The 57,671-nt window shown below is 30.4% G+C and carries 47 protein-coding genes (1 of these 47 running past the window's edge); 24 read left to right on the forward strand and 23 right to left on the reverse strand.

Annotation, left to right across the window (positions count from 1 at the left end; translation table 11 throughout):
* Positions 1 to 181: 181 nt before the first annotated feature.
* The 3 genes from ACWYN7_RS14440 to ACWYN7_RS14450 all read left to right on the forward strand — a co-directional run bounded on the left by ACWYN7_RS14440 (position 182) and on the right by ACWYN7_RS14450 (position 3,899).
* A complete protein-coding gene (locus tag ACWYN7_RS14440; protein WP_462860677.1) occupies positions 182 to 445 on the forward strand; it encodes a hypothetical protein in 264 nt (87 codons plus the stop codon).
* A gap of 64 nt (positions 446 to 509) precedes the next feature.
* Complete coding sequence (locus ACWYN7_RS14445) at positions 510 to 1,238, forward strand: GLPGLI family protein (protein ID WP_462860678.1); 729 nt, start codon at positions 510 to 512, stop codon at positions 1,236 to 1,238.
* Between the two features lie 9 nt (positions 1,239 to 1,247).
* Positions 1,248 to 3,899, forward strand: a complete 2,652-nt coding sequence (locus ACWYN7_RS14450; RefSeq protein ID WP_462860679.1) for a carboxypeptidase-like regulatory domain-containing protein — start codon at positions 1,248 to 1,250, stop codon at positions 3,897 to 3,899.
* A 76-nt stretch (positions 3,900 to 3,975) separates the two neighbouring features.
* Here the strand turns inward: ACWYN7_RS14450 and ACWYN7_RS14455 are convergent, their stop codons facing one another.
* Both ACWYN7_RS14455 and purN read right to left on the reverse strand, forming a co-directional pair.
* The gene (locus tag ACWYN7_RS14455) at positions 3,976 to 4,611 is read right to left on the reverse strand and encodes a ribonuclease H1 domain-containing protein (protein ID WP_462860680.1); all 636 of its coding nucleotides are present in this window, start codon (positions 4,609 to 4,611) and stop codon (positions 3,976 to 3,978) included.
* Positions 4,604 to 5,176 (reverse strand): phosphoribosylglycinamide formyltransferase, encoded by a 573-nt coding sequence (purN, locus tag ACWYN7_RS14460; RefSeq protein WP_462860681.1) that lies wholly within the window; start codon positions 5,174 to 5,176, stop codon positions 4,604 to 4,606. Before purN ends, ACWYN7_RS14455 begins: the two co-directional genes overlap by 8 nt.
* A 172-nt stretch (positions 5,177 to 5,348) precedes the next feature.
* Between purN and ACWYN7_RS14465 the strand changes: the two genes are divergently transcribed.
* From ACWYN7_RS14465 to pyk, 5 genes are all read left to right on the forward strand, one after another.
* Positions 5,349 to 5,585, forward strand: a complete 237-nt coding sequence (locus ACWYN7_RS14465; protein WP_004569249.1) for an acyl carrier protein — start codon at positions 5,349 to 5,351, stop codon at positions 5,583 to 5,585.
* 7 nt (positions 5,586 to 5,592) lie between these two features.
* Positions 5,593 to 6,846: a beta-ketoacyl-ACP synthase II gene (gene fabF / locus ACWYN7_RS14470; protein ID WP_462860682.1), complete on the forward strand. Its 1,254-nt coding sequence runs from the start codon at positions 5,593 to 5,595 to the stop codon at positions 6,844 to 6,846.
* Positions 6,847 to 6,854: 8 nt separating this feature from the next.
* Positions 6,855 to 7,598, forward strand: coding sequence for a ribonuclease III (gene rnc / locus ACWYN7_RS14475; RefSeq protein ID WP_462860729.1), 744 nt, complete (start codon positions 6,855 to 6,857; stop codon positions 7,596 to 7,598).
* Positions 7,599 to 7,691: 93 nt separating this feature from the next.
* Positions 7,692 to 8,159: an IPExxxVDY family protein gene (locus ACWYN7_RS14480; RefSeq protein ID WP_462860683.1), complete on the forward strand. Its 468-nt coding sequence runs from the start codon at positions 7,692 to 7,694 to the stop codon at positions 8,157 to 8,159.
* A 5-nt stretch (positions 8,160 to 8,164) separates the two neighbouring features.
* A complete protein-coding gene (gene pyk / locus ACWYN7_RS14485) occupies positions 8,165 to 9,592 on the forward strand; it encodes a pyruvate kinase (RefSeq protein ID WP_462860684.1) in 1,428 nt (475 codons plus the stop codon).
* A gap of 75 nt (positions 9,593 to 9,667) precedes the next feature.
* On the opposite strand, the gene ACWYN7_RS14490 is transcribed toward pyk, so the two are convergent.
* Positions 9,668 to 11,965, reverse strand: coding sequence for a M28 family peptidase (locus tag ACWYN7_RS14490; RefSeq protein WP_462860685.1), 2,298 nt, complete (start codon positions 11,963 to 11,965; stop codon positions 9,668 to 9,670).
* Between the two features lie 108 nt (positions 11,966 to 12,073).
* Between ACWYN7_RS14490 and ACWYN7_RS14495 the strand changes: the two genes are divergently transcribed.
* On the forward strand, positions 12,074 to 12,538 hold the full coding sequence (locus tag ACWYN7_RS14495; protein ID WP_462860686.1) for a CBS domain-containing protein: 465 nt from the start codon (positions 12,074 to 12,076) through the stop codon (positions 12,536 to 12,538).
* Between the two features lie 4 nt (positions 12,539 to 12,542).
* Here ACWYN7_RS14495 and ACWYN7_RS14500 read toward each other — a convergent pair whose 3' ends face one another.
* The 4 genes from ACWYN7_RS14500 to ACWYN7_RS14515 all read right to left on the reverse strand — a co-directional run bounded on the left by ACWYN7_RS14500 (position 12,543) and on the right by ACWYN7_RS14515 (position 19,467).
* The gene (locus ACWYN7_RS14500) at positions 12,543 to 12,896 is read right to left on the reverse strand and encodes a hypothetical protein (protein ID WP_462860687.1); all 354 of its coding nucleotides are present in this window, start codon (positions 12,894 to 12,896) and stop codon (positions 12,543 to 12,545) included.
* Between the two features lie 131 nt (positions 12,897 to 13,027).
* Positions 13,028 to 14,623: a hypothetical protein gene (locus ACWYN7_RS14505; protein WP_462860688.1), complete on the reverse strand. Its 1,596-nt coding sequence runs from the start codon at positions 14,621 to 14,623 to the stop codon at positions 13,028 to 13,030.
* 12 nt (positions 14,624 to 14,635) lie between these two features.
* Positions 14,636 to 16,363 carry a RagB/SusD family nutrient uptake outer membrane protein gene (locus ACWYN7_RS14510; protein WP_462860689.1) on the reverse strand — a complete coding sequence of 576 codons (1,728 nt, stop codon included), beginning with the start codon at positions 16,361 to 16,363 and terminating at the stop codon, positions 14,636 to 14,638.
* 11 nt (positions 16,364 to 16,374) lie between these two features.
* Positions 16,375 to 19,467 (reverse strand): SusC/RagA family TonB-linked outer membrane protein, encoded by a 3,093-nt coding sequence (locus ACWYN7_RS14515; protein ID WP_462860690.1) that lies wholly within the window; start codon positions 19,465 to 19,467, stop codon positions 16,375 to 16,377.
* A gap of 418 nt (positions 19,468 to 19,885) precedes the next feature.
* Here ACWYN7_RS14515 and ACWYN7_RS14520 point away from each other — a divergent pair, with 418 nt between their 5' ends.
* From ACWYN7_RS14520 to ACWYN7_RS14550, 7 genes are all read left to right on the forward strand, one after another.
* A complete protein-coding gene (locus tag ACWYN7_RS14520) occupies positions 19,886 to 22,399 on the forward strand; it encodes a T9SS type A sorting domain-containing protein (protein WP_462860691.1) in 2,514 nt (837 codons plus the stop codon).
* Between the two features lie 124 nt (positions 22,400 to 22,523).
* Positions 22,524 to 23,171, forward strand: coding sequence for a T9SS type A sorting domain-containing protein (locus ACWYN7_RS14525; RefSeq protein WP_462860692.1), 648 nt, complete (start codon positions 22,524 to 22,526; stop codon positions 23,169 to 23,171).
* A gap of 231 nt (positions 23,172 to 23,402) precedes the next feature.
* Positions 23,403 to 25,043, forward strand: coding sequence for a tetratricopeptide repeat protein (locus ACWYN7_RS14530; protein WP_462860693.1), 1,641 nt, complete (start codon positions 23,403 to 23,405; stop codon positions 25,041 to 25,043).
* Positions 25,044 to 25,281: 238 nt separating this feature from the next.
* The gene (locus ACWYN7_RS14535) at positions 25,282 to 26,400 is read left to right on the forward strand and encodes a glycoside hydrolase family 117 protein (RefSeq protein ID WP_462860694.1); all 1,119 of its coding nucleotides are present in this window, start codon (positions 25,282 to 25,284) and stop codon (positions 26,398 to 26,400) included.
* 27 nt (positions 26,401 to 26,427) lie between these two features.
* Positions 26,428 to 27,987, forward strand: a complete 1,560-nt coding sequence (locus ACWYN7_RS14540) for a sugar porter family MFS transporter (RefSeq protein WP_462860695.1) — start codon at positions 26,428 to 26,430, stop codon at positions 27,985 to 27,987.
* A gap of 9 nt (positions 27,988 to 27,996) precedes the next feature.
* On the forward strand, positions 27,997 to 29,274 hold the full coding sequence (locus ACWYN7_RS14545; RefSeq protein ID WP_462860696.1) for an Ig-like domain-containing protein: 1,278 nt from the start codon (positions 27,997 to 27,999) through the stop codon (positions 29,272 to 29,274).
* A gap of 167 nt (positions 29,275 to 29,441) precedes the next feature.
* Positions 29,442 to 30,680: a T9SS type A sorting domain-containing protein gene (locus ACWYN7_RS14550; RefSeq protein WP_462860697.1), complete on the forward strand. Its 1,239-nt coding sequence runs from the start codon at positions 29,442 to 29,444 to the stop codon at positions 30,678 to 30,680.
* 82 nt (positions 30,681 to 30,762) lie between these two features.
* Here ACWYN7_RS14550 and ACWYN7_RS14555 read toward each other — a convergent pair whose 3' ends face one another.
* Genes ACWYN7_RS14555 through ACWYN7_RS14565 form a run of 3 tightly spaced genes read right to left on the reverse strand, consistent with a single transcriptional unit; the run spans position 30,763 to position 34,164 of the window.
* On the reverse strand, positions 30,763 to 31,617 hold the full coding sequence (locus ACWYN7_RS14555; protein ID WP_462860698.1) for a class II fructose-bisphosphate aldolase: 855 nt from the start codon (positions 31,615 to 31,617) through the stop codon (positions 30,763 to 30,765).
* Positions 31,618 to 31,627: 10 nt separating this feature from the next.
* Positions 31,628 to 33,184 carry an L-fucose/L-arabinose isomerase family protein gene (locus ACWYN7_RS14560; protein ID WP_462860699.1) on the reverse strand — a complete coding sequence of 519 codons (1,557 nt, stop codon included), beginning with the start codon at positions 33,182 to 33,184 and terminating at the stop codon, positions 31,628 to 31,630.
* Complete coding sequence (locus tag ACWYN7_RS14565; protein WP_462860700.1) at positions 33,166 to 34,164, reverse strand: carbohydrate kinase family protein; 999 nt, start codon at positions 34,162 to 34,164, stop codon at positions 33,166 to 33,168. Before ACWYN7_RS14565 ends, ACWYN7_RS14560 begins: the two co-directional genes overlap by 19 nt.
* Positions 34,165 to 34,226: 62 nt before the next feature.
* Between ACWYN7_RS14565 and ACWYN7_RS14570 the strand changes: the two genes are divergently transcribed.
* On the forward strand, positions 34,227 to 35,072 hold the full coding sequence (locus tag ACWYN7_RS14570; protein ID WP_462860701.1) for an AraC family transcriptional regulator: 846 nt from the start codon (positions 34,227 to 34,229) through the stop codon (positions 35,070 to 35,072).
* A gap of 133 nt (positions 35,073 to 35,205) precedes the next feature.
* Positions 35,206 to 35,541 (forward strand): single-stranded DNA-binding protein, encoded by a 336-nt coding sequence (locus ACWYN7_RS14575; RefSeq protein ID WP_462860702.1) that lies wholly within the window; start codon positions 35,206 to 35,208, stop codon positions 35,539 to 35,541.
* A gap of 45 nt (positions 35,542 to 35,586) precedes the next feature.
* On the opposite strand, the gene ACWYN7_RS14580 is transcribed toward ACWYN7_RS14575, so the two are convergent.
* Complete coding sequence (locus ACWYN7_RS14580) at positions 35,587 to 36,000, reverse strand: hypothetical protein (protein WP_462860703.1); 414 nt, start codon at positions 35,998 to 36,000, stop codon at positions 35,587 to 35,589.
* A gap of 247 nt (positions 36,001 to 36,247) precedes the next feature.
* On the opposite strand from ACWYN7_RS14580, the gene ACWYN7_RS14585 reads away from it, so the two are divergent.
* Both ACWYN7_RS14585 and ACWYN7_RS14590 read left to right on the forward strand, forming a co-directional pair.
* The gene (locus ACWYN7_RS14585; RefSeq protein WP_462860704.1) at positions 36,248 to 36,709 is read left to right on the forward strand and encodes a (2Fe-2S)-binding protein; all 462 of its coding nucleotides are present in this window, start codon (positions 36,248 to 36,250) and stop codon (positions 36,707 to 36,709) included.
* A gap of 19 nt (positions 36,710 to 36,728) precedes the next feature.
* Positions 36,729 to 38,879 carry a xanthine dehydrogenase family protein molybdopterin-binding subunit gene (locus ACWYN7_RS14590; RefSeq protein WP_462860705.1) on the forward strand — a complete coding sequence of 717 codons (2,151 nt, stop codon included), beginning with the start codon at positions 36,729 to 36,731 and terminating at the stop codon, positions 38,877 to 38,879.
* A 629-nt stretch (positions 38,880 to 39,508) separates the two neighbouring features.
* Here the strand turns inward: ACWYN7_RS14590 and ACWYN7_RS14595 are convergent.
* Together ACWYN7_RS14595 and metG are read right to left on the reverse strand one after the other, a co-directional pair.
* Entirely contained in the window at positions 39,509 to 40,411 is a 903-nt protein-coding gene (locus ACWYN7_RS14595) for a histone deacetylase family protein (RefSeq protein ID WP_462860706.1), read from the reverse strand.
* Between the two features lie 101 nt (positions 40,412 to 40,512).
* On the reverse strand, positions 40,513 to 42,603 hold the full coding sequence (gene metG / locus ACWYN7_RS14600) for a methionine--tRNA ligase (protein ID WP_462860730.1): 2,091 nt from the start codon (positions 42,601 to 42,603) through the stop codon (positions 40,513 to 40,515).
* Positions 42,604 to 42,751: 148 nt separating this feature from the next.
* Between metG and ACWYN7_RS14605 the strand changes: the two genes are divergently transcribed.
* The 3 genes from ACWYN7_RS14605 to ACWYN7_RS14615 all read left to right on the forward strand — a co-directional run bounded on the left by ACWYN7_RS14605 (position 42,752) and on the right by ACWYN7_RS14615 (position 44,846).
* Positions 42,752 to 43,336, forward strand: coding sequence for a hypothetical protein (locus ACWYN7_RS14605; RefSeq protein WP_462860707.1), 585 nt, complete (start codon positions 42,752 to 42,754; stop codon positions 43,334 to 43,336).
* Complete coding sequence (locus ACWYN7_RS14610) at positions 43,326 to 44,315, forward strand: S66 peptidase family protein (protein WP_462860708.1); 990 nt, start codon at positions 43,326 to 43,328, stop codon at positions 44,313 to 44,315. Before ACWYN7_RS14605 ends, ACWYN7_RS14610 begins: the two co-directional genes overlap by 11 nt.
* Positions 44,316 to 44,486: 171 nt before the next feature.
* Positions 44,487 to 44,846 (forward strand): YraN family protein, encoded by a 360-nt coding sequence (locus ACWYN7_RS14615; RefSeq protein WP_459486972.1) that lies wholly within the window; start codon positions 44,487 to 44,489, stop codon positions 44,844 to 44,846.
* Positions 44,847 to 44,859: 13 nt separating this feature from the next.
* On the opposite strand, the gene ACWYN7_RS14620 is transcribed toward ACWYN7_RS14615, so the two are convergent.
* The 4 genes from ACWYN7_RS14620 to ACWYN7_RS14635 all read right to left on the reverse strand — a co-directional run bounded on the left by ACWYN7_RS14620 (position 44,860) and on the right by ACWYN7_RS14635 (position 51,163).
* Complete coding sequence (locus ACWYN7_RS14620; RefSeq protein ID WP_462860709.1) at positions 44,860 to 46,260, reverse strand: glycoside hydrolase family 30 protein; 1,401 nt, start codon at positions 46,258 to 46,260, stop codon at positions 44,860 to 44,862.
* On the reverse strand, positions 46,250 to 49,135 hold the full coding sequence (locus ACWYN7_RS14625; protein ID WP_462860710.1) for a glycoside hydrolase family 2 protein: 2,886 nt from the start codon (positions 49,133 to 49,135) through the stop codon (positions 46,250 to 46,252). The genes ACWYN7_RS14620 and ACWYN7_RS14625 overlap by 11 nt, the downstream gene beginning before the upstream one ends.
* Before the next feature lie 116 nt (positions 49,136 to 49,251).
* A complete protein-coding gene (locus tag ACWYN7_RS14630) occupies positions 49,252 to 50,622 on the reverse strand; it encodes a TlpA family protein disulfide reductase (protein WP_462860711.1) in 1,371 nt (456 codons plus the stop codon).
* A gap of 184 nt (positions 50,623 to 50,806) precedes the next feature.
* A complete protein-coding gene (locus ACWYN7_RS14635; RefSeq protein ID WP_462860712.1) occupies positions 50,807 to 51,163 on the reverse strand; it encodes a hypothetical protein in 357 nt (118 codons plus the stop codon).
* An 80-nt stretch (positions 51,164 to 51,243) separates the two neighbouring features.
* Between ACWYN7_RS14635 and ACWYN7_RS14640 the strand changes: the two genes are divergently transcribed.
* Positions 51,244 to 51,756, forward strand: a complete 513-nt coding sequence (locus ACWYN7_RS14640) for a CvpA family protein (RefSeq protein ID WP_462860713.1) — start codon at positions 51,244 to 51,246, stop codon at positions 51,754 to 51,756.
* A gap of 55 nt (positions 51,757 to 51,811) precedes the next feature.
* Here the strand turns inward: ACWYN7_RS14640 and ACWYN7_RS14645 are convergent, their stop codons facing one another.
* From ACWYN7_RS14645 to ACWYN7_RS14670, 6 genes are all read right to left on the reverse strand, one after another.
* On the reverse strand, positions 51,812 to 52,447 hold the full coding sequence (locus tag ACWYN7_RS14645; protein WP_462860714.1) for a carbonic anhydrase family protein: 636 nt from the start codon (positions 52,445 to 52,447) through the stop codon (positions 51,812 to 51,814).
* A 38-nt stretch (positions 52,448 to 52,485) separates the two neighbouring features.
* Positions 52,486 to 54,087, reverse strand: a complete 1,602-nt coding sequence (locus tag ACWYN7_RS14650) for a SulP family inorganic anion transporter (protein ID WP_462860715.1) — start codon at positions 54,085 to 54,087, stop codon at positions 52,486 to 52,488.
* A 78-nt stretch (positions 54,088 to 54,165) separates the two neighbouring features.
* A complete protein-coding gene (locus ACWYN7_RS14655) occupies positions 54,166 to 54,465 on the reverse strand; it encodes a hypothetical protein (RefSeq protein WP_462860716.1) in 300 nt (99 codons plus the stop codon).
* Positions 54,466 to 54,534: 69 nt separating this feature from the next.
* Entirely contained in the window at positions 54,535 to 55,287 is a 753-nt protein-coding gene (locus ACWYN7_RS14660; RefSeq protein WP_462860717.1) for an SH3 domain-containing protein, read from the reverse strand.
* Position 55,288: 1 nt separating this feature from the next.
* Positions 55,289 to 57,109: a BatD family protein gene (locus ACWYN7_RS14665; protein WP_462860718.1), complete on the reverse strand. Its 1,821-nt coding sequence runs from the start codon at positions 57,107 to 57,109 to the stop codon at positions 55,289 to 55,291.
* A gap of 58 nt (positions 57,110 to 57,167) precedes the next feature.
* Positions 57,168 to 57,671, reverse strand: partial view of a tetratricopeptide repeat protein gene (locus tag ACWYN7_RS14670; protein WP_462860719.1) — the 3' portion only. 327 nt of this gene lie beyond the right edge of the window; 504 of the gene's 831 nt are visible here — the last part of the coding sequence; the start codon falls outside the window, past its right edge; its stop codon occupies positions 57,168 to 57,170.

Below are 57,671 nucleotides of genomic sequence, written 5' to 3' on the forward strand. Positions count from 1 at the left end.
AATGTATCTTTTAAAACCATTGCCTATGTAAATAAACAAGAACAAGCAGAAGAAGTGTTACAAAAGTACCATTTTTTCTACAAGTTTTTAGAGAATTTTAAACTTGTTGAGTCATTTAAAGTTCTAAAAATTATTAATAAATAAATCCAAAAATTAGTTTGGATCACAAAATTTTATAAAAATGAAAAAAATAATTTTAGCAATAATTTTTGTATTTGCAACAGGGATTATGTTGAATGCAAAATCTTCAAATGATAAGTTATTAACCCTTAATACAGAATCTACAGAAATCATTGAAGAATTTGGTTGTGCTAGTGACTGTGTAAGATGGGCTAGAGATATAACTTTTGTAATAGCAGAAGATATCGGTGACCACCCTAACGATGATGATATGTATATGGAAATTTACATGAGATATTACACTGGTTGTTTGAGAGGGTGTTAATAATATTTAAAAATAATACCCTCAATGTTCAAAATAATTTTGAGGGTATAAAATTATTTGTAAGATGAATAAAAAAATAATCAATCTGTTAATTTTTCTGTTTTTGAATGTATCTGTATATCATTCACAAAATGTACAAGGAAGAATTACTTATATTGCTACAGCCAAAAATGCGTTAAATTATGTGCAAAATAAAACGGATAAAAAACAGATAAGAAAACATATTAACGAGAATTATAAAAACGCAAAAGATGTAGAAGTAATATTAAAGTTTAATAATATAATTTCGGAATATCATGCTGTAAAAACTATGGACTTAAGAAATAAAGAGGAATTTAATTTTACATATCTTATGTCTGGAAGTTCAAAAAAATACTACACTTATAATTCTATCATGAGCTATAAAAGCAATACTTTAGATTGTTATTTATTAGGCGAGTGCTTTTTGATAGAAAATTTAATACCTGAATGGGAATTAAAGCAAGATACTAAAACAATAGGAGGTTTTTTATGTTATAAAGCGATATTAAGAAATAAAAAGACAAAAAAAATAACTGTAGAAGCTTGGTATTCTCCTAGAATCCCTTATAAATATGGTATTATGGATTTATACGGTTTACCAGGTATGATTCTAGAAATAAATAAAAACACATTAACTATAACAGCTATTAAAATAGAGTTAAACCCAATTGAAAAAATTATCATTAAAGAACCAAAAAAAGTAAAAAAACTTTCTAGAAAAGAATTTGATATTTTAAAGAGAAAATCATTTTCTGAATTCTATAAAAAATAATAATCCTACATGAGATTAAGTATTTTTCTATCATTAACGTTCTTTATTGTATCTACTTTAATTTCCGCCCAAAAAACAATACTTTATGGAACAATAACAGACAGTTTACAAAACCCTTTACCTTACACAAATGTAATAGCAAAACCCAAAGATGTTTCTAAAAATTTGCAATTTGCTATTACAGATAACGAAGGGTATTACAAGCTAATTTTACAAAAAGGAGATACGATTACTATTAGTATTTCTTATTTAGGGTATAAACCTTTAGATTACGAGTTTGTTGCGTTAAAAGACACTAAAAAAGATTTTACTTTACAACAATCTTCAGAGCAATTAGATGAGGTAATAATTGAAATGCCTGTAACTGTTAGAGGAGACACCACAACTTATAAAACCTCTAAATTTATTGATGGTTCAGAACGTAAACTAAAAAATGTCTTAAAAAAACTGCCAGGAGTTGAGGTAGATAAAAATGGCGGAGTTACAGTACAAGGAAAAAAAGTAACCAAAATGCTGGTAGATGGTAAAAAGTTTTTTGGTGGTAATTCTAAATTGGCAGTAGAAAATATTCCAGCAGATGCTGTAGGCAATGTAGAGGTTATTGACAATTATAACGAAGTTTCTTTTTTAAAAGGATTAACAGATTCTGATGAAATGGCAATGAACATCAATTTAAAAGAAGATAAAAAACGCTTTGTTTTTGGTGATCTAGAAGCTGGCAAGGGAAATGAGGATTTTTATAAAACAAGTGCCAATTTGTTTTATTATTCACCCAAAACCAATGTTAACTTTATAGGGAATATCAATAATATTGGCGAAAAAACATTCACGTTCAGAGATTATATGAGTTTTTCAGGAGGAGTAAATGCTATTTTTAGCGGTAATTTTAGTTGGAAAGGAGGAGATTTTTCACAATTTATGCAAAGTAATGATGTGCTAAAAAGTCAACAAAAATTTGGAGCGTTAAACATTACAAAAACAGCAACTCAAAAATTGGATGTTTCTGGGTATGCTATTTTTTCGAATTCAGAAACATCGAGTTTAGTAGAAAACCTGAATGAGTATACCACTTTTGTAGAAGATAGAACTCGAAAAACAAATTTTGATAATTTATTAGGAATTGGGAATTTAAATTTAGAATACACACCCAATTCCAAATCGAAATTCTATGCAAGAATGCAAGTAAAAAGAACCAACAATACCAACAATCAAAATTTAACGAGTAGTATAAACGCAAATACAAATAGCATTGTAACAGATAGAGATTTAACAGCTACTTACATCAACCAAAATATAGAATGGCACAAAAGGCAAAATGATAAGCACACGTTTTCATCAGTCATCAATTATACTTTTGATAAAAGTAATAAAACCGTTTTTTGGGAAACCCAAGATCCTATTTTACAAGGATTAATTCCTGCTGATAATAACCAAATCTTATTGCGAATTAATCAATTAAAAAATACCCAAGAACATAATTTTGATGGCGTTTTTAAACACTTTTGGGAAATTAACAACAGCAATCACATTTATACAACTTTAGGAAACAAATTTTTGCAAGAAGATTTTATTACAGAAGACGTTCAAGTTTTAGATAATAATACTGTAAATAATTTCGCCAATGGCGGATTTGGAAACGATGTAAATTTTAGTTTGAATGATTTTTTTGTAGGAATGCATTACAAATTCAGAACAGGGATTTTTACCCTAAAACAAGGAATCTTTGCCCATAAATACGATTGGAACATCAATCAAAATATAGATACTGAAGTTAGTAAATGGGTGGTTTTACCTGATTTTTTAGCCAAAATTGAGTTTAATAAATCCAAGAAAATCACCATAAATTACAACTTAAAAACTTCTTTTTCTGATGCCAGTAAATTCGCCAATCGATTTTATTTGCAATCGTACAATTCCGTTTTTAAAGGAAATGAAAACTTGCAAAATAACTTATTTCATAGTGCAAGAATTTATTATAGCAGATTTAGTTTGTACAGAGGTTTAATGTTATTTGCAAGTGTAAATTACAACAAACAAATTCGTGGTGTAAGAAACACGGTTGATTTTAATGACATCAATCAATTTTTAACGGTAAAAATGTTCGACAATCCATCAGAAGATTGGCGAGGAAATATTCACTTAGAAAAAACCATAAAAAACCTAAAGTATAAATTTGATGTTGGTTTTAGCAACTCACAATACGTACAAGAACTGAACAATACCCTACAAACCAATACCAATAAAAATTACGATTACGAAATTGCAATTGAAACTTTGTTTGATAAATTCCCAACTATAGAAATTGGTTTTAAACAAGATATGGGCAATTTTACATCGAGTGCAACTACCACAAAGTTTGTAACTACAGCTCCTTTTATAAATATTGATTATAATTTTCTAGAAAACTTTATTTTTAATTTCGATTATACCAAAAGCAATTATGAAAATAAAACGTTGAATCAGAAAAATACCTACGAAATTGCCAATGCAACCTTATCTTATAAAAAGGAAAATTCTGCTTGGAGTTATAAAATATCCGCACAAAATCTGTTGAATGCAAAATTTAAACAAAGCAATAGTTTTTCAGATTTTTTAATTTCAGATACTAAAACCTTTATATTACCGAGAATAATTATGTTTAGTATTGGGTATAATTTGTAGGTTCAGTTTTTAGAAAAAAATCTAAGTTTACACAAATCTACGAACTCCTTCCCTTTGGGAAGATTGGGATGGGATTTTACTTCCTACCAAAATCTGCAGGAATTTCTCCCCAAGCTTTGGTTTCCCATTTTAAAATTGGGTTTTTAAAAGAATTGTTTTTAAGCCAGTTTTCGGCTCTTTTAATCAGCTCTAATAAGTCTTTGTTAGCAGCATCAAAATGAAGGTTGGTTTTGCATTTTTTTTGACGAATCCAACTCATGGCAATTCTAGAATCAGAATAAATAGGAATGTTTTCTTTGTTTTTACTCTTTAATAACGCAATTCCGTGCACTAAAGCTAAAAACTCGCCAATATTATTTGTCCCTTTTTGGTAAGGACCTTTTCTAAAAATTTCTTTTTTACTGTGTGTAAAAACACCTCTGTATTCCATTTTACCAGGATTTCCAGCACAAGCAGCATCAACAGAAATACTCTCTAAAATAGGTTTGCCAAACTTTTCTTTTTCTACGGATGATAATGTGGGTTTTTTAGTGTTTTTACCTTTATAATCTTCATATTTTCCTTCGGATGCTTTTTCGGCTTCGTCTAAATTGGCAAAAGATTTGTATTGGGCACCCTCAAAACCATCAATTTGTGCTTTGCAAACTTTCCAAGAAGTAAAAACACCTGTTTTTCTTCCTTTCCAAACTACATAAAACTTTTTTTTAGGCATTTGTAGATACAATTACTTCTTCTATAACTTTTGGAAAATACTGTTGTTCTAAAAGGTGAATCTTTTCTGCAATTTTTTCTGGAGTATCTGTATCATTTAACGCTGTTTTTGCCTGAAAAATGATGGCACCTTCATCATAATTGGCATTTACATAATGAATTGTAATACCTGTTTCTGTTTCTTTGTTCGCAGCAACAGCTTTGTGAACATTCATGCCATACATCCCTTTACCACCATAATTTGGCAATAAAGCAGGATGAATATTAATAATTTTATTAGGAAAAGCATCAATTATTTTCTCTGGAATTTTCCATAAAAAACCAGCCAAAACAATAAAATCTGCTTCTTCTTTTAAAAGATTTAGAATAAAATCCGAAGTAAAAAACTGCGTTCTATTAAAGTGTAAAGACTTAGTATTTAGTCTTTTGCATCTATCAAAAACCTTGGCATGCTCATTGTTACATAACACTTGAGTAACCTTAGCGGTTTTAGTATGATTAAAAAACTTTATAATGTTTTCTGCGTTCGTTCCAGAACCAGAAGCAAAAACAACAATACGCTTCATAACTACATTTCTAAGCTACAAAAAAAAGAATAAATATTAACAAATTGATTATTTTTAAGGGAGATTAATTTTTTTTCTTTACATTTAGTAATCATTTTTCGAGCAAAAATTAGTTATAATTATAAAGATTCGTATTTTTGCGCCGATTTAAATTTTAAAAAACAAAAAAATTATGTCAGACATTGCATCAAGAGTAAAAGCTATTATCGTAGACAAATTAGGAGTAGACGATAACGAAGTAACAACAGAAGCTAGCTTCACAAATGATTTAGGAGCAGATTCTTTAGATACTGTTGAGTTAATTATGGAATTCGAAAAAGAATTCGATATTCAAATTCCAGATGATCAAGCAGAAAACATTGGTACTGTAGGTCAAGCAGTTAGCTATATAGAAGAAGCAAAAAAGTAATATTTATATGCAATTAAAACGAGTTGTAGTAACTGGACTTGGCGCATTAACGCCAATTGGTAATAATATTGAAGAATATTGGAACGCTTTAATTAACGGAGTTAGTGGAGCAGCACCTATCACACACTTTGATGCTGCCAAGTTCAAGACTCGTTTTGCATGTGAGTTAAAGGGTTTTAAAGTCAATGATTTTATTGATAGAAAAGAAGCTCGAAGAATGGATAAATTTACGCAGTATGCTGTAGTAGCTTCAGACGAAGCTATTTTAGATGCTGACTTAGATTTAGACAAAATTAATAAATTACGTGTAGGCGTAATTTGGGGAGCAGGAATAGGTGGTTTAGAAACTTTTCAAAACGAAGCCATAAATTTTGGAAACGGAGATGGTACTCCAAGATTTAACCCGTTCTTTATCCCAAAAATGATTGCAGACATTGCTCCAGGACACATTTCTATTAAAAATGGATTTATGGGGCCAAATTATACTACAGTGTCTGCATGTGCATCTTCTGCAAACGCAATGATAGATGCTTTAAACTACATTAGATTAGGACATTGTGATGTTATTGTAACAGGTGGTTCTGAAGCTGCTGTAACACAAGCAGGTGTTGGTGGTTTTAATGCCATGAAAGCATTATCTGAAAGAAACGACGATTTTAAAACCGCTTCTAGACCTTTTGATGCAGAACGTGATGGTTTTGTTTTAGGTGAAGGTGCAGGTGCTATTGTTCTAGAAGAATACGAACATGCAAAAGCAAGAGGTGCTAAAATCTACGCAGAAGTAATTGGTGGTGGTATGTCTTCTGATGCGTATCATATGACAGCTCCACATCCAGAAGGAATTGGAGTGATTGCAGTAATGAAAAACTGTTTAGAAAATGCAGGTATAAAACCAGAAGAGGTAGACCATATCAATACTCATGGTACTTCTACTCCTTTAGGTGATGTTGCAGAATTAAAAGCAATATCAGAGGTGTTTGGATCGCATGCTAAAAACATTAATATAAATTCAACAAAATCTATGACTGGGCACTTATTAGGTGCTGCAGGTGCTGTAGAATCTATTGCCTCTATTTTAGCAATGGAAAATGGTATGATTCCACCTACAATTAACCATGTAAATGTTGATGAAAATATTAACCCAGAACTAAATCTTACGCTAAATAAAGCTCAAAAAAGAGATATTAAAATAGCTATGAGTAATACCTTTGGTTTTGGTGGTCATAATGCTTGTGTAGCCTTTAAGAAGTTGGTGGAATAACAATGAAAATAAATTTAATTCGAAAAATAGTTAGAAGACCTCCTAAGTCTAAAGATGATAGGGCCTTATACTACGAATTAAAAGAATTGCTAAACTTTACACCAAGAAGTTTAAATAAATATAAAAAAGCATTTACACATAGATCTGTTCAATTATCAGACTCAAAAGGAAACCCTATAAATTACGAACGTTTAGAGTTTTTAGGAGATTCTATTTTAGGCTCTGTAATAGCTGCATATCTTTATAAAAAAGTACCAACAGGGTCTGAAGGTTACCTTACCCAAATGCGCTCTAAAATTGTTAGTAGAGAACATTTAAACGAGCTAGGCAAAGACTTAAATTTAATTCGTTTTATAAACAGTAATGTAGATGAAGCCAATGTTGGAGAAAATATTCATGGTAATATTTTTGAAGCTTTAGTGGGCGCAATTTATTTAGACAAAGGATATAATTTTGCGCAAAGATTTATTTTTGAAAATGTAATTTTGCCATATGTAGATATCGAAAGGTTAGAAGGTAAAATTACAAGCTACAAAGGCTTAATTATAGAGTGGTGCCAAAAGCAAAAGAAAAAGTATAAGTTCGATACTTATGAAGATACAGGTAACGATTCTGTAAAACATTTTAGTGTTAGGGTTAGTATAGATGGGCAACAAATAGCAAAAGGTAGAGCAACATCTAAAAAAAAGGCAGAAGAACAAGCTTCAAAAAGAGTGTATTACGCTTTTCAAAATCAAATTTCAGCAGGGTAAACACGATAACGTTTTCGTTAAAATAATATTGAAACTCATAAACAATTAGTAAATTAGCGTTGTAAAAGAGGGTAAAAACGTCAGTTTCTATTTATGCAAATTCATTTATTAGGTTCAGATTTATGCGAAGAAGAGTATGCTTTAATAGGTATACACACGGCTCTAGAAGATTTTAAATTGGCCTATTTATTAAACCATAAATTGGGTACACGTTTTTATAAATCTAAAGAAGATTTAAATTTCGAAATCAACGAAAAAAAAACCTCCTTTTCAATATTTAATTATTTAAATAATAAATATGATTTTGAGTGGTTTTTAATAGCAAATAGCTCAAAAAGAGAAAATCAAAAAGAATCTAACGAACTTTTATTAACATCAGAAACAAAAACCTATTTAATTCCAGAAAAGAAAAAAGTAGATTTTTTTATTAAGGTTTCTGGTAGTTTACAATATAATTTTGTAGAAGAGATTACAAACAAAATTAAAACAATAGATCAAGTAATTACTTCTTATACAATAGATAAGAACAAATTAAAATCAAAAGACTTTTTAATATTTTAGAAAATATGGCATACAATAATAAAACCAAAATAGTAGCAACTTTAGGACCAGCAATAGATACTAAAGAAAAAATGAAAGAATTAGCTATAGCTGGTGTTAATGTTTTTAGAATTAACTTTTCTCATGCTGATTATGAGGTTGTAAAACAAAATGTAACTAGAATTAGAGAAATTAACGAAGAAAACGGATTTAACGTTGCCATTCTTGGAGATTTACAAGGCCCAAAATTAAGAGTTGGTGTTATGGAAGATGGTGTAGAATTAAATACTGGAGACACTTTTACTTTTACAACTGATGAGTGTATTGGTACTAAAGAAAAGGCCTTTATGACTTATCAACGTTTTCCTAAAGATGTAAAAGCAGGAGAACAAATTTTAGTAGATGATGGTAAATTATTGTTCGAAGTAATTTCTACCAATAAAGAAAATGAAGTAGTTGTTAAAGTATTAGTTGGTGGCCCTTTAAAATCTAAAAAAGGTGTAAACTTACCTAACACAAACATTTCTTTACCAGCATTAACAGAAAAAGATATGGAAGATGCTGTCTTTGCAATAGGCTTAGAAGTAGATTGGATTGCTTTATCTTTTGTAAGAAACCCAGAAGATTTAAGAATGTTACGCGATTTAATTTCGCAACACTCAGAATATAGAATTCCTGTTATTGCTAAAATAGAAAAACCAGAAGCTGTTAAAAATTTAGATGCTTTAATTCCTTATTGTGATGGATTAATGGTAGCTCGTGGAGATTTAGGTGTAGAAATACCAATGCAAGATGTTCCGTTAATTCAAAAGAAATTAGTTCGTAGAGCAAAAAGAGCAAGAATTCCTGTAATTATTGCAACACAGATGATGGAAACTATGATCGATAATTCTGTGCCAACAAGAGCAGAAGTAAATGACGTTGCCAATTCTATTATGGATGGTGCAGATGCAGTTATGCTTTCTGGTGAAACTTCTGTAGGGAAACATCCTTTAAGAGTAATTCAGAAAATGTCTGAAATTATTAGAGCAACAGAAAACTCTAGAATGATAAAAGTGCCGCAAGAAGCACCACATATTAGAACTAATAGATTTATTACAAAATCTATCTGTCATCATGCAGCAATGATGGCTAATGATACAGATGCAGCTGCTATTTCTACTTTAACAAACAGTGGTTATACAGCATTTCAAATATCTTCTTGGAGACCAAGAACACACGTTTTAGCCTTTTCTACTGAAAAGAGAATACTTGGTAAATTAAACTTACTTTGGGGTGTTAAGGCGTATTTTTACGATAAAAACTTAACAACTGATGATACAGTTGAAGATATTAACAGAATAGCAAAAGAAAAAGGTTACGTAAAATCTGGCGATTTAATTATCAATTTGGCTTCTATGCCAGCAGAAGCAAAAGGTATGGTAAATACACTTAGAGTTTCGGAAATTGAGTAATAAGTTACTGTTTTACAAGTATAAAAAAAGCGTTTTGAATTTTTCAAAACGCTTTTTTTTTGATAATTTAATCTATTATAACTTTAATTTTTTACTAATGATGATAGCATCATTGGTAACAAAAGGCATAGGCATCATTTCTTCAGATCTTGGATTAATGCTAAAATTAGGATTGGTTAATAAATCATAAGAAACTTCATTTAAAACAACATCTAAGGCAGTATTTTTATCAATTGTAAAAGAAAGAGCAACCCCTTTATCAGCATTAGAAAAATGATAAATTAAAAAAGTGCCGTTTTTTACAGTATAGTTTTTACCTTGATGAACCAAAGCGTCATTTACTTTAAATTGCTTTAATGTTATTTTATTTTTAGTGATGAATTCTAATTTATTAATTTTTCTTTCTGGTGATATAACTAGCTCTAAAAAACGATTTTCACCAATAATTGTATCCATTTCAATTTGGATATCAGAAGGTAAAATGTTTCTAAATGCTGTTTTTTTATGATATGTAAAACGCGTGTTGTATTTGCTTTTAGTTTCGGCATTTTTAATGCTGCCTTTTGTAGCAGTTTCATCAAAAATTTGTTTTGTAAAGTTATCTAAGGTATTGTTATAGGTTCCAAAATATGCGGTTTTGTTATCAGAATTCTGAATGTAAACAATGCTGTTTGGTTTTTTATTATCAATAGAAAAATTACTATTGTAAGAAGCTAATCCGAAGAAAATAAAAGTAAGAATTGTACTAAATCTTAACATCCATTTTGCTTTCTTATTATAAAAAGTAAGCGCCAATAAACCAAAAATTAAGGCCATTAAAACACTACTAATAAACAGGTTTTTTAAGCCCAAACCAACAGGAAACATCTGAATTAAAGGTGCAAAAATATAAATTGTTGGTATAGATAAAATGGTAAAAAGTATGCGTTTAGAACGTTTGTCTAAATACATAAAAATAGAAATAGCTAAAATTAATAAAGCAATAAAAACCGGAAGAATAAAGAAACCAGCACCTTTTAAATAAAAACTGATAAAAGCATTTAGTATTAACCAGAAAAAAATAGGAGCTATCAATAAGTTTCTTGGTTTGTCTTGTTTTCTAAAAAATCTGTAAACTGTTAATAAAATAGATAGATTTAGAAATACAAAAGCGTAAATATAAGTATACCCATTATAGGTAAATCCGTGTAAAATATCTTTGTATTGAGGATGAATAATTTCAAGAAGTTGCCATCCATAGAAAGAAATTCCACCACATAAAACTATACTCAATAAAAACGGAATAAACCCAATTAAACTACCTTTAACCGTTATTTTTTTTGATGAAAAACCGAAGATAAGAAGTAGAATAAAAATTACAACAGCAATGATTAACATTGGTGTAACCCACGCAAAAGGATAGGTTAACATTTTTATAAACGGAAAATTAACATAAACCAAATCTTCATCAGAATTTAAGTTTTCTAAATCAGAATTTGCAAAATAATTAAGCGATTGCATTAAATAATCTGCTTGATGCAAGAGGGTGTCTCTGTCTAATCTTTTGTAAGAATCTTGTGCTGTATGATAATCGAAATGATCATCAATAAAAGCAAAATTGAATCCATTTATATTGGCATCTTCTCTAAAAACTGTTAAATCAGTATCATTAGGGAGTTTTTTATAAATGCTATACATTAAAGAATTGGCAGCAGGAAAATTAGGTTTGGCAGCTAAAAATTCAGTTAATAGTTTACTGTTTTTTCCATTGGTTTCCATTAACATATAACTTGGACCTCCACTTCCTCTTGCTTCAAAGTTTAAAACCAAACCCACATCTTTTGTCCATTTATGCGCATCAACAAAAGCTTGTGCACCTAATAAACCTAGTTCTTCAGCATCAGAAATTAAAATGATAATATCGTTTTTAAAGGTTTTGTTTTTGGCTAAAAAAGCTCTAATGCCTTCTAAAATTGTAACCACTCCAGAACCAGCATCGCTTGCACCCAAAGAAGAGTGTGGGCTAGCATCGTAATGCGTTAAAAGCAGTAAAGCCTTTCCTTTTTCTGTACCTTTAATTCTAGCTAAAATGTTTTCTGTAGTTGTAGCTGCTACCCATTTTTTATTTACGGCAGTTTGGGTCTGAATTTCGGTTTCTAACCCTATTTTATTTAGAGCTGTAACAATGTAGTTTTGTACGTTTTTATGTTCTGTTGTACCTACATAATGAGCGTTTTTACTAATATTTTTTAAATGATGTAGCGCATTATCTATAGAAAAATCTGTTACCAAACTGATTTCTTCTTTGTTTATAGTAGGTTTTAAATCATAAAAACTCCAATAAATAACACCTAAAATTATAAGCACAGATAAGACTGAGGATAATCTTTTCATTTAATTATTATATTTTTATAAATGTAGTAAATAAAAAAAACTTTGAACAAATTGTAAAATAGAAAAGAAAATTCTGTAAATTTAAAAACAACTTTAAACAAACTTATTATGGGAATTAAAAGCTTTCAAGGAAAAAGAGATACAAGTAAAGTAACTGAAGAATCTCAGATTTTAGTGTCTGATTACATGACAAAAAAATTGATAACTTTTAAAGCAGAAGATTCTTTAGACTTTGTAATTAGTCAATTAATTAAATATAAAATATCTGGTGGGCCAGTGGTAAATGATAAAAATGAGTTGGTAGGTATTATTTCTGAAACAGATTGTATTAAACATATTTCTGAAAGTAAGTACTATAATATGCCTTCTGATACTAATAATACTGTTGGTAAATATATGGTTACAGATGTAGATACTATAGACAAAGACATGAACATTTTTGATGCGGCTTTTAAATTTATATCATCACACAGAAGAAGATTTCCTGTTATTGATAATGGTAAATTAATTGGGCAATTAAGTCAAAAAGATGTTTTAAAAGCGGCTATTAATGTAAAAGGAAATACTTGGTAATAGTTTAAGCGTCTTTTTTAATTAATAAAAACCATTCGTTTTCTAGAGCTAAATAACCTTCATCATACACATAAAAATAGGTGTTACCTGTTTTTGTTTTATAAATAGATGTAAAGAAATTAAAATCGAAACCTTTATCGTAAAGTTTGGTTCTGGTTACTTTTGTTTTTCCAGAAACGTTTAATTCTGATAAGATTTTGTAATTTTTACGAAGTCTATTATTAATGTTTCTAATCAGGTTTTTGCTGTCTTTATTTACTTTGTTATTGTAAGAATTTCTGCAATAATCAGAACAAAATTTCTTGTCTATTCTTCCTTTTACAGGCGTTTGGCACTCTAAACACAGTTTGTTTTCCATAATTGTAAATGTACAATAAAGTTACTCGATTACAAACGTTTACAAATTGTTGAAGATTCTAAAATAGATCTATAAAAAAAAAGAGATTGCCTTTTAGAGCAATCTCTTTTACAAACCAATTCAAAAAAACCTTAAGGTCTACTAGTTAATTTATACAGGGTTAAATTATCCATATAAAATTTTAAAGCAGTTGTATTGTTGTTTACACCTCTTATCATATAACTTTCGTTACTATCAGCAGAAAACTCTACAACAGCAGAACTGTAAAACCACTCACCAACTTTTGTTGTCGCAGTAAAAGACACATTATCACCTATTCCCCAATTTGTGCTAGGTCTCCAAAACATTCTAATATTCGCTTCTGCAGTAATATTGCCTAAATCTTCTACATAAAACCAAGCTCCCATTTCGTATTTAAAGCCTTTTTCTACAGGAAAAGTAATGTTGTCTCCATTTGCATCTACATTACCAATAATCATACCTCCATTAGGTTTAAGCTCAATATACATACTTTTGCTGCCTTTATAAGATTTGTCGTAAGATAAATTCATATCGTATTCAGCCCATTGGCCACCCCACCAAAGGTAAGGCCAATTGTCTTCTGTAGTGGTTTCGAAATCATAATCTACATCAGAAAAATTAGGGTCTTCTAATAGATTTACTTTTATAAAATCTGTTAAAACAGCATCTGTTATAGTTGTTGCAGCTACAGCATCTAAGGTAGTTAAGCCACCAGGAGTGTAAGAAATTTTTACAACATCATCATTATACATAATTTCATTGGCCAATTCTATAATAAGAATGTTCCCTTCTGTTGGATGTGTAGTTACGCTAGATAATTCTGGGTTTAATGTTACTCCATTTGCGGTTTCTATAGTAACAGAAAAAGCACTTTTGTTTATTGTAGCAGGATCCATTTCTCTACTAAATTCTAAGCCTATTTTTGTTTGTGATTCTTGTTCAAAAACACGCTCTAAAGTTACAGGATCTGTAGACGGAATTACTTTAATAAAGTTTTTAATGTAAATGGTATCTGCATCTGTAGGTCTTGTTCTTGAGGCAATAAACTCTAAATCCCAAGTGCCAAGTTTTGTATACCTAACATCTACTTCTGGGGTGTTTAAATCATTAAGAACTTGTTCTGGTTTTGCACCTTTTAAGTTCCAAGTAAAATTTGTAGGGCTACCTGTACTGCTTTGAGTTAATCGAACATATTTACTTGCTGTAACTTCATTTTCTGCATTATCAGATAAGTTTAATTCTGCACCAAGACTACCATCATCATTTAAATAATTTATTTGAATGTTAGCAGCTATATTTTCTAGAACAGTTACTACAATTGTAGTGTCTAATTCTCTACTTTGTATAGGTTCTGTGCTATCTTCATTTGGATACACATTTCCTTTATATACCTGACTTAATACAACATCGTAAACACCAGCTTGATTAAATGTACCTTTTACCACATCTTTTGTTGATGTGTTACCTTCTTCTCCTGCAAGTTCTGTTACATTTTCTGGAAATGTCCAAAGGCGCGATTCTATTCCTCTAGATAGATCTGCAAAATCTATATGTGCACCTATATTTATCGTATTTTCAAAATCCATTTCTGACGTAACAATAGCTCTATGATTAGATTCAATCAAAACGACAGAATCATCATCATTACAACTAAATAGCAGCAATGTTATAATGAAAATAAATTGTAAAAATTTTATATTTTTCATGATTGTTAATTTTTATAAACCTTTATTAGTTTGAATTTCTGTACTCGGAATTGGAAAATAATTCTTAGTGGTATCGTAATTATCTGCTGCAAAAAAGAAATCTGGTCTAATTCTCTCTATTATAAATAAAGGCGCTACACCTCCATCATTTACTTGTAATACAGTAGATTTGTTGTTTTCTCTCCAAACTTCATCAGCTTTTAATTCATCAAAAACTTCTTGCACAATTCCCCAACGCACTAAGTCTTTCCATCTATGACCTTCAAAACAAAGCTCTACAGCTCTTTCTACACGTTGTAAATGTGTTAGCACAGTTTCTGCACTTGGTGCAACCATTGGTTGGCTACCATGTACTTGTTTACTTACATGTAATTGAGGAAACAGACCTCCATTTGCATCCATATAACCTTGTAATGTTATTACACCAGCTCTTGCTCTTACCATATCTATATATTCTATGGCTGTTGTATAATCGTTACTTGCTCCTAAAACTGCTTCTGCATACATTAATAACACATCTGCATATCTTATATGTCTAAAGTTAATTCCAGACCTGCTAAGTGAAGGTTCTGCTGATAAATGATACCAGTTAGAGTGTTTTTTAACATAAGCACTTTGTCCAAAACCAAATCCTCTAACATCTGCAGCTTCAAAACCATAGTAAGTACCTTCCATATTTCTAACAGCTATTGTAGCATTCATTCTTCTAGATTCTACATTACCATTGTTAATATTGTTATTTGGATCTACTTCGTCATTCACCAACATTTCGTGTAAATTATAAGAAGGTAAAACTGTATTAAAAGCTCCATAATTTATTGAACCTACTTCAGTAGCTAAAGTACTAGATTCTGCACCTGTAGCATTTGTAGTATCGTCTACTGCTGCACCTGGCGCTCCTGAAGATAAATCAAAAGAATAATTTACTTCGAAAATAGATTCTGAGTTAAATTCGTTTTCGTGCCAAAAATTGTCTGTAATATCTGCTGTTAAACTATAAACTTTAGAGTCTATTACTTCTTTAAATAATGCAGCTGCTTGTGCCCAATCTTGTTTGTATAAACTTACTTTACCTAATAAAGTTGTTGCAGCACCCCAAGTTGCACGTCCTGTATCATTAATATCGGTCCAAACTTGTGGTAAATTGTTTTTTGCAAATTCTAAATCTGGTATAATGATAGCAGTGTTTATTTCATCAATAGTAGAAAATGGTTTCGAAAAATCTTCATCTGTTTGCGGTACTGTTTCGTGTAAAACTCCACCACCATAAGTATGTACTAATTGAAAATAAAAGAAAGCTCTTAAAAAACGTGCTTGCCCTTCAATTTGAGCTTTTGCATTACCTGTAAAAAGAGATGCATCTGCGTTAGTTATAAATTCAATAACTTGATTAGCTCTAAAAATACCAATGTATAGTTCTTGCCATTTATCTGTTATATGATAAAGGGTATTGTTGTATGATAAATTTCTAAAAGCATTAGGTCTATACCAAGTTTCTGTGCCAGCTATATCTCCCATTACAAATTCATGACATAATAAACCACCACTAATGCTTTGAAATTGTAAAGCACCATAAACCGTTGTTAAAGCACTATTAAATTGCGCTTCAGATTCCCAAAAAGTATCTGTTGTAATTGCATTTGGATTTATTTCTTCCAAAAAGCTATCTTCATCACATCCCATAAAAACTAAACAGCTTAGGAATGTTAACGTTAAAATTTTGTTTTTAAATAATTTCATTGTTTTTTGTTTTAAAAGCTTAATTGAACACCTAACATAACTTGACGTGTAACAGGGTAATTACCTCTATCTACACCTCTCGTAAAAATACCATCTCCACCAACTTCTGGATCATATCCTGTATAATTTGTAAATGTAAAAGGGTTGTTAGATGTAACATAAACCCTTGCTTTTTCTATACCTGTTTTATCAAGATTAGGTATGGTATATCCTAAACTCAATGTTCGTATTCTTAGGTATGTACCATCTTCTAAGAAGTAGTCTGAAGCTGCTCTTACATTAGAATGGAATCCGTTTCTTCTTGATGTTGGAATTTCTGAAGTTGGGTTTTGAGGTGTCCACATACTTAATAATTCTGTATGTCTACCTGCTTGATATGCGTAATATCTTGCACCATTATAAATTTCTGCTCCATAAGAGTAAAAACCTTGAACAAAAAAATCGAATCCTTTGTAATCTAAATTTATACCTAAACCAACTTCAAATTCTGATTGACCAGAACCTGAATACACTCTATCATTATCATCTATTTTACCATCTGCATTTGCATCTTTGTAACGCATATCTCCTAATTGAGGTGTACTTACATTGCTAAGATCTAATAATTTATAAGCATCTAATTCTTCTTGAGTTTTAATAACTCCATCATGTTGATAAAGGAAAAAAGCACCAGCTTCATAGCCCTCGGCTAAAAATGTGGTATACTCTACATTTTCTCCTAAAGATACAGTTGGTCTACCATTTGCATAACCTCTATCTACACCAGCTAAATCTGTAACTTCATTTTTGTTTTTTGTAAAAGTACCTGAAATACCATATTTTAAATCGCTACCAATTCTATCTTTATAGTTAATGGCGAACTCAATACCCTTATTAGTCATATCACCAGCATTGATTACTTTTACATCATAAACTCCAGATGCTCTTGGTTGATATACTCCTGCAGATGGGGGTAAACGTTCTTGTAAAAGCATGTCTTTTTTATCGTTTTGGTAAAGGTCTGCTGTAATGTTTAATTTGTTTCTTAACATCGATAAATCAAAACCAATACTTTTAGATATGGTTGTTTCCCATTTTATATTTGGATCTACATAACGTCTTTGAATTTGACCAAAAGAAATGTTTTCATTAGGCCCAAAAGGATAGTTAACTCCAGATTCTATAATTGGTGTAAATTGATAAGGTGCAATACTCTGATTACCTACTTCTGCCCAACTACCTCTTAACTTAAAATTACTGATAGAAGGGATGTTAAACCAACTTTCTTCATGTACATTCCATCCTGCAGAAAAACCAAAGAAATCTCCATACCTATTGTTTTCTGAAAATTTAGAAGAACCATCTCTTCTATAACTTGCAGAGAAAAGGTATTTTTCGTCGTAATTGTATTGTACTCTAGCCAACTTACCACTTAAAGTTGTAGTTTCATTGTAACTTGTAGGTTTAACACCTTCTGCACCAGAACCTAAAGTTTGAAGATCGTTACTGGCATCATCAGCAAAAATTACACCAACACTTAAATTTCTTCTTTCAAATTTTTCGTAAGACAATACCCCTAAAAGGCTAAGATTATGTTTACCAAAATTAGTAGAATAGTTTACTATATTTTCTATGGTTTCTCTATTAGAAAAAATATAATCTTCGTCTAATAAGGCATTTGGTGTAGATGCAGTTGCATTGTAAATTCCTGTACTACCATAGGCAAGGTATTGAGGTCTGTAGAATTTTCTAAAATAATTCCACTCATTTCTACCTAAATTTAGTTTATAGGTTAAACCTTTTACTAATTCGTATTGTAAGTTTAATGCAATGTTATTCGATTTTGTTTCTCTTTCATCGATATTGTCTAATTGACGAGCCAAATACCCATAAAAGATTTCGTTATCTACATCTAATTGAACACTGTTTTGACCTACAGAAGGAATATCGTTTAAAGGTCTAGACCAAGGAACTTGCCCAATACTGTATTCGTATAATGCAAAAGGTTCTTGAGTTCTATTTTCTATAGTAAAACCAAAAGTAGCAAAAGCTTTAAATTTTCCTTTTGTAAATTGACCAGTAAGTCTATTTGCTAAACGATCAAAGCCAGAATTAATTAAAACTCCATCTTGTTTAAAGTAAGATGTGCTAAAGTTTAAGGTTAAATTTTGAACACCACCAGAGATGTTTAATCCTAAGTTTTGAATTGTTGCGTTGTTGTTCTGAACATCGCTCACAAAATCGGTGTCATAATCTAAAGCATCAGCATTAAAGAAAAACGTTAAAGGTTCATCACCTAATAATTCTGTAGTTGCTTCTAAATGATAAAGTTGTTCTACAGTGTTCATTAATGGAGTACCAGATGTAATGTTCTGAATTCCAGTATACATGTTTAAATCAACCTTCATTTTACCAACTTTACCTTTTTTAGTGGTAATTAAAATAACCCCATTAGATGCTCTTGTTCCATAAACAGAAGCAGAAGCACCATCTTTTAAGATGTCTATGGTTTCAATTTGTTCAGGAGCAATATTTGGGTTGCCTTCATAAGCAATACCATCTACTACATACAAAGGGCCTAATGCCCCAGAACTTACAGATCCTAAACCTCTAATTTGTACGTTAGATGCTTCTCCTGGTCGTCCACTAGCAGCTTGAATGTTAACACCAGCTACCTTACCTTGTATGGCAGAACCTAAATCTGCAACAGGAGCTCTAGAAATTTCATCTGCAGATACATTTGCCACTGAACCTGTAACTTCTTTTTTCTTTTGAGTACCATACCCCACTACTACAATTTCGTCTAAAACAGATGACTCTGCTTCTAAAATAATTTTAACTGTTGTAGCTTCAGAAACTAAAATTTCTTTGTTTTTGTAGCCTAAATAGCTAAACACCAGGATGTCTCCAATTTTAGCTTTTATGCTAAAAGAACCATCCATTTCTGTACTTAATCCATTATTGGATCCCTTAATTACTACACTAGCTCCAGGTAGAGTTTCACCATCTGCACTAACAGTTCCTTTTACAGTAACATCTTGTGCTTGTGAAAAACCGAAACTAAGTAGAAGTAATACTGTAAACAGCATCTTTCTGTAATTGCAATTTTGCAAAGTAAACTTCATTTTTTTATCGAATTTTAAATTATCATAGTCAAATATTGTAAAATTCTTAATCTACTCCAATTTATACCACTTGACAAAAACTCAACATGGGTTAATTAAGTACTTTTTGAAGTTAATATTCTTGCAATTCGAACATTTTCTGTTAAAGAAATCTTAAAATTAAAATTGATGATTTTTTCTTAAAAAGCTACAATCAAGAATTTGATGTTAATTTTGTTTGTGTAATTTAGAGTTGTAAATTGCTGTAATACAGCTTGCTATAAAGGAGCTGTATTTACCTTGTTGCGCTGTTATTTATTTAGAAACTAATGTGTTAGGTAAGCTGTCAAGTTTATGTCAAGTTAGTATTGTGGGTAATTTTAGGCCTTTTTATGAGGATAAATTTACTTTTGATAACATCTAAATACACGCATCTATTTTGAAAAAATCAGCCTTCTTATTTTGTCTATTTCTATTTTTTTTTACCAAAATAACATCACAAACTTTAGTTTGGAACAATAAACCGAACTCTTTAGATTTTGAATTAGGGAGTACTTTGCCTCTAAATTTAACTTACAATACAAATGGTGAATCTTTTAATTATATCTGGATTAAACTTCAAAGAAAAAGTGCTTCTAATTCAGTTTTAGAAGAATTTGATAGTGTATTCTATACAGGTTCTGCTCCAGTTCCTAATCAAGATACTGTAAACTTAACCTACAGCTTGCCTAATGCAATATCTTTAAGTAGTGCATTAACAAATGGAGAATATTATCAACTATTTGTTACTATGTGGTCTGGCTCTAATACTTGGACAGGTTTAGACCTTTTAATAAATATTGTACAAGCTAAAGGAGGTACAAATACAGTTGGTATTACCCAAGTTGTTGCCACTCTTAATACAAAGCATGTTGTGGGTGCTGTAGAAACTTTTGATCGTTCTAAATTTATAACCATACATTCTAATCAAGCAGATAATGAGTGGAATGGTTCTAACGCAGTTTCAGATTTAAGAGACGATTTTTTAAATGGTTACGATGTTTTTATGGGTAGAGATACTGGAGGAATCACTTGGCATTTAAGTCAGTTAGAAGAAGACCCAACAAGAACAGGTTTTGCCAATCCAACAGCAATAACAAATAGAGCTCCTTATTGGAGAGATGTTTATCAAAATAAAAACGTTCAAGAATATGAAACGAGAAATAATTTAATTATTGCAGCTCAACATCATCCTTTTTGGACCGGAAATGGACAAATTAACACAGGGCAAGGTTGGAAATTTGCCAATGCAACCGCTGTTGGTGAATATATGGGACGTTATATAAAAGAATTTCATAAAGATAATGGAGAGCCACAACCAAAATTTATTGAGGTTATGAACGAACCTGCATATGCTGATTATGGAGGTCCATCAGATTATGAAAATGACATACAAGATATTGCTGAGTTTCATATTGATGTTGCAGATGCAATTAAAGTTCAGTTGCCAGATGCTAAAGTTGGAGGTTATACTACTGCTTTTCCAAATTTTGAAAAAGGCGATTTTGAAAGATGGCACAAAAGGTGGAAATTATTTATGGATGTTGCAGGAAAAAAAATGGATTTTTGGTCTATCCATTTGTACGATTTTCCTTCAATAGGAGGTAAAAAACAATTTAGATCTGGTGGTAATTTAGAAGCTACTTTTGATATGATGGAGCAGTATAGTATGATGAAATTTGGTACAGTAAAACCATTTGTAATTTCTGAATATGGAGCACAAACGCACGACTATAATCAACAGGAATGGAGTGTCTATAGAGATTGGTTGCATGTAAGATCTTCAAACTCTATGTTGCCTTCTTTTATGGATAGGCCAAACTTAATTGCAAGTACTATTAATTTTATAATTGCCAAAGCAGAATGGGGTTATACAACTGTGCCTTATGTACATCGTTTATTAAGAAAAGAGAACGAACCTAATTCATATACAGGCAATTGGGTATATACAGATATGCTTAAATTTTATCAGCTTTGGTCTGATGTAAAAGGAACTAGAATTGATACTTATTCTGATAATTTAGACATACAAGTAGATGGTTATTTAAATGATGATAAGTTTTATTTAATGATGAATAATCTAACATTTAATGACGAAACAATTGATTTATCTTTTTTAAATATTGGTAATAATTCCATAACTGCTATCCATAAAAAACATGTTTATGTAAATGGTTTTACACCTGTTTTAGAAAACGAATCTTTAGCAACAAATATTTCTTCTATACCCCTAAAAGCAGAAGGAACAATGATTTTAGAAATTGCTTTTAATTCACCTCTTGCATTAACAGAAACCAATACAGAAACTAAATATTACGCAACTACCTATTTAAAACCTATAATCGCAAATCAAGAAAACACATTTCAAATTAATGATGTTGTAAAATCTAATTTTGGTGAAGCCGTTTTAAGAATAGGTTTGGGTAGATTACATCAATTATCATTAAAACCAATTGTAAAAGTGAACAATATAGAAATAACTGTTCCTGAGAATTGGAGAGGTGATGATCAAAAAGATAGAGAACGTTTTTTTGGAGTTTTAGAAATACCAGTTTCTTATGATGTTTTGCAAACTGAAAATACGATTAGCGTAGAATTTCCAGATTCTGGTGGACATATAAGTACAGTTACAATGCAAGTTTATAATTTTAGTAGTGATATTAGAAATAGTGCTTTAAGTGTACAAAACCATCAAAATTTAAATCCACAAATAAAAATATATCCAAATCCTACTAAAGGAAAGTTTAAAATAGACAGTAATTTTAGCTACAATTATTTATTCGTTTATGATTTAAAAGGAGTTAAAGTAGCCTCATTTTATAAAGATGAAACTCTTAATATCGATCACTTAATTGCTGGTGTTTATTATATAAAAACTGATTACGGGTTTGTTCAGAAGATTATTAAAGAATAGATTATCAGTTGTTTAAGTGTAAATTTTGTGCGTGTCAAGTTTATGTCTAGTTGTGTTTAAAGAAAAAATTGAGCATAAAACTTAAATTTAGAACACAAAATAATTAACTAAAAACACTTATCACATGAAAAAAATTACACTTACTTTATTATTAATGGTTTTAACAATAACTAATTATGCACAAACAGTATCATTAGTTTCTGTTGATGGAAAAGATTGGGCTACTTTTGCTGTAGAAACCAATAGTACTTTTATTGTTGGGCAAACTTATGTCTTTGTTATTGACGTATCTGGTTGGAATGCTGCTCCTAACCAAGCAATTGTTAAAATTATGAATTCTAGCTATGGAGATACACCAAATATTAACGGTACAGATTTAGTTTCGGGTACAGAGCAAATTACTGTTAATTTTACACCAACAGAAGCAATTACTGCAGGAATTTTACAAATAAGAACAACAGATACTGTTTTTGATGGTTCTCAGCCAAATGGTAACGAATACATTTCTTGGTCTATTACAGTAAATGGAGCAACAGCATCTACCAAAGACTTTGAAAAAGAAAACAACTTTACAATGTATCCAAATCCTGTAGAAAATACCATCTATTTAAAAGGAAATAACTTGCCAGAAAACTATAAAATTACCAATATTTTAGGTAAAGTGGTTCAGCAAGGTAAATTTGAAAAAAGTATTGATGCTTCTGGTTTAAGCAACGGATTGTACTTGTTAATTTACGACAATAAAACTTTTACAAAATTTATAAAAAAATAACAATTTAAACCATGTTATCTTTAATCAGCTACATATTTTTATGCAGCTGATTTTTTATTACCCTTAACATTTAAAAAAGGAATCAATAATTAAATGTGTTTATATTTGTAGATATAGACAATTTAATTTCTTTTATTTATTATTATGATAAAAATGAAGTATTAAATTCTATTTTTATCAAAATTTAGATTTTATGTTCTTCAAACACTATAAAAAGTATAAAAACAATAAATGAATAAATATAAAACATCAACATATTTTAAAAAATTATTCGTATCAATTTTCTTTTTAATAGTCAATTTTAGTGCCTTTATAACCTTGGCTCAATCTTCGCAAAAAGCCTCAGAATTTTATGAAAAAGCACAAGAATTAAAAAGAATTAAACCAGATAGTTCTGTAATTTATTTTAATAAAAGTTTAGCTATTTATCTTAAAAATAACGATACAATTAATGCAGTAAGAAGCTTATTAGAAAAAAGTTATGTTTTTGAGAATAATGCCAAATACACCAAATCTTACGATTGCTTATGGAAAGCATTATTGCTTATGGATAAAGTAGATAATGTGGGATTAAAATCTGTTGTTTATTTAAGATTAGGACGTATTTACAGTTATTATAAAAGAGAAAAAGAATCTATAAAATACCTTAAAAAAGCATTAGAAGTCCAAAAAGGTTTGGCCAAAGCAGAAAAAGGAGCTAAATCTAATTTAGTGCCTTTTTACCATGCAATTACGTCTACTTACAGAGAGTTAGATCATCCAGAAAAAGGAAAAAAATATTTAGATTCTTGTTATATTTTCTATGATAAAAATAATGTTTTAACAAACAAAGCCCATTTAGATTTTGAAAAAGCAAACATTTTAAACTCTCAAAATAAAAATGCTGAGGCTTTACAAATTATGGAAAACATTTATCCATGGTTTAAAGAAAACACACCTTCTTATTTAGTGCTGTTTTATAAGTATTGGGGAGATATTTACTTGAACATTAACAACCTAGATAAAAGTGAGGCTTTGTATTTAAAATCTTTAAAAACGTCCAAAGATTTTAAAAGTCATATCGATTTTTCGCCATTGGTTTACGAAAAATTAGCAACTGTTTATTTAAAAAAGAAAAATTACAACAAAGCTTATCAAAATTTAAAAAAGGCAAAAGAATTAGATGCTAAGTTTTTTGATAGTAGAAGTTCTGAAAACCTTACTTTATTAGAAATTAAAGACGATTATAGATTAGAAAAAGAACGACAAGAAAAAATAATACAAGATCAGTATTTAAGACAATTAGAACAAGAAGAAAAAATAACCAACCTACAGAATATTATTCTAATTGGCTCTATTATTTTCTTGTTGATATTAGGCTATATATTCTTTAAAAATTTAAGAGCAAAACACAATGCCGAAAAAGAATTGATAAGAAAAACCAAAGAAATAGAAATTAAAAAAACAAGAGAACTCTTAGAACTTAAAAATAGAGAATTGGCTGCTTCTGCATTACAGCTTATAGAAAAAGACGAATTTTTAAAAGACTTAAAAACCAAAGTTAGAGAAGGAGGAGAAAAAGTAAAAATTCACGAACTAAACAAAGTTTTAAGATCTGTTTCCGTAAACAATAATAAAAATTGGGAAGAATTTAGAGCACGTTTTATAGAAGTAAACAAAGATTTTTACAATCAAATATTTCAAAAATTTCCAAATTTAAGTCAAGGAGATCAAAAAATTTGTGCATTAATCAAATTAAATTTTTCGAGTAAAGAAATGGCAAGATTATTAGGTATTTCTGTAGAATCTGTACACACAGTTAGGCACAGAATTAGAAAAAAAATGAAACTACCAAGAAGTGTTAATCTAGAAGATTATATAAATTCTTTATAATAAAAACTTGAATATCAATAAAATAACTTGATTTAAACTAGTAGTAAAGTTTTTGTCAAGTTTTTTTTATTTCTATACAATTCATTTCATCTATTTTTAATATCGTGGTTTTAAAATAAAATCACTTTAAACATATCGTGTGTATTAAAGTCGATTTGTTATTTAAAAGAAAGTAGAATAAATAGAAATTTGAATGTTATAATAATTCATCATTCAAAATAAAGAAAAGCTTAATACAATGAACATAGAAATCACAGACGAACAAAAAGATTTTTTGGGCATTACCAACAAAGACAAATTAAGTGCAGCAAGTAAAAGAGCTTTGCAATGGCCAAAAGATTTATCTAATGAATGGTTTTTTGATTATCAAATCGAAGATTTAAAAGGAGATTTGGCTTACGAAGAAGGTGTTGTAAGACGCGATCCAAGTGCTTTAATTAAATTTAATGATAAATATTTTGTATGGTATTCTAGATCTACTGGTCCTACAGACGGTTTTGCTGGTAATATTTCTACGGATAAAGTTTTTCCTTGGGATAGATGCGATTTATGGTTTGCTACTTCTTACGATGGCATCACCTGGAAAGAAGAAGGTTTGGCTGTAGCAAGAGGAACAGAAGGGAGTTATGATGATAGATCTGTGTTTACTCCAGAAATTATGGAACATGAAGGGATGTATTATTTATCCTACCAAACCATAAAAGGCGATTATACTGTAAGAGTTAAAAATGAAGTAGGTTTGGCTTGGTCAGATTCTCCTTATGGTCCATGGACAAAAAGTGATGCTCCAATTTTAAAACCCGCTGATAATGGCATTTGGAAAGGCGATACGCAAAACCGATTTTTAGTAGAAAAAAAGGGCGATTTTGATAGCCATAAAGTACACGATCCTTGTATAATACCCTATAAAAATAAATTTTATCTTTATTACAAAGGAGAACAAATGGGCGAAGCAATTACATTTGGTGGCAGACAAATTAGACATGGAGTTGCAATTGCAGATCATCCAAAAGGACCTTATATAAAATCAGAATACAATCCTATTTCTAACAGTGGTCATGAAATTTGTGTTTGGCCATATAATGGAGGTGTTTCTTCTTTAATTACTACAGATGGTCCAGAAAAAAATACACTTCAATGGTCTCCTGATGGAATTAATTTTGACATAAAAAGTGTGGTAAAAGGTGCGCCTCATGCAATTGGTTTAAATAGAACTGTAGATGCAGAAATACACCCAACTCATATTTTAAGATGGGGATTAACTCATGAATATATGAATGATGATTATCAATACATCAGAAGATTTACTACCTGGAAAATGACACATCACGTAGCCAAAGGAGAAAGAGGAGAATAATTTTAATACTAATGTTTAAAAAATAATATGTCTAACAAAAATTTATTTGTCACAAAAATAGCCGCAATTGTTGCATTGGGTGGTTTTTTATTAGGATTTGATGCTTCCGTAATTTCTGGAGTTGTAAAATTTATAGAGCCAGAATTTAACCTTACAAAATTACAATTGGGTTGGGCTGTAAGCTCTATAACTTTAACAGCAGGAGCTGGGATGTTAATCTCTGGACCCATGAGCGATAAATTTGGAAGACGAAAAATTTTAAAATATGCAGCTTTACTGTTTACAATTTCTGCAATTGGTTCTGCTTTGGCCTTCAATTTCTTTTGGCTAATATTTTTTAGAATGATAGGTGGTTTTGCAGTTGGTACTGCTTTAATTATTGCCCCAATGTATATTGCAGAAGTGGCTCCACCAGAAAAAAGAGGACAACTTGTTTCTTTTAATCAACTAAATATTGTTCTAGGTATTTCTATCGCTTTTTTTACCAACTATTTAATTTTAAAATGGGGTAATTCTGATGCTGAATGGGCAAAATCTATTGGACTTGGTAAATGGAACTGGAGATGGATGCTAGGTTTAGAAGCTTTACCAGCAATTCTTTATTTTTTAGGATTATACATAGTTCCTAGAAGCCCTAGATGGCTAATGATTCAAAATCAAAAAGAAGAAGCTTTACAAGTAATGAACAAAATTGTTGATGAAAATAAAGCTAAAAATCAACTTAAAGAAGTAGAGCAAAGCATTTCTGAAGATGCTACAAAAGAAAAAACTAAAGTATCAGATTTGTTTAAAAAATCCATGCGAAAAGTTATTGTAATTGGTTTGGTAGTTGGTGTTTTTCAGCAGATTGTTGGTATAAATGCAGTACTTTTTTATGCTCCTATGATTTTTGAACAAACAGGTATAGGTACAGATGCTTCTTTTATACAGGCGGCTTTAGTAGGTGTTACAAATTTAGCTTTTACCATAGTTGCTATTTTGGCAATAGATAAATTAGGTAGAAAACCACTTTTAATTATTGGTATGGCTGGTATTGCCATTTGCTTATTTTTATTAAGTTATGGTTTTAATGATGCTACTTATACATTAAATCAAGAAGCTATTGCAAACTTACCATCAGAAATAGATAGCTCAAAAATAGCATCACTTAAAGACAAAGTTTTCGAGAACGATTTAGATTTTAAAGCAGCATTAGCAAATGTTTTGGGTAAAGAAAATGCTGCAAAATATGAAGGAACTTTAGTAACTGCAGCAGCAAAAATGAATACCATTTTAATTCTGATTGGTATTATAGGTTTTGTAGGTGCGTTTGCAATGTCTATTGGTCCTGTAATGTGGGTTTTATTTTCAGAATTATTTCCTAATAGAATTAGAGCCATAGCCATAACTTTTGTAGGCCTAGTAAATATGGCAATTTCTTTCTTAGTACAACTTTTATTCCCTTGGGAATTAGAAACTTTAGGAAACGCTGGTACCTTTTTACTCTTTGGTGTTTTTGCAGTTATAGGCTTTGTGTTTATATGGTTTAAAGTACCAGAAACCAAAGGAAAATCTTTAGAAGAATTAGAAGAAATGTTAATCAATTAAAATAGTAAAATGCAAATGTTAGTATACAAGAATTTAATTATAGTCGCTTTTTTATCGATATTTTTAATCAACTGTGGTAGTTCAGATACAACAGAAGCAGAAGAAATTGTTATACAAAATGACACACCAACTGCAGAAAACGATACTTTAATTGTAGAAGAAAATAGTACAGCTGGTACAGTAAACCAGATTGATGTTAGCAAAAATGATACTTTAGGAAATGATGGAGGAGATGCTGATAATTACAGTATTAGCACAACAACTAATCAAGGTACTTTAACAGAAATTAGCGATGGTGTTTTTGAATATGTGCCAAATTCAGATTTTTATGGCGAAGATGGTTTTACTTACCAATTGTCTGATAAAGATGGAGATAAAGCAACAGCAACTGTAACAATTACGGTAAACAAATTTGTACCATCTGAATCTGCTTTTCTAAATATAGACCCAAATTTTCCATCATTTACTTCTATAGAAGATACAACTCCAGAAGATAAAAAATGGGTAAAATTAGAAACAATGTCAGATGAATTTGATGCTTGGGATGGTTCTAAATGGTTTAAATCTACTTGGAATTATGGAGTGCCAGTTTTTATGTCGAAATCAGATGAAAATTCTGGTGTTGCAGATGGTAATCTTTGGATTAAAGCTACATTAAACGAAAGTAATGCAGATGGTAGATGGTTTCAAACTGCTAGAATTCACTCTAAAGCAGAAACAAAATACCCAATGTACACAGAAGCAAGAATTAAAACTTCTCACATTTCTGCATACACCACATATTGGTTAAATAATGGTGATAGTAATGATAGAGATGAAATAGATATTATAGAAAACAATTCAAATCCATCTTGTACAAATTGCGAAGCAGAAATATTTCCTTTACAAATGAATTCGCAATATTTTCATGCAGATTCTAATTTAAATCCGGTAGTAATTCGAAATCATGGTAAATCTTTACGATCAGATTTATCACCAACAAACCCTTTAATAGATAAAGGTTGGAACGAAGCTTACCATACTTATGGTGTTTGGTGGAAAGACGAAAAACACATTCAGTTTTATTTAAATGGAGAACCTGCAGGAAGCGTTGTTGTCGGCGAAGATAAATCTGGACAAACTTACGAAAACCGAGTTTTTACAAGAGATTTAGAAATTATTTTCGATTTATGGACTAGCGAAGAAGGCTGGTTAGGAGGTTTACCAGAAAAAAGTGATTTGAGTAACGATGCAATAAATACTATGAAAGTAGATTGGGTAAGAACTTGGAAACTAGAAGACAAATAAGTTAACAATTCAACAACATTTTAGAAATGTAAAAATTATTTAAAATACTTTAAATCAATTAAATATGCTTATTTGTAAAGTTTAAATGCAGATTATTTCTACCAGGTATTAACATCAAAATTCATCTTTAGCAACTATTTTTGATGAGAATTTAAAGGATAAATGAAATGATAAACACAAAACAAATTTTAGTTGTATTGCTATTTTTTATATCAATTCAATTAAGTAGTCAAGATTGGAATGGAGTTGCAATTCCGGTTACACTTTCTGGTGGAGACACTTGGGTTTTACAAAGAGAAGCATCAGACGATTTTAATTATACAGCACCAGCAGCCAATAAAGGCACAACATTTACATCTAAATGGGACGATTTTTATCATAATGGATGGACAGGTCCAGGCACAACAGTTTGGACCAGACAACATTCATCCGTAGAAAATGGCGAACTTAAATTAACAGCAACAAGGTATCAAACTAATAAAGTAAATGCGGGTGCAATACACTCTAATACAACTGTACAATATCCTGTTTATATAGAAGCCAAAATAAAAATTATGAATTCAGTTTTAGCAAACGGTGCTTGGTTGCTAAGTGCAGATGACACACAAGAAATTGATTTTATGGAGGGTTATGGAGCAAATTATTCAGATAGCGCAAACGAAGATCTTACTTGGTGGGCACAAAGAATGCACGTAAGTCATCATGTTTTTATAAGAAATCCGTTACAAGATTGGCAACCTAATGAGTTAGCAACAGGTAATGGAAATCCGGCACCAAACCCAACTTGGATTACAAGAAATGATGGAGCAGGAAATATACTTTGGAAAGACAGTTATCATACTTATGGAGTGTATTGGAAAGATCCATGGCATTTGTATTATTTTATTGATGGTGTTCAAGTCACAAAAAAAGAAGGTAAAGATCAAATAGATCCATTATTTTACACCAATTCAGTAAATCAGGGTGATACAAGTAATGATACCAGAACAGGTTTATCAAAACCAATGGACATTTTGTTTACAGTAGAAGAGCAAGGTTGGCGAACAGCAAACGGAAAATCTGTTGTACCTACAGATGCAGAATTGGCAAATACAGAGAATCACACTTTTAAAATAGATTGGATTAGAACGTATAAACCAAGTAGTAGTTTGTCTGTAAAAGAGGTAGAAAGTAATTTTAAAATTGATGTTTTTCCAAACCCAACAGAAGAATTCATTAAAATAAACGCAAGTAAATTAATTGCAAAAGTAGATTGTTTTGATGTAAATGGTAAACTATTAGTTTCTAAAAATTATGATGATGCATCCATTCATTTTAATGTAAATAAATTTGATAGTGGTATTTATTTTTTAAAAATATCTGCAAATGATGGCTCTATAACACGTCAGAAAATTTTAAAGAATTAGGTAAATATCATTTAACCTAAAAAAATAAAAAAAAGAAGATTAATAATACTTAATCTTCTTTTTTTATTCATTTAATTGTAAATTATACTAAAGCAACCTCTTTATAATTAACAGCTTCTAGTCTATTTAAAACTACTTCTTTAATTCTTGGAATAACATCTTTTAATAAATAAGGAGGATAAGCAGAATTAATGTCTTTATCCATTTCTTTGTATAACTCTTTCATATAAGTAGTATGTACAATGGTACCAACATTTAATTTTGCAACACCCATTGTTATTGCTTTTTGAATGTCTTTATCTGGTATTCCTGTACCCCCATGTAAAACTAAAGGGTTAGGAATTGCTTCTGCAATTTCTTGTAATCTATCAAAATGAATTTTAGGAGTTGTGGGAGTAAAACCATGAGCAGTTCCAATACCAACTGCCATAATATGCGGATTTGCTTCTTCTACAATTGCTTTAACTTCTGCAACACTTGCTAAGAAATCATCGTCGCATTTTACAACTACATCTCTACCCATTATTTTACCAATTTCGGTTTCTACTAAAACACCTGCAGACTCTGCATATCTTACCACTTCTTTGGTCATTGCAATGTTCTCTTTTAGGCTTTTTTGCGAACCATCAATCATAACAGAATCGTAACCATCATCTATTGCTTTTTTACACATATCTACAGAAACACTATGGTCTAAATGCAAATACATTGGTTGTTTGGTGTATGGCTGTATTCCTTGTACCATTTTTTTACATAAATAGCTAGAGTTTAAATCTACAACAGGTGGATATGTCATTACCATTACTGGGCAATTGGCTTCTTCTGCAGCCAAAGCAACAGCTTTCATATCGTAAATATCATTTACATTAAAACCTATTAAACATTTTTGTGCTGTTCTATACTCTTTTACTAATTGTATTAAATTTGGTTTTTTCATTTTGATATTTTTAATAGTTTAATTCTTTTTGAATACTTCTTCCTGATATGCCTGATTGAACAAAATCAATATTTTTTATGCTTGCCCAATGGTTAAATTCTTTTAAATCTTCTTGAATATGGCCTCTACCAATTATCCAATGATGATCTAATCCTTTGCTTAAAATTGTGCCAACAATGGCAGATGCTTTTACATTTTTAGGAGAAACCTCTCCATAAGCACCTCTAAATCTCATTGGTGAATCTATAATTTCGCCTTCAAAAGATAGCATACTTGAAGCATGAGGATGTTGATATTTAGCAATGGTTATGGCTCCTTTTTCTAATAAGAATTCTAATAACATTCCATAAGATTGTTCTTTATCATAATTGTCTAAAATGCTATGATTTCTGATTTCGAAACTGGTGTTTTTTCTAAGTAATTTGGTCGGTGAACCACCACAATGCCACATTCCTAATTTATTTTCTTTAGTGTTAAGAATTGATAAATCTGTTAAAGTTGGTAAAGAGTTGCCATTACTAAGTTCATTCATAGTTACCATTGTAATTAAAGCACCCATATCAGATTCATCTGCAACAGGTATTCCTAAATCTTGAACAAGAGCACCAGCTCCATCACCAGCAATTTGATAATTATCGAATAATTCTGGCCAATTTTTTAAAGCGACACCAATATATTCGCCTTTTCTAGTATAATCAGCTATTGCTAAACTAAAACGAACAGATAAAAATAATTCACGTTTATTTACTCCTGTAAATTTGCATTGATTTGCATTGGTTAATTTGTGAACAATTGCATTTACATCCTCTTTTTTAAATTGCTCACCATGTTTCCAAATTGTTTCTATATCTACTCTGTCTACTCCTAAACCAAAATGTTTTGCAATAGACATTTCATTTAATTCACAATCATAAAAACCAGGAACTCTCATTCCTCCAATCATAAGAATATTAGCATGTTGCATTCTTTTTTTTGCACTTACTACTCTTGTAAATCGATCTAAAATTATATCTAATTTTTTTGATTTTGGTCGGTCAAAAACCCAAGAATATTTAACCTCTAAAGAATTTAAAATATTGAGTAAAAAGTTCTGACCACACAATCTATTTGCAGTTAAACTACCACCAGTAACTTCGTCATGAGACCAACTTAATAATGGAATTTTCTTTTCTCTTAACCAATTACCCAATGCCAAGGCTAAATCTCCTGCAATGTAAGACGCTTGATAAATGATTAATCCGCTCATTCCTTCAGCATCAAAATTATTCAGTACTTTTAGTAGTTCTTTTTTAGTTTGCACAGGTTCTTTTAGGGCTAACATTTTATGATTAGCGCCAAAAACACTTTTAGTTTGTTCAACAGCTTCAGTATAAGATTTTTTTGCTTTTTTCCAATCGAAATGCAATTCAAAACCAATACCAATTAGCCCTATTTTCACCTCTTTTTTTGCTGATGCTTTACAAATAAGTTGCTCCATTTCATCAGCGACAATTCCTTTACGAAATAAAATATCGATGTTAGGATTTATCAAATCATTTTTTTCTTCTATTAATGTACCAGTAGCCATATTTCTTTTTGTTTTTTTATAATATTATTTACTTCATCTTTGGTAGGAAAATAAGACCTACCCCCAAAATGGGTTGCTATTATTGAGGCATATGCAGAAGCATATTCAATTCTTTCTTCTAACGGTTTTTTGTCTAAAAGTGCTACTGCATAAGCTGCGTGAAAAGCATCTCCACATCCAGTTGTGTCCACCACTTTTACAGGAAATGAAGGTTGATGAATAACACTGCTTTCTTTTAAAGCCCAACTACCATTTGCGCCATCTGTAATTATTAATTGACCATCAGTAATAGATTTTAAATGATGTAGGCAATCTTCTGGTTTTTCTAAACCACTAATTAATTGAGCGCCTTCTAAGGGTAAAATAATATGGGTTCCAAAAGAAATCATTTCTCTAAGGATGTTTACATCTCCAGTTTCAATGTCTAAAACTGAAGGTTTGTTTAGTCTTTTTGCAAGCTTTAATAACTCTAAATTTCCTTCAACATCATAACCATCAACAAAAATTAATTTGCTGTTTTCTACCCATTCTTTTCTGATGTCTTTTTTTTGTAACGGACTGTAATTATTTGTAGAATAAAGCACAGTTCTATCTCCATTTTCGGGGTTAATTTCTACAATAGCAATGGCTGGTTGAAATCCTTTTTTATCTTTTAAAAGAGAAATATCAACATTACATTTATTAAATTCTTCGTTGGCAATTATACTTAAAGTACTATCACTTTTATAACCTGTAAACTTTGTTATATAACCAGATTTTGCAATAAAACAAGCACCATTTCCTGCTGGTGCACCACCTTGAATTGTTATTTTAGACACTTCTTGTTTTGCTCCTTTACTTACTTTTTTAGGAACATCAGCAAGAATGTCTACCACCATCATTCCTGAAACTAGAACATCAAATTCCATTTTATCACCTTTAAAATTATAGCTTAAAAGTACAATTGATTTTAAGGCGATATTAAATACAGAATCATTCAAAAGGTGTACTATTTTTCCATATATTTGATATTAAATGATACTTAATCGAAAATATATACATAATGAAAGCTGTTTTTGAGCCCATTTCTGATGCCATTCATAAAACGTTTCATTATAGAGTATTCGAAAAAAAAGAGTTTGAAACTCCTTGGCATTATCATCCAGAATGGGAATTAACCCTGATTACAGAAAGTACAGGAATTAGAAGTGTTGGGAATTCTATACAAACATATCATCCAGAAGAATTGGTTTTATTAGGTCCTAATTTGCCACATTGTTGGAAAACCAATCGAACTACAAAACAATTAGCAAAGTCAACCGTAATTCAATTTAAAGAAGATTTATTAGGCGATGGTTGGTTAGAAAAAGAGGAGTTTACACTCATTAACAAAATGCTTTTAAACAGTAATTTTGGTTTAATTTTTAACAAAGAAGTATCGCTTAAAATTGGTGAAGAAATGCTTTTGATGAAAGAATTATCAGATACTTTAAGGTTAATAGAATTTATTAGAATCTTACACAAACTTTCTTTAAAAGAGTATAAGGTGTTAAGTTTAGGTGCACGTTTTGATGTAAATGCTGTAGTTTCTGATAGAATTAAAAAAATAATTAATTTTGTAGAATGCAATTATCAATCTAAAATTGATGCTACGCAATTGGGTGATTTAGTTTTTATGACGCCTGTTTCGTTTTCTAAATTTTTTAAAAAAACGTTTAATAAAACTTTTACTGCTTATTTAAACGAGTATAGAATTAGTAAAGCTTGCGAATTATTAAAAGAATCTGAAATTTCTGTAGAGCAAATTGCTTTTGAAACAGGTTATCTTAACTTGTCTTTTTTTCACAGACAATTTAAGTTATATACTGCTAAAACACCTGCACAGTATAGAACTACATTTTTTAAATAATTATTTACAAACGACTACAAACGTTTACAACCGAAAGTAATTGCTTTGTAACCGAATAAAATTTGTGTTGCATTGCATCTTTGCAGTGTTGAATGGAACTAATGAAATTCGATATAATTTAAAAACTTATCTTATGAATACGTTAAGAAACAAAGTACAATTAATTGGTAGATTGGGTCAAGATCCAGAAATAGTAACTTTCCAAGACGGAAATAAATTAGCAAAGTTTTCTTTAGCTACAGATGATAGTTATAAAGACAAATCTGGTAATAAAGTAGAACGCGTCTATTGGCACAATTTAGTTGTAAAAGGGGGTTTGGTAAATGTTGTAGAAAACTATGTAAACAAAGGCAAAGAAATTGCAGTAGCAGGTAAATTAACCAACAAATCTTACGAAACCAAACAAGGTGAAAAAAGATATATTACTGAAATTTTGGTAAATGAATTACTCTTGCTAAGTAGTAATTAAAAAGTTTGTTAAAAGCCTTGATAAGATAATTATCAAGGCTTTTTTTTAGCTTGCTTTTTCTAACTCTAATTCTAGTTTTTCTACCATTAATATTTCAGATTCATCAAAATAAGTTACAGAATTTGCAATTTTTATAGCGGTCTTTAAAATTAAACTTTTAATGCCATCTGTAAATAAAGAAGGATGTTCTTTTTTAAATTCCATAAATTCTTCATAACAAGTATTGGCATCAGAAAAACCTTCGTTATTTAACCAATCGAATACGGTTTCTATTTGATAAGCTGCATCAGAATGATAATCATCATTTACAGTATTTACCTTTGTCCATTTACTTTTTACAATTTTTTTTAACGTTTTAAACTCACTCTCTTCTACTACATTATCAGCTGCTGCAATAGCATAAAATAACTTCCCTAAGTTTTCATAAAAAGAGATGATTGTATTTTTTGCTGGTTTCATAATTATATACTTTAGTTGGCTTAGTTATTCACAATAAGCCATCATTTTAATAGTCTAAAATTAACTCAATTATTCCATATTAAATCTGATAAAAGTCATAGTTAACATTTAGTTGATCAATTTTATGAAGTCAATTATTTATAAAATTTTTGTTAAAAACATCACAATTAATGTTCATTTAATGTCGATAGCCAATACAGAAAACATTTTTTTGTAAATTACAACATCAATTCTAAAATTTACATCCATGCCAAATTATACACTATTCATTAACGGAAAACAACGTTCTGTAACAGCAGATGAAGACACACCTTTGCTTTGGGTTTTAAGAGACGAACTAAATTTGGTAGGTACAAAATTTGGATGCGGAATTGCACAATGTGGTGCTTGTACAGTGCATATAGATGGTGTTGCCACAAGAAGTTGCCAAATGCAGGTTTCTATTTTAGAGGATGTAAAAATTACAACTATAGAAGGTTTATCTGATGATGGCAAACACCCAGTACAAGAAGCTTGGAAAACGATTGATGTACCTCAATGTGGTTACTGCCAAGCAGGACAAATTATGACAGCAAGTGCTTTTTTAAACGAAAATAAAAATCCGTCTACATCAGAAATTAGAGAAGCAATGCATGGTAATATTTGCAGATGCGCATCTTACAATAGAATTGAAAAAGCTGTAAAGTTAGCTGCAGATAAATTATCATAACTCACTAAATCTGAAAAAAATGAAATCTCAATCCAATACAAATTTTAGTAGAAGAAATTTTTTAAAAACATCAGCTTTAGCTAGTGGTGGTTTATTAATTGGCTTTAATTTTTTAACAGCTTGTAAGCCAGAAGCCAAAATGCCTGTAGATATTGCAAGCTTAAATTTTAACGATTTTAATGCGTTTATTAAAATTTCTGATGAAGGTTATGTAACCATTTTTTCTCCAAATCCAGAAATTGGACAAGGTGTAAAAACGGCAATGCCAATGATTATTGCAGAAGAATTAGATGTAGAATGGAGCAAAGTAAATGTAGCACAAGGCGCTTTAGATACTAAAAATTTTACCAGACAAGTTGCAGGAGGTAGCCAATCCATTCGTCAAGGTTGGGATGCTTTAAGACAAACAGGAGCTACAGCAAAACAAATGTTAATTAATGCTGCTGCTGTAAAATGGAATGTAGATGCAACATCATTAAAAGCATCAAAAGGAGTAATTACCAATGCAAATGGGGCACAATTAACTTATGGAGATGTTGTAAAAGAAGCAGCTTTATTAGAAGTGCCAGAAAATGTAAAACTTAAAGAAACAAAAGATTATACCATAATTGGTAAAGATGCTATAAATGTAGATATTGATAAAATTATCACAGGGAAACCACTATTTGGCTTAGATTTTAAAGCAGAAAATATGAAGATTGCTTCTGTGTTAAGACCACCAGCATTTGGTCAAAAATTAGAAAGTTTTGATGATAGCAAAGCAAAAGCTGTAAATGGTGTTACAGATGTAATTAGATTTGGAGACAAAATAGCTGTTTTAGCCAATTCTACTTGGGCTGCAATGAAAGGTAAAAAAGCCTTGTCTGCAACTTGGTCTAGTCATAAACCAGAAAGTTCAGCACACCATGATAAAATGTTAACCGATATTTTAGATGGGAATAAATTTGATACAAGACGTGAAGATGGTGATGTTAAAAAAGCTTTTGCAAACGCAGATAAAGTAATCGAAAAAACCTATCATTCTCCATTTTTACCACACAACTGTTTAGAACCTATGAATTTTTATGCAGATGTAACTGCAGAAAAAGTGCATTTGGTAGGGCCAATTCAAACACCTCAATGGACCGTAAATAGAGTGGCAAAATTATTAGAAAGAAAAGAAGAAGAAATCCATTGCGAAATGACAAGAATGGGTGGTGGTTTTGGTAGACGTTTGTATGGCGATTTTGCGCTAGAGGCTGCAGAAATATCGAGCTTGGCAAAAACACCAGTCAAAGTTGTTTTTTCTAGAGAAGATGATATGACTGCAGGTACTTACAGACCAGCCATAAAATATAGAATTAAAGCAGGTATAAAAGATGGTAAAGTAACAGCTTATCACTTAAAAGAAGCTGCAGTTAATGGCAATATGTATGGCTTAATACCTAACTTTTTTCCTGCAGGTTGTATCCCAAATTACAAAGTAGATACCGCAAATTATAAAAGCAATATTACTACAGGCGCTTGGAGAGCACCTTATACCAATTTTTTAGGTTTTGCCGAGCAAAGTTTTTTTGGAGAGTTAGCTCAAGAAATGGGTAAAGATCATCCAGAATTAGTATTAGAACTTTTACAAAATGTAAAAAATACTTCGGATAAAAAAATAGAATATTCTGGCCAAAGAATGGAAGACACTATTAATTTAGTGAAAGAAAAAGGAAATTGGGGCAAAACAGAAGAAGGAGTTTACCAAGGTTTTGCAGCTTATTATAGCCATAATACTCATGTTGCAGAAATTGCAGAAATTGTTTTACAAGAAGGTTTACCTGTTGTTAAAAAAGTTACTGCTGCAGTAGATTGTGGTATAGTTGTAAACCCAACAGGAGCTAAAAATCAAGTAGAAGGTGGTATTTTAGATGGTATTGGCCATGCCATGTATTCAGATTTTTCTTTTAAAGATGGCAAACCAGAATATAAAAACTTCGATAAATATCGTTTAATTAGAATGCAAGAAACACCAAAAGTAGAGGTTCATTTTGTGCAAAATAATTTATCGCCAACAGGTTTAGGAGAACCAGGTTTACCACCTGCAGGTGGTGCAGTTGCTAATGCTATTCAAAATGCTTTAGGTAAAAGATTGTATAGCCAACCTTTTATTAAAGAGCTAAAAAAGAGTACTGTTTTAGGGTGATGATTTAAATTTAGAGCAATAAAAAATGCCAAAATAATCACATTTTGACATTTTCACAGCATGAGCTTTGGGGAGGACTATCTCCTAACTTCTTGTTAGGGGCTACAAATGTACTACCTAAATAAGCTTTAATTTATTAATTTTCGATAAGTAGAGGTTTAATGTCTTTATGTTGAACAAATTATTCGTTAAAAATAGTTTTCTCCATCCAATCTGTAAATGTTGGCTTCTAATTCTTTAAGTATATCAATGTATTTGGTGTAACTTTATGAAATAGAATATATTACTGAAATACTTGTTTTGGAGCAAGTTTCTAAAACAAAACTATTTGATGAACTCTTGATAACTTTGTTAGAGTTACAAAAAAGAAATACAAATGAGTAAATTTTTTCTAAAATTTGAATTTGTAGTTCTTTTTAATAATGAAAAAGTAGGTTAAAAAAGAATTGCTAAAACCTAAAAGGTTTCAGCAACTCAACAGCAGAATAGCTTGGGGGAAATCATTTAAATATCTGGTAGAACTATAATTTCTTTTTTAGTGCCCTGCAAAAGTACTATGCATGCATAGTTTATTTTTGATAAATTCGTTGAATTGTATTGTAATTTATTTAAATTGAGTAAACTAACTGTTAAAAGAAAATTTCTTGAGCCAATCTGTAGGTGTTGGCATGCGCTTCTACAATAGTATTAATGTCTTTAGAGTATCCACCTCCCATAGAGCACATCACAGGAATTTGAGCATCAAAACAAGTTTGTAACACAAAACGATCTCTTTCTTTGCAGCCTTGTAAAGTCAAACTTAATTTGCCTAATTTATCAGTTTCAATAACATCTACACCACATAAATAATAGATAAAATCTGGATTTTCTTGTACGATGAGTTTTGGTAACGTGTCTTTTAAAATGGATAAATAAACATCATCTTTTGTATCATTTTCTAAAGCAATGTCTAAATCAGATTTTTCTTTTTCAAAAGGATAATTTCCTTTTCCGTGCATAGAAAATGTAAAAACAGAAGTATCATTTCTAAAGATTTCTGCAGTTCCATTTCCTTGATGAACGTCTAAATCAACAATTAAAATTTTATCAACTAAACCTTTATTTTGCAAATATTTTGCAGCAATAGCTTGGTCATTTAATAAGCAAAACGCTTCGCCTCTGTTAGAAAATGCATGATGTGTACCGCCAGCAATATTCATAGCAACTCCATGTTGTAACGCAAATTCTGAAGCTTTCATAGTACCATCAGCAATAATCATTTCGCGTTCTATGAGTACTTCAGATAAAGGAAAACCAATTTTTCTAGCCACTTTTTTATTTAAAGTGATGTTTAATAAATCAAAAAAATATTCAGGTTCGTGTACTGTAAAAAAATGTTTGTTATTGGGTATTTCAGGTTCAAAAAAGTTTTCGGGTTTGCAAGTTCCTTCGTACAATAATTGTTGGGGTAGCAAATCGTATTTTTCCATAGGAAAACGATGCCCTTCTTTTAAAAGATGATTGTAAATAGGATGATATGCTATTTTTAGCATAGAGAATTTTAATTACAAATATAAAATCAATTTTCACAATGATTTTCTGGCTAAAATTAATACAAGAAATTCATCATCAAAAATGTATAAAAATTTATTTTCTAACTAACTGCTTGCCCGTTTTTAACAGCTTTTTCAGGCTCCACAAATGCCAATTTACCATCAGGAGTATCCGTCATTAAAATCATGCCTTGGCTTTCTACACCTCTAATTTTTCTTGGTGCTAAATTTACCAATACAGAAACTTGTTGCCCAATAATATCTTCTGGAGCAAAACTTTCTGCAATACCAGAAACAATGGTTCTTGTATCAATACCAACATCAACCTTAAGTTTTAAAAGCTTTTTAGTTTTGGCAACTTTTTCTGCTTCTAAAATAGTACCAATTCTGATGTCTAATTTGGTAAAATCATCAAATTCAATGGTTTCTTTTTGAGGCTCTACTACTTTATTTTCTTGCTCATTTGCAATTTTTGTAGCTTCTAATTTTGCCAATTGAGCATCAATAGTTTTGTCTTCAATTTTAGAAAATAATAATTCTGCTTTGTTTATTTGGTGGTTTGCAGTAAGTAAAATATCTTTTTCTGTAATATCCTCCCAAGTTAGAGATTTCTCGACTTCGCTCGAAATGACATCTAGGTTTAAAATTCCTTTTAATTTAGTTGATGTAAAAGGTAAAAATGGCTCAGAAACTACAGCCAATGCAGTTGCAATTTGCAAAGCAACATACATAATAGTTTTAACACGTTCTTCGTCAACTTTTATCACTTTCCAAGGTTCTTCATCTGCCAAATACTTGTTTCCTAATCTAGCTAAATTCATCAATTCTTGAGACGCTTCTCTAAATCTGTAGCGTTCTATAGATTTACCAATGATATTCGGAAACTCTTTAACAGCAGCTAAAACATCTTCATCAACCTCTGTAAAATTGTTAGGAGTTGGTACAACACCAGCATAATATTTGTTGGTTAACACCACAACTCTATTGATAAAATTACCAAAAATAGCCACTAATTCGTTGTTGTTTTTGGCTTGAAAATCTTTCCAAGTAAAATCGTTGTCTTTACTTTCTGGTGCGTTTGCTGTTAAGGTATAACGTAAAACATCTTGCTGATTTGGGAATTCTTCTAAATACTCATGCAACCAAACTGCCCAATTTTTAGAGGTTGATAATTTGTTGCCTTCTAAATTTAAAAATTCGTTAGCAGGTACATTATCAGGTAAAATATAATCACCATGGGCTTTTAACATACTTGGAAAAATAATACAGTGAAAAACAATATTGTCTTTCCCAATAAAATGAACCAATTTGGTGTCGTCTTTTTTCCAATAATCTTCCCAGTTTTTGCCTTCTCTTGCAGCCCATTCTTTAGTAGATGAAATATATCCAATGGGTGCATCAAACCAAACATATAATACTTTTCCTTCTGCACCTTCTACTGGTACAGGAATTCCCCAATCTAAATCACGAGTTACGGCTCTTGGTCTTAAACCATCTTCTACCCAACTTTTTACTTGTCCGTAAACATTCGATTTCCAGTCTTTTTTATGTCCTTCTAAAATCCATTCGCGTAAAAATGCTTCATGTTTATCCAAAGGTAAAAACCAGTGTTTGGTTTCTTTTACAGTGGGTACATTACCAGTAATTGCAGATTTAGGGTTAATTAAATCTGTTGCGTTATGACTTGTTCCACAGTTTTCACATTGGTCTCCATAACTTTCTTCAAATCCACATTTTGGGCAAGTACCTACAACAAATCTGTCTGCTAAAAATTGGTTTGCCTCTTCATCATACAATTGTGCAGTAACTTCTTCTACAAACTCGCCATCATTATACATTTTTGTAAAAAAATCTGAAGCAGTTTCATGATGAATTTTAGATGATGTTCTAGAATAATTATCAAAAGAAATACCAAAATCTGCAAACGATTTTTTAATAATAGTGTGATATTTATCAATAATATCTTGAGGAGAAACCCCTTCTTTTTTAGCACGCATAGGTATAGCCACTCCATGTTCATCAGAACCACAGATGTAAGCAACATCTTTACCAGTTAAACGCAAATAACGCGCATAAATATCTGCAGGCACATACACACCTGCTAAATGACCTATATGAATTGGCCCATTTGTGTAAGGTAAAGCTGCTGTAATTGTATATCTTTTTGGAGTACTCATCCTGTATTTCTTAATTTTATGTACTGATTTTTGAAGTGCAAAAGTACAAAAAAGCAATTTTAATCGGATTGAAATTAATACATTTACTTAAATAAAAAAATAGCCTGTTTTGAAAGTGAAATCTCTTCTTTTTATGTTTCTATTGTTGATGTTTACATCAATAATGGCTCAAGAAAAACAAGACACTTTAAAAATAAAACAGAACCCTATTTTTTTTGTTGATTTTTTTTTAGGATACACAAATGGGTATATTAAAGGTCTTGGAGTTGGTGGTGCTTTACAATATCAAAATAAAAATAATTTATACTCTTTTAGAGCTTTAGCAACATTAGATGAAAGAGAGGTAGATTATAGAATTATTGTGCCTATTTCTGGTATAAGCAAAACTTTAGAAGAGTATGCTTTTTTGTATGGTAAAAGATTTATAGAAGACGGTTTTTCGTATCATTTTTCTGGCGGAATTTCTTACAACGTATATCAAGAAAAAGATAGAACCTTTATTTTTGATGAAACTCTTATACTAAAAGAATCATATGTAGGTTTTCCTTTAGAAATAGGTTTGAATTGGTTTAAAAATAAGAAAGAGAGATTTGGAATTTTTTATGGGGTAATTCCTGTTGGCAAACCTACTGGTTTTGGTAGGTCTTTTGGATTAAAATTATATGCAAATATTGCAAAAAAATCATATGTTGGCTTGGGTTTAAGTTTTGGTTTAGGTTGGCATAAAATTTATAATAATGAAGAATAGTATCGTGTTTTTAGTATTGTTGATGGTTTTCTCATCAACAATTGCTCAAGAAAAATTAGTAACTCCTCCTTATTTAAAAAAGGGAGATTCAATTGTAATTCTAGCGCCAGCTGGTATTTTAAAACCCAATCGAAAAGCTGTGGTTTTACAAGCCAAAAAATTAGCAGAAAGTTGGGGCTTAAAAGTAGTTTTGGGTAAAAATATGTTTAACCAAAATCATCATTTTTCTGCTACAGATGATGAACGTTGTCAAGATTTTCAAGAGGCTTTAGACAATAAAAATATGAAAGCAATTTGGGCTGCAAGAGGTGGTTATGGTTCTGTACGTATTTTAGATAAATTAGATTTTGCCACTTTTAAGCAACATCCAAAATGGATTATTGGTTATTCTGATATTACAGCATTTCACAATCACATTCATAATTTGGGTGTAGCCACTTTACATGCAATGATGGCAACAAGTTTAGAGTCAACACCTGAAGAAATTATAAAAACCATTTCGTCTTTTAAAAAAGTACTTTTTGGTGATGAAATTGCTTATGTTATTCCATCATCAAAATACAATAGAACACATCATAGATCAACAATTAAAGGTCAATTGATTGGAGGTAATTTAGCTATTTTAACATCGATGTTGGGTTCTGAAAGTCAGTTAAATACTGAAAATAAAATTTTGTTTATCGAAGAAATTGGCGAGTATAAATATTCAATAGACAGAATGTTGCAAAGTTTAAAACGTGCAGGTTATTTTACCAAAGTAAACGCAGTTATTGTGGGCAATATGAGCCTGATTAAAAAGAATTCTACAAAATGGGGAAGTTCTATAGAGCAATTGATTTTAGAGGCCATTCCAGAAGATATTCCTGTGTTTTTTAATTTTCCTGCTGGCCATGAAGCTGATAACAGAGCGTTGATTTTTGGAAGAAATGTAGAGTTGGCAGCAAGCAGTAAGCACTATTCAGTTACTTTTATAAAATAAATAAAAAACAGACCCCACAGGTTTTTAAAACCTGTGGGGTCTAATTTTCTTAAAATATTTTTAACCTTTTAAAAAGTAAATCATAAACTAAAAATGAACACTTTAGAAACTTAGTAACATTTTATGTTTAAAACTAACTAAATACTGTAGCTGAAAACCGAATACTAAATTATGGCAGAACACAATGAACTTGGTAAAAAAGGAGAGCAATTAGCCATCGATTTTTTAGTGAAAAACGATTACCAAATCCTAGAAAAAAACTATCGATATTTAAAAGCGGAAGTAGATATTATTGCGCAAAAAAAAGATACGCTTGCAGCTATCGAAGTAAAAACAAGAACTTCTGCTTATTTTGGAAATCCTGAGGAGTTTGTGAATCCTAAAAAAATAAAATTACTCATTTCTGCAATCGATAATTACGTGGTAGAAAGAGATTTAGATGTTGAGGTTCGTTTTGATATTATTGCCATCATCACCAATAAAAAAGAAACAAAAATTGAGCATTTAGAAGACGCTTTCTTGCATTTCTAAATGCTCATTTGTTTTATTCTGCACTTAAAGTAACTGCATATAAAGCATCTGCAGGCACTTTTAAATTAATTTCTTTGTTGTTGTAAAATATTCTGATAAATTTTTCTTTTAGCTCTTCATTCTGAATTAATAATTTGATATTTCCATCAGCATCTTTTACAGAAATTATTTTGTCTTTTGCCAGGTGTGCAATTCTAACATCATCTTTTCTAACAGTTTTAGACGCTAAATAAATGGCATTATAATCTGGTGTGTAAATTATTTCTTTGGTGTTTCTGTTGATTACCATTAACGAGTTTTGTTTCCAGTTCCAGGCACTTTTAGAAGTTTCATTCAATATGATGTTCCAATAGCAATAATTGGTGCTTCCAGAGTTGATGTAACTCGCAATTTCTGCCAATCTTTTCTTAGCTTGTGCTTCAGAATTTGCGCCATTGTAACAAATACCTTCTGTGTGCATTATTTTCATATCTGGCGCTAATAATGCAGTTTCTCTAATAAAAGGTTCTTTTGCATATTGAAAACCAATACCTGCAAAATTGTTTCTTGCACTTTGGTTACTTAAAGTTTTGTAATGGTCTGCTCTGTTTATGGTTCTAAACGTACCCAACCAAACTTCTGTAGGCAGTTTTTCTGCTGTAAATTTTGGAATTACATAATTAACACCTAAGTCTATATATTGATCCATAGGAATATAACATCCAGGAAAAGGCGCATAAGTATCTGGCTCATTTTGTAAGCAAAAACGATGTACAGTTACTCCTTCTTTTTGATAAGCTTTTATGTAGTTTATCAAGTATTTTGCATAAGCAGTATGAATTTCTGGAGAATTAATTAACAAGCTTTCTTTGCCTTCATAAGCCTTATTATTATCTACGGTTTTGTTTACTTTCATCCAAGCAGGAGGGCTCCAAGGAGAAGCTTGCAACAACATTTCAGAATTTACATTCAACGCAGCTTTAATAAAAGGCAACAAGTATTTTTTGTCTCTTTCTATGCTAAAATGTTTCATTTCATAATCATCTGGAGTCATGCTATAATCATAAGCATCAATAGAGAAATCACTTGGTCCAATAGGCGTTCTGTTAAAAGTTAAGTTCGATTTTTCTTCAGAAAACAGATTGTGTAAAACTTCTTTTTGTGCCTTTTTTGGTAAAGAAAATAAAGCTTCTCCACCATTTTCATTAAAAGCACCACCAAAACCTTCTATAGTTTGGAATTCAATTTCTGGTGTAATTACAATAAAGTCGTTTTGCTTTACTTTGGCATCTGCCTTAATTACAGTAGCAAAATTTTTTACAGGATTCGCTTCTCCTTTCTGCAATTTTACATATTCAATTTTAATTTCTTGAGCAAAAGAAGTAAATGTTAGGATTGATAAAAATGCAATTGATAAATAGTTTCTAGATTTCATCTTTTATTTGTTTGATAATAAGTCCGTTTAAACACATATTTTTAGTTTCACCACCATTGTTAAATTCAATAGTTATAGGGTTTTTACCATCAGAAACAAAATGAGTAATTACAGAAATGGGTTTTCTTTCTCCTGTAGATTTATGATCGTAATAACCAACACTAGGTTTGTAAGTTCGTTGTTTTTTACCATTTGCATCTACTTTTGTAATCTGAAAAGCATTGATTAATTTGGCTTTAGCCATTCTGTTATGATGATAAGTTTCTATGCTATATTTTCCTTTTTTAAGGTTTTTAATAGTGAGTTGTATGCCTTCTTTTTCGGTGATAATTCCATCCGTAGAAACAAAACTTAAATCACCTAAAATTCCATTGGCTCCATCCCATTTTATGGTTTCTTTTGATGAAATTGCAATAGAAGCATCATAGTTTTTTAAAGTATAAGTTAAGTCTTTGTTGGTTTTTCCTTCCCAAGAATCCCAATCGAATTGTACCAATTGATTTTCTTTACCAATATCTATTCTTTCTATTGGATAATCGAAAATTGGTTGGCTGTTTTTAGCAATTTCATCAGTAATAAAAGGCACAGTATTTATGCTGATTGTTGCACTTTTTAAACCTGGAGCAGAAGCTGTTAATTGTATTTTACCTGCATTTTTTGTTCCTTTTAAGTAAATGGATGCAATTCCATCATAAGACAAAGCCGGATTTATATACGCATTTTCTCTTTCTAAAAGTGCTCCATTACCAGAAACTGAAAAAGTAACTTGGTGTTTTGATGTGGTTACAACTTCGCCATTTTTATCTAAAATACTTGCATGTACTAATCTTAAATCAGAACCACCAGCATAAAATGGCTGATTATCAATATTAAAATGCAATTTTAATTGAGTTGGTTTGCCTTGTTTTGTTCTAGAATGTGTGGCTACTTTTTCTCCATTTGTATACCCAACAGCTGTTAATTTTCCGTTTGTAAAATCATGATTAAACGTAAAAGAAGGATGATTTAAAAATTTCTTTTCATCATTATTATCCGGTTTTTGCTTCGCAATCAGTTTGTTATTATGATACAAATAAATTTCTTGACAATTGCTAAAAACTCGAACAACACCATTGTTAGAAGCAGTTTCATCAGCAATATGAACAATAGATTTGTTTACCAATTCTGATTGATACCAATAATACACTGGTTTTGGAATACGATAAGGAGTAAAAACGCCATAAGTGGTCATTAAATCTCTTTTCCATTGCCAATTTACTAAATTGGGTTGTAAATGGTTGTAATCTGCACCTAACCAAGTTAAAGCGGCTATGTTATTTTCGTTGCTTTTATATCTAGAAATATGAAATTGATTTACTTCAGCATCTGGAGAACTACCATGTTCCATAACCATTGTAAAATCGTTTTCTGGCCATTCAGTTCTTCTGTAATCCATAGTTGCGTAAATGTCTGATACACCTGCATTTTTTACACCATTCCAAGGGCTAGAAGCAGAAGCTGTTAATCGAAAAGGATCTTCTTCTTTTACAGTTTCTTGCATGCTTGGCACAGGACCTCTATGATTAATTCCTGCTCCCCAAAAGAATATAGAAGGATGATTTCTGTGATTACGAATCATATGTCTGCTGGCTAAATTTAATTTATCGAACCAATTTTTATCACCCCAATCAACCCAAGTAGAAGCTTCTTCGTACACAATAATTCCGAGTTCATCACAAGCTTTTATAAAAGAATCGTCTTGTGTGTAATGAGATAAACGAACTGCATTAAAACCTGCTTTTTTAAACTGCAAAGCTTCATTGTAATGAAAAGAATTTGGCACAGCATCTCCAATATTTGGATAACTTTGATGTCTGTTTGCACCAATTAAAAAGATTGGTTTTCCGTTTAAAACCAAACCTTTGCCTTTTACCAATTTAAAAGTTCTAAAACCAAATGTGTTTTCTACAACATCTACAGCAACATCATCTTTATAAATTACAGAATATACTCTGTATAAATAAGGATTATTTGGAGACCATTGATTGTAATCGTCTTCTATTGTTGTTGTTTGATAAAAGGTTTTTGTGCTATTGGCAGAGATGTTTTTCTGCTGAATTAATTTCTTTAAAACTTCACCATTATTATTAATAATTAAAGTTTCTATTCTACAGTTTTCTGCTGAATTAAAACCGTTTTTAACAGTTGTTTTAATAGAAACTGTTCCGTTTTTGTCGTTAACAGTTGGTGTTGTAATGTGTACACCAGCATTGTAATCTTCCCAATTGTAATTTACGTGTAATTTGTTGGTGGTAACTAAATATACATCTCTATAAATACCTCCAAATTTTACATAATCTGTTTTGTGAGGATCAGGAGCAATATCATCTCTATACGTATTATCTGCTTTTACAGCGATAATGTTTTCTTTGCCAAATTTTACATATTTTGTAATATCAAAATGAAAAGGTACATAACCATTTACCTCAAAAGCCCCCACTTTTTTACCATTTACCCAAAGTTCTGTTGCATTATGCACAGCTTCGAATTGCAAATACACATTTTTAGAGGCAGCATTTTTATCGATAAAAAGTTCTTTTCTATACCATGAATTATTTCTTAAAAAATTTTCTTGAACCCAAGTTTCTTGAACGCTATCTAAAGTATAAGAAACTAATTTTGTGGTATGAGGCAAAGCAACATCTTCCCAATTTTTGTCATTGTAATTGCTTTTGTTCGGTTCTCCTTTTGGATCGCCATTGTAAAATTTCCAATTTAAATTGATGTTGGTTTTGGTTCTGTCTGTAGGTATGTTTCCTTCCTTTAAAACCGTTTCTTGAGAAAAGGTAGAAAATTGTACCGCCAGAAAAAATAAGATGAAGAAAAAACGTTTCATTTTTATAGTTTTATTTCTTCAAAAATATTTTAAAGGATAAGACTATAGGAACATAAATGATTTTTAAAGTATCACAAATTTTTGATTTGGTTAAAATGTGAGTTAAAAAAGTACAATTATTTGTCTTTTAAAAACGCTTTAACATCGTTAATTTCATTAGGTTTTGCTATAATTTTTTTGTTTTTATTTAAAACAAAATAAGAAGGCGTAGAAAAAACCTGATAAGTTTGTGCAGTTTCATTTTGCCATTTGTTTAAACCTAAAACGTTATGCCAACCTCTTAAATTATTTTTTTGATAATTTTCCCAAACAAAAGCGTCTTTTTCTAAGGCAAAAGCAATTACTTTTAGATTAGGTTTGGTATTCATATAAGTATACAATTCAGGAATTTCTCTTAAACAATGAGAGCAACTTGTACTCCAAAAAACCAAAACATAAGTTTCAGCATCGTTTAAAGTAGATAGTTTAAATTTTTTGCCATTTTCTGTCCAAGAAAAATCGGGAGCAATTCTGCCAATTTCAGCAGCAAATAAAGCTTGTTTTTCTTCTTTAAATTTTGCGTTTTGTAGAGTAGGAGTTAAGTTGTTGTAATGACTTTCGAACAAATAATCGATAATATCTAAATTTTTTGCAGCCTCAAATTGTTCTATTAAAAACTCAATAATATCTCTCTTATAAGACTCACTTTTAATTTTAGAAAGTACAGTTTCTATAGCGTTTTTGTATAAAATCTGTTGACTTTCTAAATCTTCTGAATAGTTAATGTAAAATATATAATCTAATATTCTGTTGGTTAAAAATGAGGAGTTTACCAAAGCTTTATTAGAAAAATCTAGTTTGTTAAAATAAGTGCCTTTAATATTATCTAAATAAGCAGTAACTGAGGTTAAAATTTCTGAAGGATTACTTCTAGCACTTGCTTTTATAAAAGGAGCAACAAATTTATTTTTAGATAACTCAGTATATGTATTTTGAATAGAATCTACAATTTTATAGGCTTGCTTATAAGCTTCTTTTAAATCTAAACTTGGGTCTTGTAAAACCGCAACTTGTGTAGAATCTAATTTTTGTTGTGCTGCAGTAATATCATTTAAATAATTGGCATAAAAAATGTTTTCTGAAGATTCTGAGAAGTTAATAGATTGCTGTGGATACTCAGGATTAAAAATAAAAGAAACATTTTCTTTGTTGTAAAAGAAATCGACAAACCCAGGACCTTCTAATCTATATGTAGCTCTGTAGGCTCCTGGTTTTGCAGAAGAAGGTAATTGAATTTCGAAACGACTAACAGCTTCTTTTTTTCCGCCAATTATAACTGAATCTGTTTTAATAGTAGTGTTGTTTACAAAAACTTGTTTTGTGCCCTCTAATTTGTATAAAATAAGCCAATCTGTTTTTATTTTCGGACTCATTGTTCCTTTTACCATATGTTGACCATAGGCAAACGAAGAAATTAAGAGTAAGAGAGGTAGAATTTTTTTTATCATTTTATCCAATTTAGTCTATAAACACTTTTTCAAGAAGTGTACCAAAAATACAGTTTCTCTATTAAAATGGCAGTATAGTAACGTTAAATTAAATGATTATCTCTTTTAATGATAATATGATCTTGGTAATCAGTTTTTTTTTGATGAGGGAATTGATTGTTTTTTAATTTTAGACAATTAGATATCAATCAAAATAATCTAAGTTTTCGAAATAAGAGACAATTGCTTCTTTCATTAACACAGTTTGTTCGCCAGGTTTTAAGTTTGGCAATTCTGTTAATGATTTATAATGTGGCCAACCATCATCATCAAAAAAATCGAATTCATAATAACCATAAGGTTCTAAGAGTTTACAAATGGCAATGTGCATCAGATTCATTTTTTCGTCTTTTTTAAATGCTCTGTGGCCTTGCCCTAATTCTTGTACGCCAATTAAATAGATAATTCCATCTACATTTAACTCATCACCTTCAGAAAAATCTGCGGTTAATTTGGCAACCAAAAACGCCCATTTTTCTTTTAAATTATTCTCTTTAGACATAAATTTATATAAAGTGTAAAGATACAATCTGCATTTTTAATTTGTAAAAATTAGATGTAGATTTACACAAATTATTTACAATGAATGTAATAGATATCGTAATTGCTGTGATATTAATTTTTGCTGCTGTAAGAGGTTTTATGACAGGCCTTTTTTCTGCAATTGCATCTTTAGTTGCTATTGTTGCTGGTGTGTTTTGTGCCATACACTTTTCTTATTATGTAGAATATGAATTGAATGATTCTGTTTTAGAATGGTCTCATCAAACTAATAAAATTGTAGCCTTTGCAGTTACTTTTCTGTTTGTAGTTTTGGCAATAATTTTTGTAGGTAAATTGCTAACTAAATTAGCAGATATTACTGCTTTAGGTTTGTTAAATAAAATTTTAGGAGCAATATTTGGAGCACTAAAATGGTCTTTATTATTAAGTGTAATTTTTTTATTGTTCGATAAATTTAATAAAACAATACCTTTTGTAGATAAAGAAATGTTAGATAGTTCTGTGCTTTATCATCCTGTAAAATCTATTGTACCTACTTTGTTTCCTGCAATTTTAGATGATGATAATCCGTCTTTAAAGTTTATAAAATAAATGCAAAAAAAAGGCTTACAAGTTTTGTAAGCCTTTTTTATACCCTACATTAAATTTATAATAAAGTAACTTTACCACTACTAATGTGATAAATACCACCTATAATTTTAATTTCACCTTTCTCTTCCATTTCTTTAAGAATAGGGCTTTTTTCTCTTATTCTGTCTATTGTTAAACTAACATTGTTTTCTATTGTTTTGTTTACAAAATCTGGATTAGAAGAATCGTGTTTTCCTTTAACTTGAGATTCTGATAGTTTTACAGCAGGCTGAATATTTTCTAATAAAGGAGTTATATTTCCTAGTTCTACATGATCGCAAGCTGCTTTTACAGCTCCACAACTTTCATGACCTAAAACTAAAACTAATTTACTACCTGCAACTTTGCAAGAGTATTCCATGCTTCCTAAAATATCTGTGTTTTCGAAGTTTCCTGCAACTCTTGCTACAAATACGTCTCCAATGGTTTGGTCGAAAATTAATTCTACAGGTACTCTAGAATCGATACATGATAGCACAATTGCTTTTGGGTGTTGGCCATCTACTGTTTGTGAGATTAATGCTTTATGATCTATGCTATGTACTTCGTCTCTAATAAAACGCGCATTACCTTCTATAAAATCTTGTAACACTTTCATTGGTGTTAGTTGATCTTGTATTTCTTTTGTTATGGCTAAATTTCTATGTGGCATAATAATGTTTTTTAATTTGATTAATAATTGATCATCATTTAACTTAAACTGATGCTAGATTTTGGTCTTTCATTAAAAAATTTAAGGAAACTTTCAGGGTTTTCTACAACACCTCTTTTAGAAACCAATTTAATATCAATATTTCGTTCTTTTGCTTTAAAAAGAAAATCTTCTAAAATTTCTATAATATCGTTATCTAAGTACCTTGTGTTTATTAAGTTAATTTCTAGATATGTTTCTTTAGGTAAACTATCTAATTCTTTTAAAATGGCTCCTTTGTTAAAGAAAGTAACTTCTTCTGCAAGTGTCATTTTAATTTTGTGTTTGCCATTACTCTTATCTTCGATATGTAAAAAGTGAGAGTTTTGGTAGCTTTTTATCAAAATAACAATAATACCTACTAATAAACCTAAACCAATTCCGTATAATAAATCTATAAATACAATTCCTAAAACGGTTATTGTAAACGGAATAAACTGTTTCCAACCTAATTTGTACATTTTTTTAAATAAAGCTGGTTTTGCTAGTTTGTAACCCACAATAAATAGAATTGCTGCTAACACAGAAAGAGGTATTTTATTTAAAAGAGTTGGAATTAAAATTACAGAAATTAATAATAAAAAACCGTGTATAATAGCAGATAATTTGGTTCTACCTCCAGATTGAATATTAGCAGAACTTCTAACAATTACTTGGGTTATTGGTAAACCTCCAATAAGACCAGAAATGATGTTACCTGTACCTTGTGCAAATAATTCTTTATTGGTTGGTGTAACGTTTTTATGCGGATCTAATTTATCTGTAGCTTCTACACATAACAGTGTTTCTAAACTTGCTACTAAGGCAATTGTAAAACCTGTTACCCAAATTGCAGGGTTTGTAATTGCTGTAAAATCTGGAAAACTAAATTGGCCTAAAAAGCTATCAAAATCATCTGGTACTGGTACAGCTACTAAATGATCTACAGAGATATTTAAATTGCTATCTTTTGTAGCAATATAAAAGATAATACCAACTGCAACAGCCACTAATGGACCTTGTATAATTTGAAAAATTTTCCCTTTTTTAGAAAGTACATTAGACCATAAAAGTAAAATCAACATAGAAATTAAAGCAATAACTGTTGCTCCTATACTAACATTACCACTAATTAATGCATTTATTGCTTTTAAAAGTTCTGTTAATGTATTTTCACCATCTATTTGTAAAAAAGCAAAATCACCTTGTGGGTCTTTGTCCATACCAAAAAAGTGTGGAATTTGTTTTAGAATGATAATAATTCCAATACCAGTTAGCATTCCTTTAATTACTGATGAAGGAAAATAATAACCAATAATTCCTGCCTTTAAAAGACCAAAAACCAATTGAATTACGCCTCCTAAAACTACGGCAACTAAAAAGTTTTCATAACCTAAAGTTTGAATTGCAGTAAATACAATTGCAGCTAAACCTGCTGCAGGACCACTTACTCCAATTTTAGAGCCAGATAAGGCTCCTACTACTGTACCACCTATAATTCCTGCAATTAAACCAGAAAATAAGGGAGCACCACTTGCTAATGCTATACCTAAACATAAAGGTAGTGCTACAAAAAACACTACAATACTTGCAGGTAAATCATTTTTTAAATATTTAAACATTGTGTAATATTTTATTTCTAAATTTTTTTATTTAGAAAGAGTTGTTAAAAAGATAGTTATATGTGTTGTTTCGAAGAATTAGAGTAATTCTTTGGGCGGAGGTGTATTAACTTCTAAGTGCTTAGAAGCATAAATGTTAAAAGAAAAGATAGTTTTATCTTTTTTTAAATAGATGTTTTCTGAAAGCGCTAAAAGGTTTTCAGAAGTGTTTATTTTAATTTCGAAATCTTTAGTGGCTTCTTCTTTGTTTTCTTCCTCTTCGTTTAAATCTATATATATGGCAACTTCTTTACCTTCATCTATTAAAGAAATAATAGATGGCAGCATTAAATAGCCTAAAAGAACGGCTGTAAAAAAACTTACAATTAAAGATTTCAATGAAATAGCCTTTTATTTTTATGCAAGATAATAAGAAAAATAAAATGTACTGTTAAATAAAGAACAAAATTAGTTGAGTTCTTTTACCTCGTCTGCAATAATCCAACCGAGTTTACCATCTGCTATTTTAATTTTTTTCCAATTATCAATAGCATCTAAAACCACAACTTTTGTACCTTCATGTAGTGTAAATACTTCTTCAGAATTTAAGGTAGGTGCATTTCTAACTTCTGTTTTTTCGGCAAAAATAATGGCAGTTTTATTATTCTGAGCAAACGTATATTGGTTGTAAGTTATAAAGAATGTGAAAATTAAAAAGATAAAACTTAACGTACTTGTTATAAAGTAAAAACGTTTTTTTGAAGGTGTAGTTGCCAAATAGAAAAACAAAAAGAAAATACTACCTAAAAAAGAAAACACTACTGCAACTATAGCCCATTGATTGTACGATAGTTTTTGTAAAATATTAATATTAATTTTCTGAAAAACCGTTTTAGGTAACTCTTCTATATTATCTAATGCCAATCGTTTTGCAAAAACTAAATTGTTTTGAACATCTTCGTTTAACGGATTTAATAATAAAGCTTTTTCGTAATAATAAATAGAAGGGCCAACTTTGTTTAGTTTGTAATAGGCATTGCCTAAATTGTAAAATAACTCCGAAGATACAAACCCTTGTTCTTCTATTTTTTTATACTGTTCAATTGCTTTTTCTAATTGATCGTTTTTGTATAATTCATTTGCACTTTTAAAAAGTTCTTCTGTGTTTTGAGCAACCACAGAATTGGCAATTATCAACAATAAAAAAAGTATTTTTTTCATCTTATAACTGTTTATCTAATTCAACGATTACTTGTTTTGCTCTTTCAAATTCCTGTTCCATTTCTGTATTGGTTACAGGTGTGTAACGTGCAAAGTCTGATGCTTTTAAAACGTCTATAAATTGCTTAATAGTGGTTTCGTTTATGTTTTTTTCTTCTAAAATTTTAGTGATGTTTTCTTTGCTAATATCACTAGTTTCTATGTTTAATTTAGCTTTTAAATAGTTGTGTAAAGCACGTTCTAAAGCTTCGTAAAAGGCTTCTTTTTTACCTAATTGTTTTTGAGCTTCAGACAAATATTTTCTTGCTAATTTTTCTGCTTTTCTTAATTTTAAACCTACAACATCACTATTTCGTCTTTCGTTGTTTTTTGCAATTAAAATACCAATTGGTATTAATAATAAAGGCAATAAAAGTAAGATGTAAAACAAATAAGATTTGTAGAAATCTTTGGTTTCTTTTGTAACAAAATCACTCTGTGTTTGTATGTATCTAAAGTTTTTACCTGTAGAAACTACTGCCTTTTTATTTACAGAATTCGTGTTGCTACTTACCAATTCTTTTCCTTCTGTAACATCAACATACAAATCTTCTGTGTTTATAGATTCGTATTTTTTTGTTTTTGGATTAAAGTATGAAAAACCAACGCTTGGCAATTTGTATTTACCTTTGTATTGTGGTACAACAGTATAAGTGTCTGTTACAGAACCAGACAATCCGTTACTTGTAATTCGTACACTTTCTTTTCTTTCTGGTTGATATTTTTCTAATTCTGCAGGTGTTTCTACAGTTGGTAATTCAAATAATTTTAAGTTTCCTTTACCAGAAACTGCTACTTTTATTTGCGATGATTCATTGGCTTTTAATACTTCTTTACTTAAAGAAACATCAAAATCGAATTCACCTACAGCACCTGTAAAGTTTTCTGGTTTTCCTTCTAAAGGTAAACTTTTTGGGCTGATTACTTTTTTAGCAGAAGCAAATTCTTTTCTTATATTTTTTGTAATTACGTTTCCAAAAAAGTCGGCTCTACCAGTTGGAACTCCAATTACAATATCCATTTTCATTGGATCTATAGTAAGTTTACCAGTTTTTGTAGGAATTAAAAGTGCTTTTTGCAGCACAATATACCTGTAATCTTCGCCATTATATTTTCCCATTTTTACAGGAAAACCATTAATTTTTATATCCTGATTCCAAAAACCATTGTATTGTGGTGCTTCTGTAACTGATGTATCGTAAACGCTAACATTTTCGCTAACATAAAGTCTGTATTCTACATAAATACCTTCGCCAACATAAGGTCTAGACTTCGATATTTCTGCAACCAAATGAATGTTTTGTTGTGCTATATAATCTGGATCGTTAGGGTTTTCTGGAATATCAATAGGATCTAAAACAATAATTTTCATCATTTTAGAATTGATAGTAGCACCATTGTATTTTATACTTGCAGGGCCAATAATTAGTTCTCCTTTTCTTTTTGGTTTTAAGATGTAAGTGTAAGATTTAGAGAAACTTACTTTTCCATTGATCCAAGATTGACTTATAGATTGACTGGGACCTTGAATAATTTGGAAGTTCGTAAACTTTGGTGGTGTAAAATCGTCTGCACCTTGTTTGTTTATCGAAAATTCGATTCTTAAACGTTGATTTAAACCAAGCTTGTTTTTACTAACACTTACTTTTAATTCCGTGGTTTGGGCATACAAAGAGAGGGTTAGCAAGCTAAAGATTAAGAGCAAAAAGCCCTTTCTAACTTTCCAAACAGGAAAGTTAGTTGTATTTAAACGAAGCTTCTTAAAATAATTTTTAAATTTCATAACAGATTCTCAAAAGTATGATTTTTCTCAACCTTTTTAGTGATATAAAAGAATGGTTTTACCAATCTTTTTCTTGTTTTATTTTTTTGCCTTTTGCTTTTTTGGCATTCATTTTCTTTTGTGTCTTTTTTTCCTCGTTATTTAAGCTTTCTAGCAACTGCTTAATTTGTTGAGGAGACATTTTTCCTTGTTGTGGTTTAGGCTTTTGTTGCTGATCTTTTTTATCATCTTTATTAGGATCTTTGTTTTTGTCTTTATCTTTATCGCCTTTACCATCTTTATCCTTGTCGTCTTTATCTTTTTTGTCCTTATCATCATCACCATCCTTCTTGTCTTTATCCTTATTATCCTTGTCTTTTTTATCCTTATTGTCCTTATTGTCCTTATTGTCTTTGTTATCTTTATTATCGTCTTTGTTATCCTGGTTTTGTTTGTCTAACAATTTTTGAGCAACTGCCAAATTATAACGAGTTTCATCGTCATTTGGGTTGTTTCTTAACGAGTTTTTGTACGCATCTACAGCTCCTTGATAATTTTTGGTTTCCATCATAGAATTGCCTAA

The sequence above is a fragment of the Polaribacter sp. M10 genome (genome assembly GCF_054968445.1).

What these genes read in the sequence shown, in the direction of transcription:
- ACWYN7_RS14545 (WP_462860696.1), top strand. Translation starts at nt 27,997, where the DNA reads ATGCAAATGTTAGTATACAAGAATTTAATTATAGTCGCTTTTTTATCG.
- ACWYN7_RS14515 (WP_462860690.1), bottom strand. Translation starts at nt 19,467, where the DNA reads ATGAAGTTTACTTTGCAAAATTGCAATTACAGAAAGATGCTGTTTACA.
- ACWYN7_RS14625 (WP_462860710.1), bottom strand. Translation starts at nt 49,135, where the DNA reads ATGAAACGTTTTTTCTTCATCTTATTTTTTCTGGCGGTACAATTTTCT.
- fabF (WP_462860682.1), top strand. Translation starts at nt 5,593, where the DNA reads ATGCAATTAAAACGAGTTGTAGTAACTGGACTTGGCGCATTAACGCCA.
- ACWYN7_RS14610 (WP_462860708.1), top strand. Translation starts at nt 43,326, where the DNA reads ATGAAGAATAGTATCGTGTTTTTAGTATTGTTGATGGTTTTCTCATCA.
- ACWYN7_RS14465 (WP_004569249.1), top strand. Translation starts at nt 5,349, where the DNA reads ATGTCAGACATTGCATCAAGAGTAAAAGCTATTATCGTAGACAAATTA.
- ACWYN7_RS14450 (WP_462860679.1), top strand. Translation starts at nt 1,248, where the DNA reads ATGAGATTAAGTATTTTTCTATCATTAACGTTCTTTATTGTATCTACT.
- ACWYN7_RS14445 (WP_462860678.1), top strand. Translation starts at nt 510, where the DNA reads ATGAATAAAAAAATAATCAATCTGTTAATTTTTCTGTTTTTGAATGTA.
- ACWYN7_RS14560 (WP_462860699.1), bottom strand. Translation starts at nt 33,184, where the DNA reads ATGGCTACTGGTACATTAATAGAAGAAAAAAATGATTTGATAAATCCT.
- ACWYN7_RS14530 (WP_462860693.1), top strand. Translation starts at nt 23,403, where the DNA reads ATGAATAAATATAAAACATCAACATATTTTAAAAAATTATTCGTATCA.
- ACWYN7_RS14645 (WP_462860714.1), bottom strand. Translation starts at nt 52,447, where the DNA reads ATGCCACATAGAAATTTAGCCATAACAAAAGAAATACAAGATCAACTA.
- ACWYN7_RS14500 (WP_462860687.1), bottom strand. Translation starts at nt 12,896, where the DNA reads ATGGAAAACAAACTGTGTTTAGAGTGCCAAACGCCTGTAAAAGGAAGA.
- ACWYN7_RS14525 (WP_462860692.1), top strand. Translation starts at nt 22,524, where the DNA reads ATGAAAAAAATTACACTTACTTTATTATTAATGGTTTTAACAATAACT.
- ACWYN7_RS14505 (WP_462860688.1), bottom strand. Translation starts at nt 14,623, where the DNA reads ATGAAAAATATAAAATTTTTACAATTTATTTTCATTATAACATTGCTG.
- ACWYN7_RS14660 (WP_462860717.1), bottom strand. Translation starts at nt 55,287, where the DNA reads ATGAAAAAAATACTTTTTTTATTGTTGATAATTGCCAATTCTGTGGTT.
- ACWYN7_RS14575 (WP_462860702.1), top strand. Translation starts at nt 35,206, where the DNA reads ATGAATACGTTAAGAAACAAAGTACAATTAATTGGTAGATTGGGTCAA.
- pyk (WP_462860684.1), top strand. Translation starts at nt 8,165, where the DNA reads ATGGCATACAATAATAAAACCAAAATAGTAGCAACTTTAGGACCAGCA.
- ACWYN7_RS14480 (WP_462860683.1), top strand. Translation starts at nt 7,692, where the DNA reads ATGCAAATTCATTTATTAGGTTCAGATTTATGCGAAGAAGAGTATGCT.
- ACWYN7_RS14550 (WP_462860697.1), top strand. Translation starts at nt 29,442, where the DNA reads ATGATAAACACAAAACAAATTTTAGTTGTATTGCTATTTTTTATATCA.
- ACWYN7_RS14570 (WP_462860701.1), top strand. Translation starts at nt 34,227, where the DNA reads ATGAAAGCTGTTTTTGAGCCCATTTCTGATGCCATTCATAAAACGTTT.
- purN (WP_462860681.1), bottom strand. Translation starts at nt 5,176, where the DNA reads ATGAAGCGTATTGTTGTTTTTGCTTCTGGTTCTGGAACGAACGCAGAA.
- ACWYN7_RS14595 (WP_462860706.1), bottom strand. Translation starts at nt 40,411, where the DNA reads ATGCTAAAAATAGCATATCATCCTATTTACAATCATCTTTTAAAAGAA.
- ACWYN7_RS14590 (WP_462860705.1), top strand. Translation starts at nt 36,729, where the DNA reads ATGAAATCTCAATCCAATACAAATTTTAGTAGAAGAAATTTTTTAAAA.
- ACWYN7_RS14620 (WP_462860709.1), bottom strand. Translation starts at nt 46,260, where the DNA reads ATGAAATCTAGAAACTATTTATCAATTGCATTTTTATCAATCCTAACA.
- ACWYN7_RS14605 (WP_462860707.1), top strand. Translation starts at nt 42,752, where the DNA reads ATGGCTCAAGAAAAACAAGACACTTTAAAAATAAAACAGAACCCTATT.
- ACWYN7_RS14640 (WP_462860713.1), top strand. Translation starts at nt 51,244, where the DNA reads ATGAATGTAATAGATATCGTAATTGCTGTGATATTAATTTTTGCTGCT.
- ACWYN7_RS14490 (WP_462860685.1), bottom strand. Translation starts at nt 11,965, where the DNA reads ATGAAAAGATTATCCTCAGTCTTATCTGTGCTTATAATTTTAGGTGTT.
- ACWYN7_RS14615 (WP_459486972.1), top strand. Translation starts at nt 44,487, where the DNA reads ATGGCAGAACACAATGAACTTGGTAAAAAAGGAGAGCAATTAGCCATC.
- ACWYN7_RS14495 (WP_462860686.1), top strand. Translation starts at nt 12,074, where the DNA reads ATGGGAATTAAAAGCTTTCAAGGAAAAAGAGATACAAGTAAAGTAACT.
- ACWYN7_RS14540 (WP_462860695.1), top strand. Translation starts at nt 26,428, where the DNA reads ATGTCTAACAAAAATTTATTTGTCACAAAAATAGCCGCAATTGTTGCA.
- ACWYN7_RS14585 (WP_462860704.1), top strand. Translation starts at nt 36,248, where the DNA reads ATGCCAAATTATACACTATTCATTAACGGAAAACAACGTTCTGTAACA.
- ACWYN7_RS14650 (WP_462860715.1), bottom strand. Translation starts at nt 54,087, where the DNA reads ATGTTTAAATATTTAAAAAATGATTTACCTGCAAGTATTGTAGTGTTT.
- ACWYN7_RS14455 (WP_462860680.1), bottom strand. Translation starts at nt 4,611, where the DNA reads ATGCCTAAAAAAAAGTTTTATGTAGTTTGGAAAGGAAGAAAAACAGGT.
- ACWYN7_RS14555 (WP_462860698.1), bottom strand. Translation starts at nt 31,617, where the DNA reads ATGAAAAAACCAAATTTAATACAATTAGTAAAAGAGTATAGAACAGCA.
- ACWYN7_RS14665 (WP_462860718.1), bottom strand. Translation starts at nt 57,109, where the DNA reads ATGAAATTTAAAAATTATTTTAAGAAGCTTCGTTTAAATACAACTAAC.
- ACWYN7_RS14510 (WP_462860689.1), bottom strand. Translation starts at nt 16,363, where the DNA reads ATGAAATTATTTAAAAACAAAATTTTAACGTTAACATTCCTAAGCTGT.
- ACWYN7_RS14635 (WP_462860712.1), bottom strand. Translation starts at nt 51,163, where the DNA reads ATGTCTAAAGAGAATAATTTAAAAGAAAAATGGGCGTTTTTGGTTGCC.
- ACWYN7_RS14580 (WP_462860703.1), bottom strand. Translation starts at nt 36,000, where the DNA reads ATGAAACCAGCAAAAAATACAATCATCTCTTTTTATGAAAACTTAGGG.
- ACWYN7_RS14440 (WP_462860677.1), top strand. Translation starts at nt 182, where the DNA reads ATGAAAAAAATAATTTTAGCAATAATTTTTGTATTTGCAACAGGGATT.
- ACWYN7_RS14630 (WP_462860711.1), bottom strand. Translation starts at nt 50,622, where the DNA reads ATGATAAAAAAAATTCTACCTCTCTTACTCTTAATTTCTTCGTTTGCC.
- ACWYN7_RS14535 (WP_462860694.1), top strand. Translation starts at nt 25,282, where the DNA reads ATGAACATAGAAATCACAGACGAACAAAAAGATTTTTTGGGCATTACC.